The sequence below is a fragment of the Limnoraphis robusta CS-951 genome (assembly GCF_000972705.2).
On sequence record NZ_LATL02000286.1, the window covers coordinates 1 to 41,918 of the forward strand.

Here is a 41,918-nt window from a genome sequence, read left to right on the forward strand (position 1 = left end):
CACTTGCAGGCGCTTAATGGTTCAGCTCAACGCCTGTTTAAAGTGGGCTGTTGAATCTAAGCGAGTTGAGCTTACCCGTTCACCCTTTGAAGGAATGGCAGGGAAAGCCAGAAAGCGGATCAAGAAATCAGAGGATGAAGAAACCGATATCAACCCATTTACCAGTCTTGAGCGAGACGCCATCATAGAAGCTTTTAGAACCCGCTCACAACAGCCTCATTATTACTATTACGTTGCCTTCTGTTTTTATGTTGGCTGTAGACCGAGTGAAGCGATCGCCCTGACTTGGGAAGACATCTCAGACGACCTAAGTAAGATAACTTTCAGAAATGCCATAGTAGCGGCTGTTGAAGGTCTGGAAAAAGTTGAGGGGCTTAAAACCCAGAAAAAGCGGGTGTTTCCCTGCAACAATCAGGTTCAGAAGTTACTGAGAGAAATTCAGTCAACCCGTCAGTCTACTCAAGGTCTAGTATTGCCCTCAACCCGAGGCAAGGTATTCAGCACAGATTCTTTCCGCAAAGTGTGGGTCAAAGTGCTTGACAGCTTAGGGATTGAGTATAGGAAGCCGTACCAGACCAGACACACATTTATCACCCTCTGCCTTGAGAAAGGAGTAGATGCAAAGGATGTTGCTAAGTGGGTAGGTAATAGTGCGGAGATAATTTACAAAAATTATGCAGGTCACAGAACCGAGTTATCTGTCCCTGAACTTTGAGTCTCAAGTCATCAAACAACCACTTTTGGAGTGAGTTTGGAGTGAATCCTACTTACACCCAAATAGCCTTAACCTCTGAAAGCCTTAACTGAGAAGAGATTCAAGACAGGGGAAATTACCGACCATGAGTTGGAATGACAATTAAATCCGCGTTTTTTTCCTGAGCGAAATCAACGATTTTTTCGATGGGATGTCCAATCTCAACATACATTTTAATCCCTTGATATTCAGGGTGATTTAACGCTTTTTCTAATGCTTTGTGAACATTAATTTTGCGTTGATCATCATCTAAGGTGTTCCAAACCATCGCCGGATCGGTTGAAGGAAGGGGTTCTAACACATGAATGACATGAACTTGTTGGGGGGATTTTACATATTCTAAAGCGGTGGGAACGGCGTTGAGGGAGAGTTCCCCAAAGTCAAACGGAACCACAACGCAGTTTTTTTCAATTGCACTCATAATCTTTCTCCTAAATTCATCATCTAAATTCAGAGTAGGATGAATACTGCCCATCCTACCAATAGATCAGGTAAAATCACTTAACTTTTTCCGGTGATTGATTGTAATGCTGGACCCATTGTAAAATTACCATAGGCGAGTTCACTGACTGCACTCCAGGGGTAAATACTTTCTCTAAACTTTTTCCACTGTTCATAAACCGTTTTAAAGGTAGCATCTTTACTAGCATTTTCTTCATAAATGGCAAAGGCTTGTTGTTGAGCGGCTGTCATAATTTCTGAACTAAAAGCCTTGAGTTGGGTTCCGCCTTCCATCATCCGTTTTAAGGCGATAGGGTTTTCAGTATCATAGATAGCTAAACATTCCATATTCGCTTGTATTGATGCAGCTTTGACAATTTCTTGATATTCTTTCGGGAGCTTATTCCAAGCCGTCAAATTAATCTGTAAATCAAAAGTTGAACCGGGTTCCCACCAGCCTGGATAATAATAAAATTTAGCGGCTTTGTTTAAGCCTAACTTTTCGTCATCAAACGGCCCTACCCATTCTGCTGCGTCAATTGCACCTCGTTCCAAGGCTAGAAAAATTTCTCCACCCGGTAAAACTTGAACATTCACCCCCAAACGCGATAATACTTCTCCACCCAAGCCAGGAATTCGCATTTTTAAGCCCTGTAAATCACTGACCTTATTGACTTCTCGCTTGAACCATCCGCCCATTTGTACGCCGGAATTTCCCGACGGAAAGGCAATCGTATTAAAGTCAGAATAAAGCTTTTGTATTAACTCTAATCCGCCACCATGATAGAGCCAAGCATTTTGTTGTTGAGCATTTAATCCAAAGGGAACGGCCGTTCCAAATGCCAAAGCGGGATTTTTTCCGATATAATAATAACTGGCAGAGTGACCACATTCAACAGTGCCTTGTTGAACGGCATCTAAAACTTGCAACCCCGGTACAATTTCACCCGCCGCAAAGACTTGAATGGTGAACCGTCCATCGGTCATTTCGCTAACTCTTTGTGCGACTCTCTGAGCGGCACCGTAGAGGGTTTTGAGGGAAGTCGGCCAACTGGTTGCCATTTTCCAACGCACATTCGGTAACGCTCCAGCAGTGGTGCTTGTGGTGTTGGTAGGGCTACAAGCAGCAAGGGCAGCAGTCGTGGCGGTAGCAGTGGCAGCATAACTTAAAAGAATGCGACGTTTCATGTTGTTAGAATTCCGGGTAGACTGAGAATATTAATAAGTGATTGAGATCAAATTTGTCAATCGGATTCAATTCTAACAAAGTCGCGATCGCTTGGGGTTAAGAAATATAAATTGTTTTTGATTCCTCTCAAATTGATTGCTCGACCAAGACCAAGCTATTATCCGTTAATTCTATAACGGAACTCCCAGCCTAAACCCCATCTCTAAATGGTTGCCAAGGTTGATAAAATTGACGAAAAGATTCACTTTATTTCCTATATAGCACTACGCATTATGGTTAGGACTTATGTAAAAGCTGAAAACCTTTTTTAGTCTAACTTTTGCCTTTTGCCTCTTGCCTCTTGCCTAGCGCGTAGCGCTATAACAATCAGCAGAAACCGTGTTGACAACTTCTTTGTTTCTTTGTGTCTTGGTGGTTAAATTAGGCTGACTGCTATATTTTTTCGGCAGCCACTAAAATCTTTAGACTCAAATAGGGCAGTTCAGTTCCATATTTTATGAAAAAAGGCAGAAGTTTATTCGTTTAGACGGATATTTTACCCCGCCTAAACCCCGAGATTTCCTCCTGCCTTGCAAGGCAGCCTTGTCTAAATTAAGGGATATACTAAGTTCCAGTAGATTTTAAAGAACTGATCCAACTTAGATTTAAAGAAAGCCTGAGCTTTACTTTTCAGTAAATCATCTCTCATATACATCGATTCATTTTTCAGGAGTTCTCGATCTGAAACGGTTTTGAGAGATTGAACTAATTTGCGTTTTTTAAAAAGTTTAGGCAAAGATGCAATCACGGCTAAAATCCCTTGAAAATATGTAATGATATTCCCTTTTAACATCAAAAACGCAATCAGAGAAACTTCATAGATCAGCAAAGCAGGCATCAATACCATTAACGTGCGTAAGGAATAGATTGTCAAAATAAAATACCATCTATTTCTCACTTGATAAAACACTTTTGAAAGACCCCGCTTTTTAACTCGATGATAGCAAATTGCACGGGGAACCGTGTAGAGTTGATGACCCGATGTTGTTAGTCTGAAGCTAAATTCTCCATCTGTGCGTCCAAAGAAATAATCTTCATCAAATAATCCAATAGTTTCTGCGGCTGACTTGGAAACGAGCAAACAAGTTCCAGAAACGGCATGAACTTGTGTAATATCTTTTACACCTTGATTGAGGGGTTTATCACTATTCAGTAAAATCGCTTCTGCGGTATAGTGAATGAATACTCCCTCATGTTGAATCATATCAGGTTGATCATGATAGACTAGACGGGGCGCCCAAATTGCTGCTTCTGGATAACGATAGTATGCTTTGACTAATTCACTTAAACAGTCTTCTGCAAGGATGGCATCATCATCAACCAGTAAGGTTAAATGATCATCCGGTGTATTGAGAATTCCCTGATTTCTAGCCGGGTTCGGGCCACGATTAGAATCTAAACGAATGACTTTAATTTGTGAGTAATGATCTTCTACCCATTCTGGTGTATGATCGGTCGAATTATTATCGATCACGAGAATTTTAGCAGGTTTGTAAGTTTGAGACTGTAAGGAGTCTAAACAGCGTTGAATTACATTTTTGCCATTGTAAGTTACAACTGCAACTGTAATTTCAGGCTTTTTCAAAGATGAAACGTTAGGAGTTTCTGCACCAGGTTGAATAATTTTTCTGGAATACATCGATAATTGTTCCCTCTCAAATCAGTCTATTGTCATCAATGCTTAATTCCTTACTTTTCGGATGTTTATAGAGTTTTTGACTCGTTAACCGATTGCTCTGTAAAGATAGTAAGCAAGTTGTTCTGAATACACAGGCTAAGAGCTAGGGGGTAAAATGCTGAAACACCATATGAAGAAATTGAGATCTAACAGTTGAAGCTGCTAACTAGCGTTCTCAAAATCCTCAACCGGAGTCCTACACCCTTCTATAACTAATTGTAGCATCAATTGAATTTAGCATAGATTTTCAGGGTTATTTCTGGTAAAAATTGAGCCAGACAATCGGGTTAGCTCATCTGTTTTTTTTTTAAAGAGCCAAAAAAGATCAATAATTTGACAATATAAAATCTCAACTTAAACTATAAAAAGGGAAGATTAATTGATAGCCTCTGATTACTCTCTTAATGCTCAAATGCTCTGGGAGTCCAGAAGTTAATGTTTCCCTGTGAATCATCGATATCCTGCTGCAACCTTTGATTTTGTGACTTTTTGCTCGTCTCTATGAAAAAATTACTGGCTCGTTTAGACTTTTCTTATCTCTATGCCCTAATAGGAGAGGCTACTTTAGCTCTAACATTTGCTTTCTATATTACCATCGCTCGGGTTTTAGGGCCAGAACAGTATGGGATTTTTGCAGCAGCGATCGCTTTAGCCGCAATATTATCTTTGTTCATTCAGTTTGGACTTCCCACTCTGCTGACACGAGAAGTTGCAGCCCATCCAGATGAAGCAACGCAATCAACTGTTTTGTTTCTGGTACTCGAAGGATTAACTTCTATCGGGGTTCTGATTATTCTGTTACCACTTGCTCTTTTATTAGGTTACAAAAATGAAGTCTTAATTGTGTGTTATTTAGCGGTTATTTCGGAAGTTTGTCGCGCCGCTATAATGACACTACGGGGAGCAATTAAGGGTCTAGGATGGTTTAGAACTGAAAGTGTTGCAGTTGGCGTTGAACGATTAGCAGTTGTGGCAATTGCAACTGCGGTATTACTTCAAACAGAAAACCTAATTTTGGTGGTTGCTACTGTTGTAATGGTTCGGGCAGCTAATACTATTGGGCTAGTTTATTATCTCAGTCGCCAGATCAAAATATACTCTCCCGTCAGCAGACAACAATTAATAAACACCCTAAAAATTGCCTATCCGTTTGCCTTGTCCGGGGTATTATGGATTTTGTACTATCAGGTTGATGTTGTCATGCTCAAGTCTCTCTCAACAGGGGAGGAAACAGGCTTTTACAGTGCATCTTATCGAGTTTTAGAAATGTTCTCGGCTCTACCTAGAGTCGTTTTTTATGTCATTTTCACTCGGTTTGCTCGATACTATACGACTGAGCCAGACAAGTTGCCAGAGCAAATTTTCAAAGCGGCTCGTTTGTTACTCCTCGTTGTCATTCCTGCTATTGTAGTCGCGGGTTTGATTCAGACTCATTTAATTAATATTCTCTACGGTGATGAATTTTCACAGTCTGTCACATCCTTATCGATTCTCCTACCCAGTTTGGCGATTAAAATGTTCGGAAATATTGCTGATCAGTTTCTCCAAGCAACTGGACATGAGAAAAAGCTGCCCCTAATTTTAATGGCTGCGGCTTCCACTAACGTTTTAATTAACGCTCTCCTAATTCCCCATTACGCCTCAATGGGTGCAGCCTTCGCCACCTTTTTGAGTGAATGTATACTCGCGACTTTAAGCCTGAGAATTCTAGCTCAAATTGGATATAGTCAGGCGAGTAAAAATATTGGCTTCATCGCCATTATTAGTTTAGTTGTGACGGCGATTCCTTCTCTTCTGCTATATGGATTAACTCCAATAATTGGCATCGGAGTAATCATACCCTGCATCGCGATTTTGCTATTCCGAATGCGTTACAAAAACTTTCTAGAACCCGTCCCATCAGAGCAACTCTGATTTGAGATTCCTGTCTGAACTTGAGAGTTTACTCTGTTGCTATAGAACAGAGTTTTGCAAAAAAATTGGGAATCTTAGGCTTTTTGTAGTCTAGGATTTCCCAAGTTTTTCACAATTGATCTAGGATTAGATTAATCGTAAAGGAAGTCAGCTAAAATTTACTGATCTTCAAACTGATATTTTTCAATTTTCATCGTTTCTCTGTGCAGTCGATTACCTTTTAAAACCTATCAATTGCTAACAGTATCTTGACGGTTTTGGATGATTTTAGCGGGAACTCCAACAGCAACAGAATAATCAGGTAAATTCTTCGTGACGACTGCACCCGCTCCCACAATACAGCCCTTGCCAATTTTAACACCATCAAGCACAATCGCACCCGCACCTAACCAAACATCATCATCAATTTCAACAGGCCCTTTTGTATAAACGCCCTGTTCCATCATCGGAATATCCAAACGGTTTGTAATGTAACGTCCACCTCCGATATAACAATTCGCCGCAATTAAAACAGAACGACCAATAAAAATCCCCCCTCCCGAAGTTAGAATGGTATTACAACCAATATCCGTTTTTTCGCCAATTGTAACGGGGGCTGTTTTACCCTGAATCACACAATTTCGAGAGATAATAACCGAATCTCCAATATTAATTCCCGCTTCACCTGCGCCACTCGCATCCAGCAGGGCATAATCATCAATCGCCACCCCATTTCCCAAGCTAATTTTTCCCGGATGACGGATAACAATTCCCTTCCCAAAAATCACACTTTTCCCCACCTGTTTAAACAGACGAGGATAGAACATCTTGCGGGTAATGTAGCCTAAAGCTCCTGGTAAATTCCCAAACAATAAAGTTGTGAGTTCATAGGATAAAAAAGGGATTAATTGAGTCGTACCAACCGCTTTTTCTTGATATCGTTTTAAAGCAGAAGACTGAGTTTGATTGAGCTGTTGGGAAAGCGGAACTTTGGCAATTCGTTGCTGTTCATCGGGAGCTACCATGATAATTTTTTTCTATTCCTTCTAGGATTTAATCTTAAGATTTTTTCAGGGAAATCCAACCGTTATCAAGATACCATTGAGCCAGTTCTTTTAATCCTTCTTCATCAGAATGAGCCGGAATAAAATCAACTAAATTTCTCATTTTTGAGGTATTAAAAGAACGATCTTTGGTGTAAAAAGCCAATCGCCGTCGATAAATAGGCGGTTCAATTCCCAAGGGACGAAAAATGAGTTCAAAGAAATCACCAATGGCAAAAACAGGTGCCGCAGGAACTTTAATAAATTTGGGAGAAACGCCGTAATACCCCCCAATTAAAGCCACCATATCTTTAAACGTCATGGCTTCTTTGCTTCCACAAATAAACACTTCCCCAACAGCTTTTGGATGAGTCGCCGCAACAATAAAAAAGTCCGTCAAGTCATCGACATGAATAAAATGCAGTAAGTTACTTCCATTTCCAATCACGGGTACCCATTTTTTAGCAACCCATTTATAGATTTTCAGAAGACGTTTTTCTCCGGGGCCATAGATTCCAGCCGGACGAACAACAGTTATCGGTAAGCCTTCTTTTTGACCAAATTCTTGAATCCATTGTTCTCCCTGAAGTTTAGTTTCTTGATAAACATCTCCGGGTTTTAAAGGACAGTTTTCATCTCCAGGGGGATTGTCAACATGACCATGAACCCCAATCGTTGAAACGTGAACAAACCGTCTAAAATCTGGTTGTTTGAGGGCAGCTTTTGCTAAAAGTTGGGTACTGAGAACATGAACGTTATAATAGCCAATATCGGGTGATTTTGCTTCTCTAAACGGTGTCACCATATGGAAAATATAGTTAACGCCTTCTATGGCTTTATTAATCAGTTCTTCATCAAATACATCGCCTTTTAGCCATTGAATGGGCATTCCCGCAAAGGATTCTAAATTGGAACTCGGACGGGCAATTGCAACAACTTCAATCCCTTGATTAATCAGCTTTTTAACCAGAACTGAACCTGTAAAACCAGTTGCTCCCGTAACCAGAGCGCGGGAGCCAGGAGGAAGTTTATATTGAGATTCGGTGAGTGTCATCTTAACTTGAGAATTGGAGGTTAACGGGGTGTAAATTTAGCAACAATGGGAGAACCTAACCAATAGGTTAATCCCAATACTCTCATAGATTGTTCAAGTTGAGATGAAAGTCCAGGAGATTTCAGGGTACGATGCAGTACCATCGGCCAGAAAAATTGAGCATAACGTCCCGTTTGTTGCCAACCTACGGCTTTAAAGTAGTTAAGCAGCGTAGATTCTTGATAAGAAATAAAGGGTCGAGTATTGCCTTCTAATCCTTTTTTCAGTTTAAATAAATAGGGTGCAATGGAATTCACACTGCGAACGGTTGGATAATCAACGATTACCGCTTTTTTTGCCACTCTCGTCAGTTCACTTAAGAATTTTTCCCATTGCGTCACATGAGCTAAAAAGCGATAACTAATCACCACATCAAAGGCGTTATCCGGGTAGGGTAAATCGAGAACATTTCCGACTTGAAAGGAACAGCGATTAGTTTCTAGCCAAGGCTGAATTCTTGCTTGACAAACCTCAGAACTTCCTAATACTGTAACTTGATAGCCATTTTCAATTAAAGGAGCGGTGATTTGTCCATGTCCGCCCCCGACATCCAAAACCGTCGCCTGGGGATAGTCTTGAAGCATTTGTAATGTTGCTTCGGTTTGAATGTTCAGCATCCAAGTTCCAACTGCACCGGAAAACCGAGAAGCATAACCCTCTGAAGAAGTTTCTATATCTGCGGTTTCTGGAAAGTTTGAATTAACAATCATCTTTTTCACCCTGTTACTTAATTTATGCGAATATTCACCGCTTTATTCTTGATTTTGATAGCGAACTTGAACTTGATTGCGAATAAAATTCCAAGGGGTTTGTAAAGAGCCGTAAGGATGCACAACCGTTTCAGGACGAAGTAAAATCTCTTTCATACTTTTTCCGGGTTCTTGTTGATTAAATGAACCCCGAACCTGAAATCCAAAACTGCCGGGTCGAGTAATTTCCGAAGTAAGCGGAAGCGGATCAGTTCCGGGTAAAATTCTTAATCCTTTGGCTTCTGCGAGTTGAAAATAAGCAGGACGACGCCAAAAAATAGGACGTCCGCCATTATCTCCCAAAAATAACGGAGAAGCATCATCAGACTTCAACAGGTTACTTAATACTTTTCCCCGTCGTCCGATCCACTTTCCAAAACCCCAAGGAAGGATGGGTAAACCGCCTGCTTCTCGAATCATTTGTAGGGTTTCTGGAAGGGGAGAACCATCGGTAAAAGTCTGATCGGTGATTAAGGCTAAAACCTCTAAATTTTCCGAGGTAATGATCTGACGACCTGCAATTAAAAACATCCCCTGTTGTTGGGGATTTTCGGCATAAATAGACTCATGTTCAGATGTTTTCTTAAATTTCCAGTCTTCTATCTTTTGCTGTTTTTCTGCATAGTCTACTAATGTTTTAAACCAGTTATTGCCACTTGTTTCTGTCAAGAATAACAGGGAAAAAGAGGGAAGTTTACCGGGCAGTTTAGCAACTGTTTTTTGAAAGTTTTCAAAGGCTGAATTGAGAAACTGTTCGAGGGAAAAACAGTTATAGATATGAACATGAGCATCTGCTAGAATTAAAGGATGAGCAGAGTCAATCGATTTGGCTAATAGGGAGGTCATCGCTAAGGCTCACAATGGGATTTGTTGAAGTTTGGCTGGGTAAGTTTTATCTTATACCAATTCTTTATGAAGCTGCATCTAATTTATCCCCCCCAGCCCCCCTTACTAAGGGGGGAAGCCGCAGGCGGGGGGATCGAAAAAAGTTGCATAATTAGAAAGAAATGGTATTACTATTCTACTCCACAAATTTTTGAGATTGGGTTTGTTTCCAAAACCATAATCCGGCGAGAACCAGTCCAGAGTAACCCAACTCCCAACCGATAAAGACTAAATGGCTGAGATCAAATAGTCCTCTCGAATGATGAACGCCGGGAAACAGGGGTAAAGAAGATTGAATAGAAACGTCTGAAAAGGGCGAGAATATTTGTACACCTGACCCGCCTGCGGTAAAGATATCTAAGAGTAAATGGGAACCATAAATAATCAATGTCCACCCGATTAATTTTTGGGCGGAGAACTTCTTGAAGCGACTTCCCAATAAACCGATAACCAGACTTAAGCCAACGGTAAAAAGTAGGGTATGGGTTAACCCTCGATGAAATCGTTCTCCTGTTAGTAATTGGGGGATAAAATCAAAGTCTGCGGCGATCGCAATGAAAACCGCAGCAAAAGATTCCCAATGATACCGCTTTCCTTGATGAAAAGGGCGTGATTTTAGGGGAAATAATTCCGATAAAACGTATCCAGAAACAGCGTGAGCGATGGGAGAAGGCATAATTAAAATTAATTAAACACCAGATAAAATAGGAGTATGATGCTTACTTATATTTTTCACTTGTTGGAGTTCTTGCTGGATTTGAGTTGAACTCCAGCCCAACAGATCAGCCATTGTTTCCGCACATAACTGTACAGAACTCTCGTCTAGTTCACCTGCACTACCCAGTTCTGTTCGCCGAAACACAACATCACTTAGGGTTTGTGCCATTTCATAATCAACAGCATACAAGACTTGTGCCTTGAGAACCGCATGATCCGATGAACTCGGCTGAGGTAATTTCTTTAAATAGCCTAACACATCTTGATAAACAGAACCGTAATTATAGACTAAACTCCGAATCGTCTCCGATGCAAATCCCTCGGACTGTTTCGTTGTGATTGCCTGTTGTAAGAAAGCGGAAAAATTGCTAATCTCTCCCCCATAAAGTGGTGTTGTTGCGGATACAGACGGGGGAGATTTTTGACCCCAAGATTTAAACAGGTAATCCAGCGTTTTTTGAGCCACATCACGAGCGGTTGTATATTTCACTCCCACGACTGAGATTAATCCAGTCAGTCCCTCTGCGGTAAAATCTCGAATTTGATACTGTTTAAGCATCGCAGGTTCGCCTGTTTTCGGATCAATTCCCTTGTAAGGAAGCTGACCTTGATGTACAAATAATATATCTTCTCGGGTTAATTGAGCGGGTGGATAAGCTTCGTTAATTTGATTGATAAACCCTTGAATCGATTCTTCGGAAATTTTAAATTCATCGGGGTTTTGAGGTTCGATTCCTTGCCAAGTCCCAATCATCGATTTTCCTCGCCAGGGAGAGACAAACCAGAAGCGTCCTTTACCCGGTAAACCGACTGCATAATGATTAAATAAAGGGCGAGTAATCACGTTCATCGCCTGGGCTAAACCCATTTGATGTTGAGGGGGTTGAGGTTTGACTAAACCTAAAACATGATTCACCCAAGGCCCACTGGTATTAATAACCGTTTTGGCTTGAATTTCAAAGGAATTCCCCGTTAAAACATCTACAACTTTAACGCCAGTAATCCGATTTTCCTGTTGTAAAAATCCGGTCACTTTGGTATAATTAGAAAGATCTGCACCTTGCTCAACTGCTGAGTGTAAAAACGCCAGGGTGAGTCGTTCAGAATTGTACACCTGGGCATCGTGAAAAACTGCTCCTCCTGTTAATCCCTCTATCGTTAAACCCGGAACTAATTGTTGACATTCGGTTTTAGAAACGACACGACCTTTGGGGAGATGTTTTTGTTTATCTGAAAGTCGATTGCGATCAAAACTAACAAGATCGTTGAGTTTTAAAGCGATAGAAAGAGCTTCTTTTCCCTTCGTTCCATGTCCGTAAGTGGGAATGAGAACCGGGAGGGGATGAACGAGATGGGGCGCAATTCCCATTAACGTTGTGCGTTCAGAAATCGACTCTCGCATCCGTTTCAAATCCGCCGTTTGTAGATATCTCAATCCCCCGTGAATGGTCTTTAAACTGTTTGCTGAGGTGGCGCCACCAAAGTCAGATTGTTCGACTAAGGCGACGCTTAAACCCCGTGAACTGGCTTCCCAAGCAACACTTGCGCCGTAGATTCCGCCGCCAATAATCAGGACATCGTAGACCGTTTGGGTTAAAGTCGCAAGGTTTCTTTTCATTACTTTTTAGACATCACTCTATCTATCCTACTTGCAACTGAGTCGGAAAGATTTCACGCTGTAACCAACAGTAAAGGCCATTAACGGTTTTGCGAAATGCACTGTAACTGTGTTTTTCTTGAACCAATTGTTGTCCAGCGTTTCCGAGTTCTGAACACAAGTTAGGATTGTTGATCAACTCAATCATACCTTGAGAAAAGTCTTCTGGTGTAGGTTGCGCCAGCATGGAAACTTCTGGAGTTAAAACTTGGGTATGGGTCAGCAAATCAGTTGCTAAAACCGCTTTCCCACTATCGAGGTAGGAGTAAACTTTCATCGGGGTATTAATCCCTTTCGTCCGAGGAGAGACTAAAATATCAGCTTGGGAAAGATAGCCACTCAGATTTTTAGCAGGACGTTGACCGAGAAAATGTACTTTGTGATTGATTCCCAATTGAGTGGATTTTGCTTGATATTTTTCAATTCCGGCTTCATCTCCACCAATAATGACTAAATCTGCTTGATTGGTAGATTTTAAAGTGAGTGCAAAACTGTCTAGCAGCAAATCAATCCCTTGATATCCTTCTAAATTTCCGACATACATCAGGATTTTATTTTGGATACCGAGTTGTTTGCGAATGTCTTCGTTGACTTCTGTTGTCGATTCTTCTAACAGCGAGATATCGGGAAGTAGAGTTACTTTTTCCGGTTGATAACGAGCGATATCTTCAGCGATCGCATTACAGACCGGAACCACAGCTTTCGCGTTTTGAACTGCCATTTTCTCAAACCAGTTAAACACCCCAGCCAAGGGTTTTAGTGATGGGATTTGCTCGATCATCTGTTGAGCAATGGAGGAATCCATGTCATAAACATAGGGAATTCCAAACATTAGCTTCATCAGTAAGGCGATAAAAACAGATTCTTCTATGGCTTGAATCAGATCATATTTACCGCTCGCCGCCAGTCGCATCACTTTAAAGATCATCAAGAAGTCATAGACTAATTTTTTTCCTGAAAATCCCGGCTTAATGTTTTTAACAAAAGGAACTTTTATGGTTCTGTGGATTCTGACATTCTCGAGTTCAATATCTTTTCCTTCAGGAAAGGTAACAACATCGACTTGGTGATGATTTTCGGATAACGCTCTTAAAAAAAAGCCTGTATTAATCGGAGTTCCTCGGTCTTGATAAAAAGGATGCGGTGCTAAAAATAAGATCTTCAGTCCGTTTGAATCGTTGAACTTTTCTTGAGGCTTGAGGCGAAAACTTTTAATTTGATGTTTAGCCGCACTTTTGAGTTTAGAGCTAGTTTGACTTGCGAGTACCATTTTTACCCCTCAAAATTATGTACAATATCGTCGTATAAAATTTCAGCCTAAAACCTTCCGATTTTTGGGCTTCTAATCAAGTTAGTCTCCGCCTAAATTTTGATCAAGTTTCCGACTTGATGTGTCAATTCTCAATCCTGATCTGTTAGGCAGAAGAGTTTACAACCCTAACTGAAGAACACTCTAGTTTTGAATAATTATGCTTTAGTCCTTTCTGTTTGAATCGTACAATGACATTTCTGAAAAAGTAAGGGGGGTTGTGTAAAACCTTTCAGACAACTGAACCCTTTTATGTAAAGCTTCAGTAAAGATACTGTATTATTAATTTTTAGAGGCTTCAGTAAGTCTACGGAGTTGATCTGTTGTATAAGCACAGCAGGAAGTTCTCCTCTGTATTTTTTCGAGGATGTGGAAGTCCGAATTGATATTCGACTGAGTGCAGCAGTTTGTTAAGAAGTTAATCGCCTCATTGACTCCAGAAAGATTATATGAAATACTTTAATGTTTGGTTCAAATTACGGATGAGGAGACCGTTGACAGTGACCTGTTTTGTAGAATTGCCTCTACCAGTGATCAGTCCTCTTGCTTTCTGCTTTTTGTCGGATTATTTTTTCATTTCATATTAGGCCTCTATTGAAAAGTAACTTCACAAAACTTTAAGCTTTTCGACATATCCTTTTAACTCTCGGGCCATTCTGTCCATGCCTCGTTTTTCATCTTCACGAATAAACGGTAAAAATACCCGTGATATCCATCCAGAAAACTCTTCTCGGTGAATATACTTTGTCCGACCTTCCCCAATTTCTTGCAATTCAAACCAATATTCACCCCGAAAACCCGGAATTTCACAAACCCAACTCAAACAGACGGCCGGTTGTACAACTTTAACAATGGCTTGAAACTCTGTATCTTCGTCAGCCGGACTTCGCCACACCGATAGCCGCAGGATTTGATTCACCTCAAAGGGTAAACTGGAGTCACGGTCAAATAAAAAACTATTCCACTCAACCCAATCTTCTTTTTGATAGAGTGCTTGCCAAACTCGCTGTTTGGAGGCATTAATTTCAATTTCCGTATAAATCGTTGACATATCATTTAAAATTAGGAAAGAGAAAGCCGGAATGCTAGAATTTTTGATTTTTCTTTCGATCATCCCAGAACAGTCTCTGCCCGATCAATTTTACGCCGACTTTTCCTGTAATTAAAGGATTGTTACTCAATGAAATGTCTAATTCTGCTTCTTGGACACCCCTCCATGCTCAACTTCATCGAACTTTAAAAGTACGTCAACTTTTACCTTCCGGTCAACGGCTTTTGGTAGCAGTATCCGGCGGACAAGACTCCCTATGCCTAATCAAATTGCTCCTAGACTTGCAACCGAAATGGGGTTGGGACTTAGCGATCGCTCATTGTGATCATGGTTGGCGCTCTGACTCTGCGGATAATGCTAAGTATATTAAACAACTTGCCCAATTTTGGCAAGTCTTATTTTACGGTAAAACGGCTCAACAAATCCCAAAAAGTGAAGCCGATGCTCGTCACTGGCGTTATCAGGTTTTATCTGAAATTGCTCTAAGTCATAATTACGCCTATGTTGTTACAGGTCATACCCAGAGCGATCGCGCCGAAACGTTATTATACAATTTAATTCGCGGTAGTGGGGCTGATGGCTTACAAGCCTTAACTTGGAAACGTCCTTTAGAAATTACCGCCGATACTAATAATAATGTATGGTTAGTGCGACCGATGTTAGAAATTTTGCGATCGCAAACGGGTCAATTTTGCCAAGACCAACAGTTAAAAATTTGGTCTGATAGTACCAACCAAGACTTAAAATATGCTCGCAACCGGATTCGTACTGAGTTAATACCCTACTTGCAAACCCATTTTAACCCGCAAACCGAACAAGCTTTAGCGCAAACTGCTGAACTCTTACAAGCCGAAGTAGACTACTTAGAACAAGCCACCGAACAACTGTATCAACAAGCGATCGCATTTGAAGCGAATTCTACCCCTTTAAAAATCAATCGCCTGATTTTACGTCAAGCCCCCCTCGCCCTGCAACGTCGAGTCATGCGTCGTTGGCTGCAAGAGATTCTACCGACATCACCCACATTTGAGATGATCGAGAAGCTGACCGCTTTAATCTCAGCCCCGAACCGATCCCAGAGCGATCCCTTTCCGGGTGGAGCGATCGCCAAAGTTGACGGTGAATGGATATATACAATTTAGCTGATGGTCGGACTTTACCTTGTTTCGTTAATATTGTTTTAAAACTCAGGTCATGCTGAAACCTGACTCAGTGTGGACAGCATCTCGAAGCTGTTGACTCTTAGTTATTTCAGCCTCGGGGTGTCCTGAACCTAAATTAAAATAGGAAGCGTTTGTATGTATTTACCTGTCTGGCCCGGTAAACCTTATCCTTTAGGCGCACTCTGGGATGGTAAAGGAACAAACTTTGCGTTGTATAGTGAAAATGCAGTCGCCGTTGAGCTATGTTTGTTCGACAGTGAAGACCAGGAAACCCGTATTTTCCTCACCGAAGTCCATAACTTTATCTGGCATGGATACATCCCTGGTATTAGCCCCGGTCAACGCTATGGTTTCCGCGTACACGGCCCCTATTGCCCCGATCAAGGTCATCGTTTTAACCCCAATAAGTTACTCATTGACCCCTATGCCAAAGCCTTAGACAGTGAAATTCAGTGCGGAGAAGGCTTGTTTGGCTACTCTTGGGAGAGTGAAGAGCAAGACTTGTCGTTTTCTGAACTCGATGACGCTCATCTCGTCCCCAAAGCCGTCGTCATTGATGAAACCTTTGATTGGGAAGACGATAAACTACTCCGCATTCCCGAACACAAAACTATTATCTATGAGATGCACGTTAAGGGCTTTACCCAACTGCATCCCGACATTCCCTCAGAACTCCGAGGAACTTATGCAGGACTCGGACATCCGGCGGTTATTGCCTATCTCCAGTCTTTAGGCGTTACCGCAGTTGAGTTAATGCCTGTACATCATTTTCTCTCTCAACCGGGACATTTAATCAAAAACGGCCTCAAAAATTATTGGGGTTATGATTCAATTTGTTATCTGGCGCCCCATCAGCCTTACAGTGCAGATCAAACGCCAGGACAACAGGTGCAAGAATTTAAAAAAATGGTGAAAGCCCTGCACAATGGCGGTATCGAGGTGATTTTGGATGTAGTTTATAACCACACCGGAGAAGGCAACCATTTAGGGCCGACATTATCATTGCGAGGAATTGATAATGCAGTTTATTATCGTTTAGTTGAAGACAATCCTCGCTACTACATGGATTTTACCGGATGCGGTAATTCTCTCAACGTTTCTCATCCGCAAGTCCTGAAGCTGATTATGGATAGCTTACGCTATTGGGTGCTGGAAATGCACGTTGATGGTTTCCGGTTTGACTTGGCTTCAGCGTTGGCGCGAGAATTGTATGAAGTCAATAGTTTGGGGGCATTTTTTAATATTATTCACCAAGATCCGGTGTTGTCGGATGTGAAACTGATTGCTGAACCTTGGGATGTTGGGGAAGGCGGTTATCAAGTGGGGAATTTTCCCATTTTATGGTCAGAATGGAACGGGAAATATCGGGATACTGTGCGGGATTTTTGGCGAGGTGAAGATAGCTTGCTAGCTGAATTTGCTTATCGGTTTACCGGAAGTTCAGACTTGTATGAAAATAACGGCCGTCAACCCCACGCCAGTATTAACTTTATCACAGCTCACGATGGTTTTACGTTAAATGATCTCGTTAGCTACAACGAAAAATATAACGAAGCCAATTGTGAGGATAACTGTGATGGTGAAAGCCATAACCGTTCTTGGAATTGTGGGGAAGAAGGCGAAACGGATGATCCAGAGATTTTGGAGTTACGCAACCGCCAACGTCGGAATTTCTTAGTTACATTGATGTTGTCTCAAGGGGTGCCAATGTTAGTCAGTGGCGATGAATTGGGACGCACTCAAAAAGGGAATAATAATGCCTATTGTCAGGATAATGAATTGTCTTGGCTTGATTGGAATTTGCCAGAAAGTAATGCAGATTTACTGGATTTTACCCGTCAATTGATTGATTTTCGGCGTCGTCATCCGGTGTTTCGGCGCCGTCGTTGGTTCCAAGGACAGCCCATTCATGGATCAGTGGTGAGTGATCTGGGTTGGTATAATCCAGATGGCGGTGAAATGACAGAAGAACAGTGGTGTATGGGTTTTGCGAGAGCGATCGCTGTTTTTCTCAATGGTGAAGAAATTCCCGAGGTGGGATTTAAAGGTGAGCGGGTGATGGATGATAGTTTTCTGCTCTTTTTTAACGCTCACTATGAGATGATTGAGTTTGATTTACCCGAAGGTTTACGCGATCGCCAATGGCGGGTGGTGATTGATACGAAAGAGCCGTCTTTTATCACCGATTGGGTGACTTATTCCGAAGATAAAGCTGTACCTGTAACCGAGCGTTCAGTGGTTATCTTGCAACGGTGTTAAAAGCTGAATTCATATTGAGATTAAAAAAGGTCGGGAACGGTGGCTGATTCCCGACTTTATTTTTTGTTGAAATCCCATGTACAATTCTCGAATGCTGACTACAGTCAGATGGATAGGATGCGTATTTAATGCACTTCACTACCGGGCTACATCAATCGGTTGAATGCAGCCGGAGTTCAGGACTAGACATATTGAAAGCTGTCGTCAGTTAATGTCAAACCGGAAGAATTCGAGATAATTCCAATGATCTCTTGAGTCCCCTCGCCAAGATAGAAGATGCGCGTACTTCCCGCTTCTTGTCTCAGCCTATAATCAACCGAACTGCCATGAAGTTGAATCTTATCTTCTAGAGGATTGAACCCGGAAATTTGAGCATAATCATTCCAACTATTAGTGGCGGTGTTACCATCGATGTAGTAGGGTTTTGTTGCATCCCCAAGAATGAACTTATCCGGGCCGTTCTCTCCGGTTAGCACATCCCTTTCACCCTTACCCGGTAAAGAATCACTGGGATTAACATCAATCACTTGCCGATATTGAATGTTACCATCGGGAGCAGGAGTGGGTGTCGGAGTGGGTTCAGGAGTGGGTGTCGGAGTGGGAACGGGAGCGGGCGCAGGTTCGGTTCCCGAAGCGTAGGTAAAGATGTCGCTGTTTAATGACAGTCCAGAAGCTGGTTGATTAAGAATAACTCCAATCAACTCGTCTTTGTAGAAGATATGGGCATGAGTGTTGTTCTTCAGGACATAATCATCCGGACTACCATGAAGTTGAATTTTATCTTCTGCAAGATTGAACTGAGAAATTGTGCCTTGATCACTGCCCTCCTTATAATAGGCTGTTCTCGCATCCCCAAGAATAAACAGATCTCGGTTGTTCGTTCCACTCAAGTTGTCCTTTTCACCCGCTCCTGGTGAATCAGCGTTGGGGTTAACATCAATCACTTTGTTATACTCAACGTTACCACCATTGTCGGGAGCCGGAGTGGGAACCGGAGTGGGAACCGGAGTGGGAACCGGAGTGGGTGTGGGTGTTGGTTGCGGTGTTGGTGAGGGGTTTGCTAGGGTTCCAGAATCTAGTGTAATTACCCGCAGAGGGTCAACGGCCGATTGACTGGTAAATGTAACTTCTAAGATGTTATTATTGGTTCCTGTGATTTTGACCGTATCTTGAGGAAGTCCACTGTTTGGCCCTTCTAGAGTATTTCCACTTGCTAAGACCCTAGCCCGATAACCAACCAGTTGGTCATTACCATTGAGAGGTTGTAAGGTGCTGGCATTACCAAACAACTCATCATCAGCCATGAAGCCAATAATAGGCTTATCAAAAGTGAAGGTGGCTGTAAAGGTTTTCCGTGTGGACGTGTTGGCATTATTCATATAGATGAAATGGCTGTCAACAACAGTTCCTTTTGGAATCGTTCCTAAGTTGTTGAGATCATCCCAATCCTGGGGATCACTGATTTTGATATTTTGTGAGAGGGTGACATTTTGAGCTTCGTTAAAGAACAGCAAGCTATTGCCTTTCTCAGCCCACCAGCTTGAATATTTATAGGCAGAGTTGCCTGTAGCATCATTTAACCAAAAATCACTAATATCTATTTCTTTTGCTTGTCCGGTAAAACCAAGAATTGCCATTTAAATCTCCTGAGACTGGGGTAGAACTAATCCGTAAAAACACGGTGATGATTGCTTCTGTTTAAAGCTAACATCTACTTCCCCTAAAAGAACAGGGACTTCTGTAAAGATAAAGTAAATAATATGTAAATATTCTGTAAATTCAATTAAATTAAACTTGATTAATATCATACAATTTTTTCACGGGTGATCCGGAAATTTTGTTAAATAAGAGCGGAAAAGATGGGTCTTGATCAAGGATTAATTAGCTTCTGTCCCCCAGATCAGCCCTAGTCACTCATGCAAGAGGGAGGAAGCCAAAAGACTGGGAATCAGGGTTGGCATCAGTACCTCTTGTCAGGATGCTATATATGAAAGATTTCTAGGCGTTTATCTTTGAGTGCTTGACTTGAATGAATCGTTTCTATTAGAACTTTTTATGATCATTATAACTGACCTAATCTTCCATCACAACTCCCCATTCCAGCTCAAATTTTGATTTGATGTTTAAAATGGGTTGTCTCCGTTTTCATTAAACGTTTTTCAATCAAACAAATAGCCTATTGCATGGGTTGCAGATGGGGAGGACGCTTTAGCAACGGCTGATCTAAACAGGAGTAAATAGCAAAAAGAATCTCCATCCTGATTAATGAATATAGAGCAATGGGCAGGGATTAAATAAAATTAATTAAATTTTAACAAAATTTGGACTTGATTTAACTTAACATTAAGTGAAGTTTAATACCCGTTAACCTATGATAGAAGAGGTAATTGTTTTTGATTGCCATACTGGATAAGTACAATAATCGTTGACAAAAAACTAAGTGACTGTTCTGATGTCATCTCTCAATCCGGGTCAGCCTATTTTAGCATCAGCTTGTATTGATCAAAATTTCATTACTGTTTCTCCAGAAACTCCCCTAACACAAGCCATAGAGCTGATCAGCTCTAGTAGCCAGCCTGACTCGGGTGTTGATGCTACAACTCCTTTGCGAGTGAGTTGTGTTCTCGTGTTAGAAACCGAGAAATTAGTCGGGTTAATGACTGAGCGAGATGTTGTGCGTTTGATTGCGGAGGGGAGATCTTTAGAACAGATGAACGTGGCTGACGTGATGACTCGACAGTTAATTGTCTGTGAGATTTCAGAAGTCCAAGATGTCTTACATCTGGCGAAACTCATGGCTGAACATCGGATTCGCCATCTCCCGGTTGTCAACGCCCAATATTACCCAGTCGGTATCATCACCCCAAGCAGTATTCAAGCCCCCGTCGAACCTGCGGGTTTGTTGAAATGTCGTCAAGTCTATGAAGTGATGAGTCAACAGGTGATTTATGCAGCACCCGATGTGACTGTATTAGAACTGACTCAACAAATGGCATCTCAGCAAGTCAGTTGTATTGTGATCGCCAAACAACAGGAAAGCGGTAAAATTTCCCCGCTAGGCGTTGTGACTGAAAGCGATATTGTTAACTTTCAAGCGTTAAAACTTGACTTGTGTAAGCTACGAGCCGATCAGGTGATCAGTAAGTCGCTATTTTGTACTCATCCCGAAGAATCGCTGTGGTTAGCATACCAACAAATGCAGCAGCGTCAAGTGGGAAGGTTAGTTGTCGTGAATTCTCAAAATGAACTGCTGGGTATATTAACACAAACCAGTATTTTGCAGATGATTGATTCAACTCAACTGCATGAAATTATTTCTATATTGCAGCAGCAAGTTAAAACGCTACAAATCGAAAAAATGGAGATGCTGCAAAGTATTAATCAAAATCTCGAAGAGCAAGTGAATAATCAAGCCACTCAATTAGCAACTCAAGCCAGACGAGAGCAACTTTTATCTGAGGTGGCGTTGCGAATTCGCTCCTCACTCAATTTAGAGACAATTCTCAATACAACCGTTCAAGAAGTGCGTCAATTACTGAATACTGATCGGGTGATTATCTATCAGTTTGACTCGGAATGGAATGGAAAAGTTGTGGTAGAATCAGTCAGTCAATCGGGCTTTTCTGTCCTAGATCGGGTTGTCAAGGATAGATGTTTTCTAGAGGCTTGGCTGGAACCTTACCACAAGCGGAAAAGCAAAGTTTTTCACGATATCTATACCGATAGTTTAAGTGATTGTCACGTGAAGTTTCTAGAACAGTTTCAAGTCCGATCAAATTTAATCGTTCCGATCCACGTTAATGATCAACTTTGGGGACTTTTGATCGCTCATCATTGCACTCAGCCTCGATATTGGCAACCCCAAGAAGTCTTTTTTCTAGAGTCACTCTCTGTACAAGTCGCGATCGCCATTCAGCAAGCGGCTTTATTAGCAAAAGTCCAACAGATGAATAGCGAACTCGAAGCCCGAGTTACTCAACGAACGAAGGAACTCGATCAAGCTAATGCTCGGTTACAACAAGAGTGGGTTGAGCGTCTACAGATGCAAACCGCTTTGTCTGAAAGTCAAGCTCAATTAGCCCGAATTTTAGATATTGCAGAGGATGCGATTATTTCAGTGGATCAATCACAACGGATTATATTATTTAATCAAGGTGCTGTTAAAATCTTTGGCTACAGTCCACAAGAAGCTATTGGTCAACCCCTCGATCTTCTTTTACCTGAATCCCTGAAAATACAGCATCGTCAACATATTCAAAACTTTTGCAAATCTGACACAACTGCTCGCAAAATGGGCGATCGCAGTCCGGAAATTTTGGCTCGTCGTCGGGATGGAACCGAGTTTCCCGCCGAAGCATCAATTTCTAAACTAAATACTCAAAATGGCATCGTCTTAACGGTTATTTTGCGAGATGTTTCTGAACGTCAACAAGCACAGCAGAAACTCAAAGATTCTCAAGAAAAACTGCAATCAATTCTCGAAAATATCCCGAGTTTTATTAGCGTGGTAGATCGCCAAGGACGGATTTTGTTTGTTAATCATTTGACAGCAGGTGGTTCATTTTCAGAAGTGATCGGGAGTGAGATTTATGAGCATTTACCCTTGGAGAATCAAGAAATCTATTCTCAAGGGATTGAACAGGTATTTCAATTGAATGTTGGAGTGAGATTCGAGACTCACACACAAAAAACTCCAAAGGGTGTAACTCAATATGAAGAAGTCAGAATTGCTCCCTTCTCTGAAAATCAACAGATTGAAGGGGCTGTGATTATTACGACGGATATTAGCGATCGCAAGCAAACTGAAGAAGCTCTAGAACGTCAATATCAACAAGCTCTTTTGCTGCGTCAAATTACCGATGAAATTCGTCAAAGCCTCAATACTCAACACATTTTTGAAACAACAGCTTTGCAAATCGGACAAGCTTTTCAAGTGAGCCGTTGTTTAATTCATAGTTATAATGCCCAGCCCTCACCCGAAATTCCTTTAGTGGCTGAATATCTCAAAGATTCTTATCCCTCTATGAGAGGCGTTGAAATTCCAGTTCAAGGTAATCCTCATATGGAATTTGTTTTGAAAAATAATCAAGCCAGTGTTGTTTATGATGTCGATGATGAACCTTTATTTGAGCCAGTGATTCATCTCTATCATCAACTACAAATTAAATCGATGTTATCGATCCGTACTTCCTATCAGGGAAAACCCAATGGTATGATTGGGGTTCATCAATGCGATCGCTATCGAGTCTGGACTGTTGATGAAATTAAGCTCTTAGAAGATATTGCGGCTCAGGTGGGAATTGCTCTGGCGCAAGCTCACTGGTTGGAGAAAGAAGTCGATCGCAGTGAAGAGTTGAGCCGCAAAAATATTGATCTAGAACGAGCTAAACGAGAAGCAGAAAAAGCCAACGCCGCGAAAAGTGAATTTTTGGCAAATATGAGCCATGAAATTCGCACACCGATGAATGCCATTCTGGGTTTTGCAGACTTGCTTCAGTCGAGTGTGAGTGAGCCGCAGATCAAAGCCTATGTGGATACGATTGTTGCCAGTGGTCGTACTCTGTTGGCTCTGATTAATGATATTTTAGATCTATCTAAGATCGAAGCGGGGAAATTAGAACTTCACTATGAACCGACGAATTTACGGAGTATTGTTACAGAAATTCAGCAAATTTTTCAACAAAAGGTGTTAGAAAAAAGATTGTTCCTGTATGCAGAAATTGATCCAGCTTTACCCCTAGCAATTGAATTGGATGAGGTTCGGATTCGCCAAATTTTGTTTAATGTTGTTGGGAATGCGATTAAATTTACCCAGAAGGGATCTATTAAAATAGAGGTGGGTTGTGAGTCATTCCAAGAACAGAAAATCAACCTAAAAATTCGAGTCGAAGATACCGGAATTGGGATTGCACCGGAATCTCAGAAAAAAATCTTTCAAGCCTTTACCCAAAGTGATGGTCAAAGTACCCGCAAATACGGAGGAACGGGTTTAGGATTAGCGATTACAGAGCGTTTAGTTCACTTACTCAATGGTACGATAGAACTCTATAGCCAACCAGGAGAGGGTAGCGCCTTCTGCTTCTACTTTCCGGATTTAGAGATCACATCAATGTCTTCAGAAACTGCATCAATAGTTCCAGTTGATGATAATTTAAACCAGTTTAAGCCTGCGACAATTTTAGTGGTTGATGATGTCGCTTCTAATCGAGATTTAATTGCGGGATATTTTTCACAAACACAGCATAAATTATTTTTTGCCAATGATGGTCAAGAAGCAATTCAGCTTGCGGAAATCTATCAACCTCATCTGATTTTAATGGATTTGCGGATGCCTCGGATGGATGGTTTAGAAGCCACTCATTATCTCAAGAAATGTGATCAAACTCGTCAGATTCCCATCGTGATTTTAACGGCATCTTCACAACGCTTAGACGAGGAAGAATTAAAGCGTTTGTGTGAAGGATTTATCCGAAAACCGATTAGTCGAAGTCAATTGGTAGCGGTATTGAAGCCGCTTCTAGAGCCATTATCTCCCGAACTTATTCAAGCTGAAACTGATCAACCATTACACCCCAGTTTATCGTTGTCTGAAGCAGCAATCGATCACTCTCCTGTATCAGAAGTCTTTCCTGAAAAATCGATTCGTATACCGGAATTGTTGACTAAGCTGAATCAGGAAGCCGAAACCTCTTGGCAAGAACTTCACTGTACCATGAAAACGCGGGATCTTGAACAGTTCACTGCCCGTTTACAAGCTTGGGCGGAGGAACATCAATCTCAGATATTAGCAGAATATGTGAACACATTAACTCAGCAGCTTAATGAATTTGATTGGGATAAATTACCTCAAACCGTAGAAGATTTTACAACAGTTATTGCATCTATTAAAAAACAGGAGTTGGAAACCCTATGACAGATGAATTGTTAACCCATCTAGAAGACTTTCTAATTCTTGTTGTTGATGATATTCCAGCTAATCTCAAGGTGATGAAAGAGATTTTAGAACCCGTTGGCTATAGTGTGACTTTTGCTCGGAGTGGAGATCAGGTTCTCGAACGAGTAAAACTGGCAAAACCCGATCTAATTTTACTCGATTTAATGATGCCTGAAATCGATGGGTTGCAAGTTTGTGAAGCGTTAAAAGCAGAACCCAAAACTCAATATATTCCGGTGATTTTTCTCACCGCTAGCCAAGAAGAAGAACATCTTATTCAAGCTTTTGAATTTGGAGCGGTTGATTATGTAACTAAGCCTTTTAGAAAACCTGAACTTTTAGCTCGAGTCAGAACTCATCTATTACTAAAGTATACGGTTGATAAACTGCGAGAGACTCAAATCGAACTTCAAGAAGCTCTAGAAGCGGTTGAAAAATTAGCTCGACTTGATCCACTAACAGGTATTTTAAACCGTCGCGCTCTCATGGAAATTGCGGAGCAAGAAATGAATCGAGCCAAGCGCTACGGTACGCCTTTTTCTATTCTATTGCTCGATGTCGATCATTTCAAACAAGTTAATGATACCTATGGTCATCCCGTCGGAGATCAGGCGCTTTGTGCTGTTGTTGAAAGTATCCTCAATGGTATTCGTCAAGTCGATTTTGTGGGTCGCTATGGCGGTGAAGAATTTGCCGTTATTTTACCCCAAATTTCGACAGACTCGGCTTGGAAAGCCGCCGAACGGATTCGTTTACAAATTGAAAAAATGACGATTTTCACAGAACAAGGAGAATTAAAATTAACAGTGAGTATTGGGGTAACAACCTATGAGCGAGAGGATAAAATAGTTGACCAGCTTTTCAAGCGAGCCGACCAAGGATTATATCAAGCAAAAGCTGAGGGAAGAAATCAATCTTGTCAGGTTTAACTGATACTGTTTCTCCTTAATCATGCAACTAATCCCCAGTTATTAAGGGGGCTAGGGGGATAAATTAGATGCAACTTCACCCAGAATAGGGATTAGTTAACTTATAATAGGTGAATTGCTGTTAGCCCGTTAGCCAAAATCGTTGAATTCATCAACCTATGTCCCCACGTTTACTGACCTTTCCAGCTTTAGCAACGCTGACAACTCTGTTCAGTGCAACTCCTTTAACAGCCCTAGCACAAATAGTCCCCGATAACACATTAGGTTCAGAAAACTCTGTGGTTACTCCTAATGTTAACATTCGCGGAATAAATAGCGATCGCATAGACGGGGGAGCGGTTCGCGGGTCTAACTTATTTCATAGTTTTCAGGAATTTAATATTAGAGAGGGACGGGGAGCCTACTTTTCCAATCCCGATAATATTATCAATATACTAACTCGCGTTACTGGGGGGAATATTTCAGAAATCCTCGGAACATTAGGGGTTTTAGGGAATGCCAATTTATTTTTAATTAATCCTGCGGGGATTGTATTTGGACCCAATGCCAGATTAGATGTAGGCGGTTCATTTTTTGCCACAACTGCCGATGGAGTATTATTTGAAAATGGCTTTGAATTTGCCGCAAGTAACCCGGAAGCGCCGCCATTATTAACGATAAATATGCCGTTGGGTTTGAATATTCGAGAAAATCCAGGCGCTATTGTTAATCAAACGTTACCACAACTCGTTCGGTTGGATGAAAGTCCGTTAAGAAATGATGCAGGATTTCTGATTCCTCAAGGCTTAAACGTTCCCAGAAATCAAACTTTAGCATTAGTTGGGGGAGATGTATTATTTGATAATGGTGTTGCAATTTCTCCAGGGAGTCGAATTCAATTAGGGGGATTATCTGAACCGGGAATTATTGAATTAACAAATGTAGGGGCGAATGGCAATACGCCCATTCTTCAATTTCCCGATAATATTCAACGAGGGAATGTAGCGTTAACCAATCAATCTCAAATAAACGTTCGTGCGGATGGAGGCGGAGACGTTAATATTAATGCGAGAAATGTTGAGATATCAGGCGGTAGTGTTATTCGGGTGGGAATTGATCAAGGTTTAGGTTCTATTGAAGCACAAGGCGGAGATGTTCATATTAACGCTCAGGAAAATATTCTGCTAACAGGGGCAGGAAGTTCGATTATAAATGCTATCGATACCAATGGAATTGGTCAAACAGGAGATATTAACATCACAGCTAATTCACTCTCAATGAATAATGGAGCGTTTATCAATACACTTATTTTTGGACAAGGAAACGCGGGGAATATCAATATAAAAGCCGCATCCGTTGAAGCTTGGGGTACTTCTCCTAATGGTGAGTTTCGGAGTGGTTTTTTTGCTAATGTCAGTGAGACAGGTATTGGTAATGCAGGAAATATTTACATAGAAACCGGACAATTACGATTAACAGAGCGAGGGCTAATTCAATCTAGTACCTTTGGACAAGGGAATGCAGGTTCTATATCGATTTTTGCAACCGATTCTGTGGAGTTAGCAAACAGTTCTATTTTGGGTAGAATCGCAGAAAATGCTGTTGGAGATACAGGAAATATTGAAATTTCAACCTCATCGCTTAATGCAATAAATGGACAGATTAGTTTAAGTGCATCAGGTAACGGAAACGCAGGAAATATTCAGATTGCAGCACAGCAGATTGATCTTTCAGATTCTATTGTAACGGGTCAAACTTCTGGAACGGGTAACATCGGAAATATTACGATTAATACGGGAAATTTAGTCATTCGTGATGGTGCTGATATTCGGCTTGATGCCAACCAAGGAGCAACAGGTTCAACGGGAAACATAACTGTTAATGCTTCGGAGTCTATAGAAATAATAGGCGTTTCACCGAGTGGCGTTACGAGTCGAATTGCTACTCGAACCTCTGGTCTCGGCAATGCGGGAAGCGTTATTATCAATACTCCCAGATTAGCCGTTCGGAATGGAGGTGCTATCTTTGCGAATACCTCCGACATCGGACAAGCAGGAGATGTGATTATTAATGCTTCAGAATCCGTTGAAGTCAGTGGAGGAAGTCCCGTTCAAATCGATTCAGAATCCGTTGAATTTGGTAAAGAACCTCCTGTTTCTCCCGAAGATATCACTGCATTTTTTAGCGACATATCAACCGCGAGTGATAATGTAGAAGGAAGCGCAGGAGGTATTTTTATCACAACAAATAAACTTACAATTCAAGAGGGAGGAGAGATTGGAACTTCTGCTACAGGAAGGGGGAGTTCGGGTGTTGTACAAGTCAAAGCAAATGAAGTGGAGATAGCAGGAGAGTTGACTATTGATGGAGGCTCCTCAAGAAGTAGCTTAGATGTTTTTACAAACGGTGCAGGAAGCGCAGGAACTCTTAATTTAGAAACCGGACGATTAACCATTCGAGATGGAGGTCGTATATCAGTAAGCAGTGTAAACGGCAGTAGCGCTGGCTCTATCAATATTCAAGCTTCTGTTGTTGAATTAATTGGTGATCAAAGGTTTTCCAGTGAAAATGGAGAGATAATATTTCCCAGTGCAATTGCTGTGTCAACAAATAGGATACCAGACGAAACATCTACTAATACAGTATTTAGCGGTAGTAGCGTGGGAAGTATCACACTCGAAGCAGACCAATTAAGAATTCTCAACGGAGCAGACATATCAACTTTTTCAGGGGATGTAGGCAGTTCGGGTTCAATTGATATTCGCGCCAATACTATCGAAATTAGCGGTAGGGGAACTCGAACAATTACCTTATCAACCGGAGAAGTCGGAATAGGTAGCCAAATTTCTGCTCAAGCGGGTAACGGAGGAAACACTGGAGATATTTCAATTACGACACAAAGACTAATCGGAATTGATGGAGCATTAATTCGCACAGATAGTTCGGGAACGGGTTCTTCAGGTTCAATTAGTATACAAGCTCAAGAGGTGTTATTTGATGATCAGGTGTTTATTTCTAGTGGAACGGCAGGTGCGGGTAATGGAGGAGATATTACTATTGAAACGGAACAACTAAGAGTGCAAAACGGCTCTGTAATTTTTTCTGGAATTCGTCTGCCAAATGAATCGGAAATTACTACTGTTGAAATTCCCCCGAATCGCAGAGGAGGAACAATCTTCATTAAAGCCTCAGAATCAGTTTTTCTTGACGGGGAAAGAACATCAATTAACGCTACTGTTGGACAAGAAGGAGCTATAGGTAATGGTGGAAATATCATTATTGAAACTGGACGTTTAACCTTGAGCAATCAAGCTTTTTTGTCTACATCAACTTCAGGAATTGGAGATGCGGGTTCGGTCAATGTACAGGCTGAAAATATTCAATTAGCAGATAGGTCTTTTATCCTTGCAAACGTTTCTGAAACCGGGGTGGGTAATGGAGGAACGGTAACAATTGATGCTGAACAATTAACGATTAGAAATCAATCTAGTATTATAGTAAACGGTGACGGTGTAGGTAATCCCGGAAATATAGACGTGAGTGCTTCCCAAGTTCGTTTGGAACAAGCAGCTCTATTCGCAGATTCAGTAACAGGTGAAGGTGGAAATATTACTATCAATTCACCCGATATTAGCGTGCGGCGTCAAAGCGCAATTTCTGCCGCAGGAAGTCAAAGCGGTCAAACGTTTGATGGAAATATTGATATTAATTCAAACTTTTTAGTGTTGTTAGAAAACAGTCAAATTGTTACCAGCGCTTTTGAACCGACGGGAGGCAGCAATATTAATATTCGTCCTTTAGGTAATTCAGAACTGGCTATTTTACAATCTCAAAATAGTATTATTAATGCTGCTGGAGAACTTTCTATTGATGATACTCTGAATTTTGACCCGCCAGAATCAACTCAAGTCCAAGTCGTTGATCCGGCTGCATTAATCGCTCAAGACCCCTGCAAACAAAGAGGAGACAGTCAATTTATTATCACAGGACGAGGCGGTATTGCATTCAACCCCATTCAAGATTTATTTGCAGTTCCAGAGTTAGAATTGTCTCTGATTGAACCTGTGACTCCTTCAGTTAATCGTTCCTCCCAACGTCGTCAACAACAATCAAAAAAACGAGATAATCATCCAATTGATTCTAGAACTATTGTTCCGGCGAGGGGATGGATAAGAGATGAGAAAGGAGACGTTATATTAGTGGGTTATGACCCAACAAAAACGGGAGTTCAGCGTCAACCTCAGCCCACTCCCCATCAGTGTAATCCTGAACAGTAACGCTATCAACTGCTAGAGCGATGATTGGCTCGTTTTCTTTCCTGAAGTTTTTATACCATGAGCTTACCCGTTACTGCCTCTGTCTAACGGATGATCCTCTGCCGAAAGTGGTGATTTTGGGGCGACTGTCCCTGTCTGGCGATCGCACACCCTCATCACCCTCTGCCCAAGGCTATCAAACTTTTTTCTATTTTGTAACTTTAGTAACAGAAATTCCTGTAATTGTTTTATTCCTTTTCAGGAACTTCTATAATAAATAGAGAAAGGTTTGTGATGAATTAATTTATTTTTCCTCTAATTAAATAAATAAAAATAATGATAAAATATTCTATCTTCTTTTTTTCAATTGACTGAAAATTCTCTCCTGAAAATCTATAAAAAGTCGAATTTTTGCTGGAAGATGATTTCTTGAGCGAGGCTGTATAGCAGTGATCATCGTTACTCTGCACAGAGAAAATTTTTGAGGAGCAATCAGACTGAGAACTTCAATATTTTCTCTGAGTAAATCTAAAAAAAATATAATTGTTTTTTGATCAAAAGAATAAAGGATGGAGTACAATTACTTACATGAAACGGAAGACGAAAGTCAAAGTAACCCGGAGATTGTAAGAAGAAATACAACACCCAAAAATCTCACTTACTTTTCGATCACTTTTGCCTAACTTTCAAGTAACACCCAGACCAATAAAACGTCTGGAACACATTACTTTGTTCTTACTGACAGGGTTATAGGATTGGTTTAATGTTAAGAACATACCGAACAAAACAACCTCTCTTTAAGCACCTGGAGGTCAAACTTATGAAAAGCGCCATCAAAGCATTCATCACCACCGCTATCGTAACTGCTGGTTTAGTCGTTGGTATTTCCCAAGCCAAAGCTCAACCGGATACATTTACTAAAGAACGGGTTGTCTTTCAAACAGTTGAAATTGACCCAGAAAAGAATCAATATGGTACGGTTCCCATGATTGTACGGGAAACCTACGACACTCGTTATCCTGGTCTTCTCGGTGGAAATTCTTTACTGAAACGGGAAGTCGTCCAGGTTGCATCTGAACCTTTAGTCATTTGGCAAGTGACTCTTTCTTCTAGCGATCCTCAAGGATCATACACTCCGGAACGTCGCGCCCAAGCCATTAGCACTCGTTTAACGAACTTGGCTGAATCTTTAGGCGTAACGACTTTAGAAGAAATGTATCAAGCCGGAGTCGTCAACTATGAAACAGTAATCTTTGCTTCAGCAGAACCGGGTGACGCTAATTTTGAAAATGTAGTGTTCACCTTATCTCCTGGAAATCGGGAACAAGGCGATGTGTTCGTTGAACACTTGCAAGACTACGGAGATGCAACTGCGAGTGGTGAGCCGCTTTACAACTAATTGAGCTTACCAGATGGAACCCTCGGGAGTTGTTACAAAAGCAACAAAATAGATTGGTTTTAACAACTCCCGTATTCTCCAACGCTAAACAACGCTCAACGAACTTGATCGCCTTGATTGAAGAATCGTCAACATATCAGAACTTCACGAGGGCTTACTATGAAAGCAATCCAATTCACCACCGCACTGCTTCTAACGGCTAGCTTTGCCTATCCCTCCTTCGCTCAAGAAGAAATCTCCGCAGTGACAACAACTTCTTATTCTAGAGTGCAAGAAGTTCACGAGACTAACAATCAAGTTCTTGATCAAGATCTCAACAATAATGTGTTGAGTGTCAGTTTAGATCAATTGGAAGTTCAGTCTCAGCCTGGACTCTCGCGCAACAATCTCAATCAAGTGAGTGAAAACATTAACTCACAGATGGACAAGAACCAGCAGAGATGGGAAGTAGAAGTTGACTGGGAGAATAACAAACTCAAACGTTACTTCTAATCTCTAGTCTCTATGAACTCGGTCAAGAAAGCATCAATTCAGGGAAGCATCGAAAGCTCAAATCTGACAATCACAGAAGCCTGTATTATGGCGATCGCCATCATTACAACTCTCAGCCTTCAGGTTCATGTCAAATCTCAAAAGACCCAACTGACATTGAGACTTGAGCAAAATCTTCCCTCCCTGACAGAGTGCAAGTCTTCTGAGATGAAAGTTTCCAACCCAGTTGGACAATAACGCTTTCCTCAACCCGAAAAAATTCATCTCCCCAGTGCAGTTCACTATTCAATTATCTCAACCCCATCTACAGAGGAACTGATCATGTTTGGCAAATCAATCAAACTCAACAATCAAAACCTGAATAACCCCGTGAAAATTTCTGCGGCTGTTGCTTTAGTCACGATTGGTTTGTTAGGCGTGATCAGCGAAACGCCTAGAACACCTTCCGCTCGATACCATAGCGAAGATCATACAGAAGAAATCAATCGCATCAGACAGGGAGGAGTCACCATCTATCGCTACGAAGTGACAGACCCCACTACAGGTTCAGCGATCTCCGTCTCCAAAATTCAAAACCAGTAATCTGGAGATCAGACAGTCTGAGGCAAGCAGCGACTAAGACATTCCGCGTAACGGCATATTAGAAATGGGAATCGCCCAACTGAGAGCTTTCATTTGTTGAACTTGTTCAGGAGAAGGAGCGGAACCATCAGTATAGCGATAAACCTTATCGGCTGAGAGGGCAAACTTAGAACGACCGTTAATCGCAATCAGTTCACCCCGTTGGTTAAACACAGGGCCACCACTCATTCCACTACGGATGTCGTTGGTATAACCCAGTTGATAGCCTTCAACTAAGGTTCGGTTCGGTACCATTCCCACTTGACCTTCAGTGAGTTGAAACGGCCGATTTCCCCAGTCCCGAGTGTCTTGCATCTGTCCTGGCGTTGTATTCAACCAATTGGGAAATCCCGCCGCCATCACCTTTTCTCCGACAGCAACCCGATTGCTATCTCCCATCGTTGCCACTTGATAGGAGCGACTGCTATTAAACTGCAACACCGCTAAATCGAGATGGTTGGATGAGGAAATCAGGCGTCCCCCGTGCATTTGTCCATCTGCGGTCAAAATCATAAAATTACCGGAGTGATTTCCGACCACATGAGCATTTGTAATCAGGGTGTATCCTTGTCCTGAACGGTTAATAATCACACCCGACCCAACACTACGATTGGCAAAAATTCTCACCGTTACCTGACGTGCCATTTCTGAGACTGAAGCTGGCGGGAGGTTTTCGGAAGCTGAAGGGGAAGACATGGTATAAGCAGCAGAATGAGATGGAGTGCGACTGTCAGCCGCCGGGAGGTTAACCCCAAGAAAGAACAATGAGGCACCGATCACCTGAGTTCCCAATACCACCGTTTTTAAAAATGAACGAGACAATTGGGGAACGGCAGCAAAACAGTTTTTATTGGATTGATTTTGATTAAAAAGCATAGTATCTGGTGTTTTTGTTGTAAATTGTGTTTTTTTCAAAAAAATTCCGATTGCCTCGAGTGATCGCCGTCGATCTGCTTCTGTCAATCCCATCTAAAATCAGGATGCCCAAAATTAAAAAAATAAAATTCACACCACAGTCTTAGTCAGCTAGCGTAGCAGTTGAATGACCAAACGGCAAGATCAAATTAGGGATCACAGTCATTCGTTGTTAACTGCTGATGACTCGGCCGACTTTCGACAACATCAAATTCACTCAAGCCCTGGGTTGCAAGGAATTATACGGATTCAAAATCTGATCGTCGGAAAATAGCAGATGTTCATCATATAGCGATAACGACCCCAAATGTATCCTTCTCAAAGATAGTTAGGGAAACGCTCCATCAACTTGACCCATCAGAAGACATCGCTAAAATAAAGACAACTTTCGGCACTATAGTGCTGTCACGGAAAACAGATCAGTTTGCGACTGTGGTTGATTTTTCAGAGGGATTGAGAGAACACATGAGGCGACTGAATAGCGATCACAATAATTTTGAATCATCCGGTGCAACCTTCAGACTGTCTTGTCCGCTCCCCGATAGACAGACCCGTGAACCTTTCCGACTGCGTGGAACTTCCGCCCCGAAAAGTTCTACCCGCTTGGATCTAAATTGGGTACTCGCCACCTCGGGCGCCCTCTCCCAAGAACTCGAACTTAACAATCTCCTGATTCAATTAATCGAGGTGATTCTAGAAACCCCTGTCGCTAGTCAAGCATGGCTGATTCTCGAAAAATCCGGTCAATGGGTAATCGAAGCCTCTGGAAGTCTCGAGTCTGAGACGGTAGACATCTTACAATCTCTGCCCTTAGAAACCGTTGAAAGTCCGTTGATGAGGCTGATTGTTAATCGCGTCCTTCACACTCAAACTTCTCTACTGTTGAACGATGTTGAGAATGAAGTGGATCTCATTCCTAATAGTCCCGTTAAACCTCTGTCTCTCCTTTGTCTTCCCCTGCGACTTCACGGTGAACTGATTGCTATTTTATACTTAGAAAATTATTTCACATCCTACGCTTTTACTCCCGAATATCGAGAACTGTTTAATCGCCTCTCTCCAGGGATGGCGAGCGCCTTAAAAAATGCTTGTCGATACAGCAATCTCAATCAAAAAGTAGCCGAAAAAACTCAAGCCCTTTCGGAAACCTTGAGGGAGTTAAAAAAGACTCAAAAAAAACTGGTACAATCCGAAAAAATGGTCGCTCTCGGACAACTAATTGCGGGAATTGCTCACGAAGTTAATACGCCTTTGGCAGCAATTTATGCTTCGGTTCAGAACCTTTCTCATGCCTTTGATCGCACCTTAAAACAACTGCCTTCTTTACTGGGAAAACGGTCTGGAACTCAACAAGAAGATTTGATGGCATTATTAGCCGCCAGTCGCCCGAGTCATATTCCTCTGTCTTTCCGAGAAGAACGTCAGTTCAAACGCAGCCTGGAAGAACAGTTAACCCGCCAAGGAATTGAACAAGCAGAAACAATCGCCACCATGTTAGTCGAAATGGGGATAAAAGAAGCAACGCCTGGGATTTTACGCCTCTTACAAAATCAGAATCATAGCGAAATTTTAGACACGGCTTATCATTTGACGCTGCAACAGAGAAATAGTGAAAATATTAAGCTGGCTGTCGATAAAGCTTCAACGATTGTTTCCGCTCTCAAACGTTACGTTCATCCTGATCCTTGCGATCGCATGATTAGCGCTCAAATTGCTGAAGAAATTGATAGCGTTTTAATTCTTTACCAACATCAGTTAAAACAGGGGATTCAAGTGAGTACCAGCTATCAAGATCTACCTGAGATTGTATGTTATCCTGAACAACTCAATCAAGTCTGGGCTAATCTGATTCATAATGCGATTCAGGCAATGGGACGTCAGGGAAAATTAGACATCACCGCGACTGGCCATCAGGGTTTGATCCGAGTTCAAGTGACAGACTCCGGTTGTGGTATTCCTGCTGAGATCCAAGACAAAATCTTTGAACCCTTCTTTACGACTAAGGTCGCCGGAGTTGGGACAGGCTTGGGGTTAGATATTGCCCGTCAGATTATTCAGCAACATCATGGACAGATAGAGGTGGAAAGTCAACCAGGACGAACAACCTTTACAGTCTGGTTGCCCATTCATCAGGCCATTACATCTTCGAGTAAAATCAGTTCAATTTGAACAGATCGGGTTGAAATTTCAGCTTATCCTGATGATTAGGGTGGGAAAATAGTCAATCTTTAAACCCACTGGATCGACAGGGTTAATCGCATCGGACATCCGTTGACTCAATCATTCGAGAGGGTCTGTTTGGGTTATAGCGCTACGCGCTAGGCAAGAGGCAAGAGGCAAAAGGCAAAAGTTAGACTAAAAAAGGTTTTCAGCTTTTACTAATGTCCTAACCATGATGCGTAGTGCTATAGAATAAATTTCAGAGTCAGTAAAAATTCTTACGGCTTTAGTCTTTTCAGAGGGACTTAAACGTTAACCTAAAACTCAGTCTAATATAAACTTTAATTGATTATTCAAAAGAATTGACCTCTAAAACCAGAATCAAAGTTGGGAATCTCCTTGAAAATCATTAATTTTCAAGACGAAGAGGTTGGGAAACCAAAAATATAGAGGGAGAATCTATGGGCAAACCCGCTATTATTTGTGTAGATGACGAACGAGTTGTGCTGATTAGTCTACGGGATCAGCTCTTACCCTATTTGGGAGAAAAATATAATATTGAACTGGCAGAAAGTGGAGAAGAAGCCCTAGAAATTCTAGAAGAGTTACAAAGCGAACAGATGGAAATTCCCTTAATCATCTCTGATCTGATCATGCCCAAAATGACTGGAGATGAACTCCTCAAACAAGTTCACGAGCGCTCGAGCAAAACCCTAAAAATTCTCCTGACTGGACAAGCCAGCACCGTAGCTATTGGCAATGCAGTTAATAGCGCCAGTCTCTATCGTTATATTCCCAAACCTTGGAATGAAACCGATCTGTGTTTAACCGTAACCGCCGCTTTACGAAGTTATCAACGGGACAAACAACTCTCCGCCCAAAACACCGCTCTCCATAAAATTAATCAAGAATTAGAACAACTCAATGCCAGTCTCGAACAAAAAGTAGCCGAACGAACTTGGGAACTCGAAGAAAAAAATCGCCTACTAAAACGTGAAGAAGAACAACTGAGAAAAAGTGAAGAACGTTGGCAACTGGCCCTACGAGGAAGCAATGATGGCATCTGGGACTGGAATTTGAAAACCAGTGAAACCTTTTATTCGAGTCGTTGGAAAGAAATGTTAGGTTATGAAGATCACGAGATCGGAAATACCCTCGATGAATGGTCAGGGCGTGTGCATCCTGATGATTTTCCCCTAATTTTAGCAGCCATTGAAGAGCATACGAAGCGCAAAACGACTTACTTTACGTTTGAGTTTAGAATGCGCTGCAAAAATGGTGAATATAAATGGATTTTATCTCGTGGACAAGCCCTGTTTGATGAGAATGGAGAAGCGGTTCGGTTTGCAGGTTCTCACGCCGATATTAGCGATCGCAAACGCGCCGAAGAAGCCCTGGAATATCGCGCCCAAAAAGACAATTTACTCAGTCGCATTTCCGAACAGTTTCTCAACCAAGATACTGATGCAGGAATTCATCTAGCCTTGCAAGCCACAGGCGAATTTATGGACTGCGATCGCGTTTATGTTTTTCGTTACACCGATAATCATACCAAATTAACTCAAACTCACGAATGGTGCGGTCAGGATGTTCCGTCTTTCATTCAAGATTATCAAGGAGTTCCGATTGAAGTTTTTCCTTGGTTTGTGCAAACGATTCTTAAAGGTAAGCCTTTTCAAGTTTCCAGTATTGCTCATTTACCCGATGTGGCCGAGGCAGAAAAAGCCGAACTGAAACGCCTAACAACCCAATCTTTATTAATTGTTCCGATGCAATTAACTGGGCTAGAAGTTAATCAAGATGTCGGGTTTATTGGTCTTGATAATGTACGATCACCACGAGTTTGGAGTCAAGAAGAGATTAACTTAGTGCGACGAGTCGGGGCGTTAATTGCGATCGCTCAAGCTAAATATGAAGCTGAACTGGCTTTACGAGACTCAGAAGCCCGCTTTGCTGGCATTTTAGACAATGCAGACGAAGCGATTATTTCCATTGATGAAACTCAACATATCACTCTATTTAACCAAGGAGCAGAAAAGATTTTTGGCTATTCTCAAGCCGAAGTTCTCGGTCAACCCCTCGATATTTTACTGCCTATACGGTTTATTGAAGGTCATCATCAGCATATTAAAAATTTTACCCAAACCTCATTATCGGCTCGTAAAATGAGCGAACGAAATACCGTATTTGGCCGACGTCGAAATGGAGAAGAATTTCCCATTGAAGCTTCTATTTCTAAATTACAACTGGGGAAAAAACGGATTTATACCGCTTTTGTTCGTGATATTACCGAACGCAAACGCGCCGAAGAAGAACTGAAACGCGCTAAAGCGGCGGCGGATACTGCAAGTCGTGCTAAAAGTGAATTTCTAGCGAATATGAGCCATGAATTAAGAACACCATTAAATGGAATTTTGGGATATGCTCAAATTTTGCAACGGGATAAAACGATTACCCCCCAGCAACAAAAAGGATTAGGAGTGATTAAACAATGTGGTTCTCATCTGTTGACGTTAATTAATGATATCCTCGATTTGTCTAAAATTGAAGCGCAAAAACTAGAACTTCATCCGACGGATTTTGACTTTTTAACCTTTCTCTGTGGCGTCTCGGAAATTTGCCGAGTTCGGGCTGAACAAAAAAATATTTCCTTTAGCTATCAAACCAGTCAACATTTGCCGCAAAATCTTCATACCGATGAAAAACGATTGCGTCAAGTTTTGATTAATTTGATTAGTAATGCGATTAAATTTACCGATGCAGGCAGTGTTAAATTTAGCGTTAAACTGATTGAAAATGGGGCGGCAACGGTTTGTGAAATTGAACAACCGGATCAATGTTTTACGCCGCCTCAATGTGCAACTCACAAAATTAGATTTTTAGTGGAAGATACAGGAATTGGCATTCCTCCCGAACAAATTGATAAGATTTTTATTCCGTTTGAACAAGTTGGCGATCGCTTTCGCAAAGCTGAAGGAACGGGATTAGGATTAGCGATTACCCAGAAAATTGTGGCAATGATGGGAAGTACGTTAAATGTGGAAAGTGTTGTAAACAAAGGCAGTAAATTTTGGGTTGATTTAGATTTACATGAAGCTTCACAATGGGTAGATGCGAGTTTAATGATGCCTGCAATTATTAGAGGGTACAAAGGGAAAAAATATAAAATTTTAGTCGTTGATGATCGTTGGGATAATCGTTCGATTCTGATTAATATGTTAGAACCTTTAGGTTTTCAACTGCTAGAAGCGACTCACGGTGAGGAAGGGATCGAAAAAGCCCTTCTCCATCAACCGGATCTGATTATTACTGATTTAGTCATGCCCCATATGGATGGCTTTGAAATGACTCGACAACTTCGCCAAATACCTCACTTTAAAAAAACAAATATTATTGCGACTTCTGCCAGTGTTTTTATCTTGGATCGCCAAAGAAGTCAAGAGTCAGGTTGTGATGCGTTTTTACCGAAACCCTTGCAGCTTGAAGATTTGCTAGAAACCTTACAAGTCTTGCTGAAAATCTCTTGGATTTATGAAGAAACTGAAGTTCAAAATGGCGTGAGTTATGCAGCAAAATATCACAACAGTGCCGACATGGTAGTGCCGCCTATCTCGGAATTGATCACGGTTAAAGAAGCATTAGAAATTGGGGATTTTGAAACGATTGAACAAGAAGCAGAACGAATTAAGGGGTTAGATGAAAGTTATGCTAATTTTGCGCTAAAAATGTTAGAAATGGCGCAGGAGTTTGATGAAGAAGCTATTATCAATTTAATTCTATTAAACTCAACTCATTAAAAAGGCTAAAATTATGATAGAAAATAGACAGCAAGAACTTATATTAATTGTTGACGACAATCCGACGAATATCAAAGTATTATCGGATTTTTTGAAAGACTTTGGCTTCAAAGTTTTAATCGCTAAAGATGGCGAAAGTTGCCTCAGTAAACTGGAAAAAATCATACCAGATTTGATACTATTAGATGTAATGATGCCGGGAGTTGATGGGTTTGAAACCTGTCGTCGTCTCAAAGCCTTAGAGGCAACTAAAGACATTCCCGTGATTTTTATGACGGCTTTAACAGATCCCGTTGATAAACTCAAAGGGTTTACTTTGGGCGCCGTTGACTACATTACAAAACCCCTACAACATGAAGAAGCGATCGCCCGAGTGAATGTTCACCTCAAATTACGCAGTTTAACCAAACAACTCGAACGACAAAATCACTTGTTAGAAGAAAAAAATCAGCTTTTACAAGAAGAAATTCGCTATCGAAAACTAGCAGAATCCGCCTTTAGATTATCTGAAGAAAAGTTTTCTAAAGCCTTTCGCTGTAGTCCCCATCCTTTGACGATTAGCACCCTCGCAGAAGGACGCTATATTGAAGTCAATGAAAGCTTTTGTCGCTTAACCGGCTATAGTTTTGATGAATTGATTGGAAAAACCGCAGATGAATTAGATTTTTGGGTGAACTCAGATGATCGACAACGAGTCGTTCAACAATTACAATCAGAAGGAACCATTCGCAATCAAGAATTTAATTATCGGACTAAATTAGGAACCATTAGAACCGTATTATTATCAGCCGAAATCTTTGAATATGACGGACAAGATTATCTCCTCGCAATTCCCAATGATATCACCGATCGCAAACAAGCCAAAGCCGTCGTCCAACGCGCCACTCAAGAATTAAAACGAATTACAACCATTGATGATTTAACCCAAATTGCCAACCGTCGGCGCTTTGAAGAATATTTGGGTCAACAATGGGGAAAACTCGGACGTGAACAAGCGCCATTATCCTTTATTTTATGCGATGTTGACTACTTTAAACATTATAATGATACCTACGGTTATGAAGCCGGAAATGACTGTTTGCAACTGATCGCTCAAACTCTTTTGCAAATTACTCGTACACCTGCGGATCTGGTTGCTCGTTATGGCGGTGAAGAATTTGCAGTGGTTCTTCCCCATACCAATTCCTTAGAAGCTTCACAGGTTGCTGAAGCCATTTGTTCATCTATTCAACAACTCAAAATTCCTCACAATCAATCCAATGTCAGTCAATTCGTTACTTTAAGTTTAGGAGTTTCTAGTGTGGTTCCGAGTTCAGAATCTTGTCCGGCGGAAGCCTTAATGACTGTAGCCATTAGAGCCTTATCTCAAGCCAAACAACGCGGACGAGACACCTATTACTTACACTCAGAACCTCAATCGGCTTGAGAGCCATTAAAATGCTGTACATTCAGGCGTGCATACTCAATTTTAATACAGCGATCCATCACAACAGTTAAGCCAGCATCAATCGCCGTTTGGGCGGCTTTTGCATCAATAACACCCAACTGTCCCCAAACCGTTTTCGCCTGAATTGCGATCGCTTCTGAGACAATTTCAGATAAAAATTCTGCCCGACGAAACACATTAACAATATCAATCCTTTCAGGTATCTCTTCTAAACTCGCATAACAACATTCACCCTCAATTTCTTTGACAGTTGGATTAACTGCATAAACCCGATAACCAACCCTTCGTAAAAATTGGGCAATTTGATAACTGGTTCGTGAGGGTTTATCAGAATGACCCACAACCGCAATGACTTTAGCATTTGTCAAAATATGAGCGATGACTTCATCCTCTAGATTTAAGTTTGCCATGAGACGGTGTGAATATTCAGAACTCATCATTAATTGATCTCCATCTATTGGCACTTTTAGCAAAACTAGATTATCTTAGGCAGTGGTAATGTTTACAATTCTTAATCTACAGTGTCAGATTCCGCCGATTTTCGTCCCCCTGTTTCTCGTTCTCGCTACGATGGTTGGTCTTTAGACGAACGCAACCCCGACTATATTAACGCTTTAATGCCATTGTGGGAATGGTTTTATCGCTATTATTTTCGAGTTCAAACAGACGGTTGGCACCATGTCCCATCTGAGGGGAAATTTCTGGTTGTCGGTTCACACAATGGCGGTTTAGCCTCACCCGATATGCATATGTGTTTGTATGACTGGTTTCGGCGTTTTGGGACTGATCGCTTGCTGTATGGCTTGATGCACCCAAATATGTGGAAAGCGGCACCGTCTGTTGCCAGTCAAGCGATGCAATGTGGTGCAATTATAGCCCATCCGAAAATGGCGATCGCAGCTTTTAAACGTAACGCCCCAGTCGTTGTTTATCCAGGGGGTGCAGAAGACGTTTTTCGTCCTCATTCCTTACGGGATAAAATTTATTTTGCGGGACGTAAAGGCTTTCTCAAACTGGCTTTACGAGAAGAAGTTCCGATTATTCCCCAGGGAAGACCCAGATAAATGGG

The 41,918-nt window shown here is 41.4% G+C and carries 29 protein-coding genes and 1 pseudogene; 16 read left to right on the forward strand and 14 right to left on the reverse strand.

Annotation, left to right across the window (positions count from 1 at the left end; genetic code table 11):
• The coding region (locus WN50_RS24115; RefSeq protein WP_049561037.1) for a tyrosine-type recombinase/integrase at positions 1-715 on the forward strand (715 nt) is incomplete at its 5' end.
• A 115-nt stretch (positions 716-830) separates the two neighbouring features.
• Here WN50_RS24115 and WN50_RS24120 read toward each other — a convergent pair.
• The 3 genes from WN50_RS24120 to WN50_RS24130 all read right to left on the reverse strand — a co-directional run bounded on the left by WN50_RS24120 (position 831) and on the right by WN50_RS24130 (position 4,062).
• Entirely contained in the window at positions 831-1,175 is a 345-nt protein-coding gene (locus WN50_RS24120) for a universal stress protein (RefSeq protein WP_049561040.1), read from the reverse strand.
• Between the two features lie 80 nt (positions 1,176-1,255).
• Positions 1,256-2,383, reverse strand: coding sequence for a TRAP transporter substrate-binding protein (locus WN50_RS24125; RefSeq protein ID WP_046281000.1), 1,128 nt, complete (start codon positions 2,381-2,383; stop codon positions 1,256-1,258).
• 587 nt (positions 2,384-2,970) lie between these two features.
• Positions 2,971-4,062, reverse strand: a complete 1,092-nt coding sequence (locus WN50_RS24130) for a glycosyltransferase family 2 protein (protein ID WP_046281001.1) — start codon at positions 4,060-4,062, stop codon at positions 2,971-2,973.
• 540 nt (positions 4,063-4,602) lie between these two features.
• Here WN50_RS24130 and WN50_RS24135 point away from each other — a divergent pair.
• A complete protein-coding gene (locus WN50_RS24135; protein ID WP_046281002.1) occupies positions 4,603-6,015 on the forward strand; it encodes a flippase in 1,413 nt (470 codons plus the stop codon).
• A gap of 230 nt (positions 6,016-6,245) precedes the next feature.
• On the opposite strand, the gene WN50_RS24140 is transcribed toward WN50_RS24135, so the two are convergent.
• From WN50_RS24140 to WN50_RS24180, 8 genes are all read right to left on the reverse strand, one after another.
• Positions 6,246-7,019, reverse strand: a complete 774-nt coding sequence (locus WN50_RS24140; protein WP_046281003.1) for an acyltransferase — start codon at positions 7,017-7,019, stop codon at positions 6,246-6,248.
• A 34-nt stretch (positions 7,020-7,053) separates the two neighbouring features.
• Complete coding sequence (locus WN50_RS24145; RefSeq protein ID WP_046281004.1) at positions 7,054-8,091, reverse strand: NAD-dependent epimerase/dehydratase family protein; 1,038 nt, start codon at positions 8,089-8,091, stop codon at positions 7,054-7,056.
• A 20-nt stretch (positions 8,092-8,111) separates the two neighbouring features.
• The gene (locus WN50_RS24150; protein ID WP_046281005.1) at positions 8,112-8,840 is read right to left on the reverse strand and encodes a class I SAM-dependent methyltransferase; all 729 of its coding nucleotides are present in this window, start codon (positions 8,838-8,840) and stop codon (positions 8,112-8,114) included.
• A 42-nt stretch (positions 8,841-8,882) separates the two neighbouring features.
• Positions 8,883-9,725 (reverse strand): hypothetical protein, encoded by an 843-nt coding sequence (locus tag WN50_RS24155; protein ID WP_046281006.1) that lies wholly within the window; start codon positions 9,723-9,725, stop codon positions 8,883-8,885.
• Between the two features lie 175 nt (positions 9,726-9,900).
• The gene (locus WN50_RS24160) at positions 9,901-10,440 is read right to left on the reverse strand and encodes a metal-dependent hydrolase (RefSeq protein ID WP_046281007.1); all 540 of its coding nucleotides are present in this window, start codon (positions 10,438-10,440) and stop codon (positions 9,901-9,903) included.
• A gap of 12 nt (positions 10,441-10,452) precedes the next feature.
• On the reverse strand, positions 10,453-12,099 hold the full coding sequence (locus WN50_RS24165; protein WP_046281008.1) for a glycerol-3-phosphate dehydrogenase/oxidase: 1,647 nt from the start codon (positions 12,097-12,099) through the stop codon (positions 10,453-10,455).
• Between the two features lie 22 nt (positions 12,100-12,121).
• Entirely contained in the window at positions 12,122-13,408 is a 1,287-nt protein-coding gene (locus WN50_RS35485; RefSeq protein WP_082172543.1) for a glycosyltransferase family 4 protein, read from the reverse strand.
• A gap of 646 nt (positions 13,409-14,054) precedes the next feature.
• Positions 14,055-14,561 carry an SRPBCC domain-containing protein gene (locus WN50_RS24180; RefSeq protein ID WP_235441115.1) on the reverse strand — a complete coding sequence of 169 codons (507 nt, stop codon included), beginning with the start codon at positions 14,559-14,561 and terminating at the stop codon, positions 14,055-14,057.
• A 71-nt stretch (positions 14,562-14,632) separates the two neighbouring features.
• Between WN50_RS24180 and tilS the strand changes: the two genes are divergently transcribed.
• Together tilS and glgX are read left to right on the forward strand one after the other, a co-directional pair.
• Entirely contained in the window at positions 14,633-15,640 is a 1,008-nt protein-coding gene (gene tilS / locus WN50_RS24185) for a tRNA lysidine(34) synthetase TilS (RefSeq protein ID WP_046281009.1), read from the forward strand.
• A gap of 156 nt (positions 15,641-15,796) precedes the next feature.
• Positions 15,797-17,920 (forward strand): glycogen debranching protein GlgX, encoded by a 2,124-nt coding sequence (gene glgX / locus WN50_RS24190; RefSeq protein ID WP_046281010.1) that lies wholly within the window; start codon positions 15,797-15,799, stop codon positions 17,918-17,920.
• 182 nt (positions 17,921-18,102) lie between these two features.
• Here glgX and WN50_RS37005 read toward each other — a convergent pair whose 3' ends face one another.
• Positions 18,103-19,557, reverse strand: a complete 1,455-nt coding sequence (locus WN50_RS37005; RefSeq protein ID WP_046281011.1) for a hypothetical protein — start codon at positions 19,555-19,557, stop codon at positions 18,103-18,105.
• Positions 19,558-20,372: 815 nt separating this feature from the next.
• On the opposite strand from WN50_RS37005, the gene WN50_RS31145 reads away from it, so the two are divergent.
• From WN50_RS31145 to WN50_RS24230, 8 genes are all read left to right on the forward strand, one after another.
• On the forward strand, positions 20,373-24,833 hold the full coding sequence (locus WN50_RS31145; RefSeq protein ID WP_053221593.1) for a GAF domain-containing protein: 4,461 nt from the start codon (positions 20,373-20,375) through the stop codon (positions 24,831-24,833).
• Complete coding sequence (locus WN50_RS24205; protein WP_046281012.1) at positions 24,830-25,783, forward strand: diguanylate cyclase; 954 nt, start codon at positions 24,830-24,832, stop codon at positions 25,781-25,783. Before WN50_RS31145 ends, WN50_RS24205 begins: the two co-directional genes overlap by 4 nt.
• A 158-nt stretch (positions 25,784-25,941) precedes the next feature.
• A complete protein-coding gene (locus WN50_RS24210) occupies positions 25,942-30,039 on the forward strand; it encodes a two-partner secretion domain-containing protein (RefSeq protein WP_049561032.1) in 4,098 nt (1,365 codons plus the stop codon).
• A gap of 20 nt (positions 30,040-30,059) precedes the next feature.
• Positions 30,060-30,299, forward strand: coding sequence for a hypothetical protein (locus WN50_RS34335; protein WP_152964884.1), 240 nt, complete (start codon positions 30,060-30,062; stop codon positions 30,297-30,299).
• Between the two features lie 539 nt (positions 30,300-30,838).
• Positions 30,839-31,417 carry a COP23 domain-containing protein gene (locus WN50_RS24215; RefSeq protein WP_049560588.1) on the forward strand — a complete coding sequence of 193 codons (579 nt, stop codon included), beginning with the start codon at positions 30,839-30,841 and terminating at the stop codon, positions 31,415-31,417.
• Positions 31,418-31,576: 159 nt separating this feature from the next.
• Entirely contained in the window at positions 31,577-31,909 is a 333-nt protein-coding gene (locus tag WN50_RS24220) for a hypothetical protein (RefSeq protein WP_046280282.1), read from the forward strand.
• 12 nt (positions 31,910-31,921) lie between these two features.
• Positions 31,922-32,146 carry a hypothetical protein gene (locus tag WN50_RS24225; protein WP_046280281.1) on the forward strand — a complete coding sequence of 75 codons (225 nt, stop codon included), beginning with the start codon at positions 31,922-31,924 and terminating at the stop codon, positions 32,144-32,146.
• A gap of 84 nt (positions 32,147-32,230) precedes the next feature.
• Entirely contained in the window at positions 32,231-32,491 is a 261-nt protein-coding gene (locus WN50_RS24230; protein WP_046280280.1) for a hypothetical protein, read from the forward strand.
• A 33-nt stretch (positions 32,492-32,524) separates the two neighbouring features.
• Here WN50_RS24230 and WN50_RS24235 read toward each other — a convergent pair whose 3' ends face one another.
• Positions 32,525-33,406, reverse strand: a complete 882-nt coding sequence (locus WN50_RS24235) for a S1 family peptidase (protein WP_200906329.1) — start codon at positions 33,404-33,406, stop codon at positions 32,525-32,527.
• A gap of 504 nt (positions 33,407-33,910) precedes the next feature.
• Here WN50_RS24235 and WN50_RS24240 point away from each other — a divergent pair.
• The 3 genes from WN50_RS24240 (at position 33,911) to WN50_RS24250 (ending at position 40,828) form a co-directional block, all read left to right on the forward strand.
• Positions 33,911-35,614 carry a GAF domain-containing sensor histidine kinase gene (locus WN50_RS24240; protein ID WP_049560585.1) on the forward strand — a complete coding sequence of 568 codons (1,704 nt, stop codon included), beginning with the start codon at positions 33,911-33,913 and terminating at the stop codon, positions 35,612-35,614.
• Positions 35,615-36,066: 452 nt separating this feature from the next.
• The gene (locus WN50_RS33540) at positions 36,067-39,402 is read left to right on the forward strand and encodes a PAS domain S-box protein (RefSeq protein WP_082172544.1); all 3,336 of its coding nucleotides are present in this window, start codon (positions 36,067-36,069) and stop codon (positions 39,400-39,402) included.
• Between the two features lie 13 nt (positions 39,403-39,415).
• Positions 39,416-40,828 (forward strand): diguanylate cyclase domain-containing protein, encoded by a 1,413-nt coding sequence (locus WN50_RS24250; RefSeq protein ID WP_046280279.1) that lies wholly within the window; start codon positions 39,416-39,418, stop codon positions 40,826-40,828.
• On the opposite strand, the gene WN50_RS24255 is transcribed toward WN50_RS24250, so the two are convergent.
• Complete coding sequence (locus WN50_RS24255; protein WP_235441116.1) at positions 40,816-41,289, reverse strand: CoA-binding protein; 474 nt, start codon at positions 41,287-41,289, stop codon at positions 40,816-40,818. The genes WN50_RS24250 and WN50_RS24255 overlap by 13 nt on opposite strands.
• Before the next feature lie 177 nt (positions 41,290-41,466).
• Between WN50_RS24255 and WN50_RS24260 the strand changes: the two are divergent.
• Positions 41,467-41,895, forward strand: a pseudogene (locus WN50_RS24260) (lysophospholipid acyltransferase family protein); the annotation flags it as partial.
• Positions 41,896-41,918 lie beyond the last annotated feature (23 nt).

What these genes read in the sequence shown, in the direction of transcription:
- WN50_RS24225 (WP_046280281.1), top strand. Translation starts at nt 31,922, where the DNA reads ATGAACTCGGTCAAGAAAGCATCAATTCAGGGAAGCATCGAAAGCTCA.
- WN50_RS24120 (WP_049561040.1), bottom strand. Translation starts at nt 1,175, where the DNA reads ATGAGTGCAATTGAAAAAAACTGCGTTGTGGTTCCGTTTGACTTTGGG.
- WN50_RS24235 (WP_200906329.1), bottom strand. Translation starts at nt 33,406, where the DNA reads ATGCTTTTTAATCAAAATCAATCCAATAAAAACTGTTTTGCTGCCGTT.
- WN50_RS24240 (WP_049560585.1), top strand. Translation starts at nt 33,911, where the DNA reads ATGAGGCGACTGAATAGCGATCACAATAATTTTGAATCATCCGGTGCA.
- WN50_RS24255 (WP_235441116.1), bottom strand. Translation starts at nt 41,289, where the DNA reads ATGATGAGTTCTGAATATTCACACCGTCTCATGGCAAACTTAAATCTA.
- WN50_RS24135 (WP_046281002.1), top strand. Translation starts at nt 4,603, where the DNA reads ATGAAAAAATTACTGGCTCGTTTAGACTTTTCTTATCTCTATGCCCTA.
- WN50_RS24215 (WP_049560588.1), top strand. Translation starts at nt 30,839, where the DNA reads ATGAAAAGCGCCATCAAAGCATTCATCACCACCGCTATCGTAACTGCT.
- WN50_RS34335 (WP_152964884.1), top strand. Translation starts at nt 30,060, where the DNA reads ATGATTGGCTCGTTTTCTTTCCTGAAGTTTTTATACCATGAGCTTACC.
- WN50_RS37005 (WP_046281011.1), bottom strand. Translation starts at nt 19,557, where the DNA reads ATGGCAATTCTTGGTTTTACCGGACAAGCAAAAGAAATAGATATTAGT.
- WN50_RS24165 (WP_046281008.1), bottom strand. Translation starts at nt 12,099, where the DNA reads ATGAAAAGAAACCTTGCGACTTTAACCCAAACGGTCTACGATGTCCTG.
- WN50_RS24210 (WP_049561032.1), top strand. Translation starts at nt 25,942, where the DNA reads ATGTCCCCACGTTTACTGACCTTTCCAGCTTTAGCAACGCTGACAACT.
- WN50_RS24250 (WP_046280279.1), top strand. Translation starts at nt 39,416, where the DNA reads ATGATAGAAAATAGACAGCAAGAACTTATATTAATTGTTGACGACAAT.
- WN50_RS35485 (WP_082172543.1), bottom strand. Translation starts at nt 13,408, where the DNA reads ATGGTACTCGCAAGTCAAACTAGCTCTAAACTCAAAAGTGCGGCTAAA.
- WN50_RS24180 (WP_235441115.1), bottom strand. Translation starts at nt 14,561, where the DNA reads ATGATCGAAAGAAAAATCAAAAATTCTAGCATTCCGGCTTTCTCTTTC.
- WN50_RS24130 (WP_046281001.1), bottom strand. Translation starts at nt 4,062, where the DNA reads ATGTATTCCAGAAAAATTATTCAACCTGGTGCAGAAACTCCTAACGTT.
- WN50_RS24220 (WP_046280282.1), top strand. Translation starts at nt 31,577, where the DNA reads ATGAAAGCAATCCAATTCACCACCGCACTGCTTCTAACGGCTAGCTTT.
- WN50_RS24155 (WP_046281006.1), bottom strand. Translation starts at nt 9,725, where the DNA reads ATGACCTCCCTATTAGCCAAATCGATTGACTCTGCTCATCCTTTAATT.
- WN50_RS24145 (WP_046281004.1), bottom strand. Translation starts at nt 8,091, where the DNA reads ATGACACTCACCGAATCTCAATATAAACTTCCTCCTGGCTCCCGCGCT.
- WN50_RS24125 (WP_046281000.1), bottom strand. Translation starts at nt 2,383, where the DNA reads ATGAAACGTCGCATTCTTTTAAGTTATGCTGCCACTGCTACCGCCACG.
- WN50_RS24140 (WP_046281003.1), bottom strand. Translation starts at nt 7,019, where the DNA reads ATGGTAGCTCCCGATGAACAGCAACGAATTGCCAAAGTTCCGCTTTCC.
- WN50_RS24230 (WP_046280280.1), top strand. Translation starts at nt 32,231, where the DNA reads ATGTTTGGCAAATCAATCAAACTCAACAATCAAAACCTGAATAACCCC.
- WN50_RS24150 (WP_046281005.1), bottom strand. Translation starts at nt 8,840, where the DNA reads ATGATTGTTAATTCAAACTTTCCAGAAACCGCAGATATAGAAACTTCT.
- glgX (WP_046281010.1), top strand. Translation starts at nt 15,797, where the DNA reads ATGTATTTACCTGTCTGGCCCGGTAAACCTTATCCTTTAGGCGCACTC.
- WN50_RS33540 (WP_082172544.1), top strand. Translation starts at nt 36,067, where the DNA reads ATGGGCAAACCCGCTATTATTTGTGTAGATGACGAACGAGTTGTGCTG.
- WN50_RS31145 (WP_053221593.1), top strand. Translation starts at nt 20,373, where the DNA reads ATGTCATCTCTCAATCCGGGTCAGCCTATTTTAGCATCAGCTTGTATT.
- WN50_RS24205 (WP_046281012.1), top strand. Translation starts at nt 24,830, where the DNA reads ATGACAGATGAATTGTTAACCCATCTAGAAGACTTTCTAATTCTTGTT.
- tilS (WP_046281009.1), top strand. Translation starts at nt 14,633, where the DNA reads ATGTCTAATTCTGCTTCTTGGACACCCCTCCATGCTCAACTTCATCGA.
- WN50_RS24160 (WP_046281007.1), bottom strand. Translation starts at nt 10,440, where the DNA reads ATGCCTTCTCCCATCGCTCACGCTGTTTCTGGATACGTTTTATCGGAA.